The following is a 57671-nucleotide window of genomic DNA, read 5'->3' on the forward strand; positions in this document are numbered from 1 at the left end:
GTTTGCACTAATATTAGTAATACCGTCGTTTGAATAAGAGTTCGATAGCCAAACATTCGGGTTACCACCAGAGAATAAGCCAACGCCTGCGCGTACTTCTAGCTCGTCTGTTGCGTACCACTGGAAGCCAACTCGTGGTTGAAGTAAATCAATACCATCGAACGTGCTTTGGTTACTAAAGCCGTAGCGGTCAGTAAAGTTTTGGTTGAAGTTAGGTACGTCATCACTTGTGTATTTATCGTAACGTAAACCAAACGTGATGTTTGCATCTAGGTCTGTAAATGCGTATTCATCTTGAACATAAAACGTATGCTGAGCGTATGAGAAACTTGCAGCAGCATCGTTTGGATCGTTAGTTGTTGCAGCATTATTATAGAAAATGGCGCTTGCTATACCGTTTTCAAAATCATCGACTGAATTAAAACGATATTCACCTTCAGTATGCTGCACGAATAAGTTAAATACATCTAGCTCTTCAAACTCATAACCAGCTGTAATGGTATGTTGGTCAAGATAATAAGTACCCGCTACTTTAAATGTAGTGGTATCGTAATCTAGATCATTTGACTGTCGAGAATCATCTGGCCCGATAAATACAGTACCACCATCTTCTGTACGAATTTGCATTTCGCCAAAGCTGCTAGCAGCATCAAGTGACTGTACAGTTGCATCTAGTTCTGATTTACCAATACGAACTTCAGTTGAAAAGTCATCTGACCAATCTGAGTAAACAGATGCGATGATTGAAGTAAATTCTGCACTTTGGTCGTAAAAGTGGTTAGATAATGAAACACGGCTAGAACCAGTATCAGACTGTGAAACCGTATTACCATCGTTGTAGTTATAGATTAAGTTTGCACGGTGATCTTCGTTGATGTTCCAATCTAATTTAACTAAGATTTTTTCATCTTCAACAGGCATACTTGAAGGCATACCGCCTACGTCATAACCATATACAGATTGAGCTACACTTGTAATACGAGCAATATCATCTGCAGTTACACTGCCGCTGCTTAAACCGTCGTAGTTAAACTGTTGAACACCTTCAAGTTTTTCATATGAAGTGAATAAAAATAGTTTATCTTCGATTAACGGTAAGCCAACGTTAAAGCCGTAACGTTTTTCGGTGTAGTTACCGTTATCAACGTCTTCGCCTTCAATTTTATCGCCTTTTAATGAATCACTTGTGAAATCGTAGAAGATGCCACCGTGAACTTCATTTCCACCAGATTTAGTTACCGCATTAATGTTACATGAGGTAAAACCACCGTACTGTACGTCAAATGGTGCTAGCTCAGCTGAAACTTGCTCAATTGAGTCAAACGAGAAAGGGGCACGAATAGTAGGGTAACCGTTAGAGCTTAGACCGAAGTTATCGTTCATACGAACGCCATCTAGCGTTAAGCTGTTGTAACGAGGGTTACCACCACCACAGTTGATTGAACCGCGGCTATCATCAATTGTGATACGCGGGTCAATACGAATGATATCTTTTAAATCACGGTTAATTGCAGGCGTGTTTTCAAGATCAGTTAAGGTAAATGTAGAAGCAGGACCTGTACCACCAGACATAGAGCTGATAGGTGCACCTGTTACTACAATTTGCTCCATGCTTGATTGTGGCTCAAGTGCAGCATTTACTGGGTAATCGTTACCAATGTTCAGGATGATATTATTAAATTCTTGGTCAGCGTAAACATCAGAATCAACGATTACCTTGTAAGGACCACCAACACGAAGACCTTTAGCAGTAAAGTAACCTGCATCGTTTGCTTCTGTTGTTTTAACTGAGCCAGATGGTACGTGTAAAATTGTTATTTTAGTTCCTGGAGCAGGGTTACCGTTTGGACCAGTAATTTGACCCTTAATCGCAGAGGTTGTTTCGTTGGCGAATGCAGCGCCACTTACACTTACACACGCAGCGATAGCAAGTGAGAGTGCTGTTTTTTGAAGTTTAGTCTTCATTTTCATTTCCCGTGAAAGTTATAATTAAATTGTTATTTTAAGTAGTATAAATTAAATAGTACTGCTGAATTTATACTCTTGTAATATGCAAAATTAATTTGCACAATTTATACTTGTATACTTAACTAAATTTGGATTAATTACTTATTATTATGTTACCGCCGTTATGTGACAGTATTATGAAATGCAAATTTTATAATTCCTTTTACAACTGATTATTTACATTTTGTAATTAATACAATTTTAGCTTTATTATTTTAGCTATACTCCAGACCATGTATAAACATAAATTAATTCCCGTGTGTAGGTTTTTTATTTATAGGTTGATTATTATTTTGTCGTTATTTTTAATTTTTTATTGTCATCTGACGAATCAAATAAATAGTTCAATACACCGGCAAGTCTAATGCCTGCTTTTTGCAAACGTTGCTTAACAAGCGGATTGTATTTAAAAACATAACTATAGCTCACTTCATCACTGGTTGAGGTATAAATATCTTCGGCCAATTCATGAGATTCCATCAGCCAAGTAGTAGGGCTGCTGTTTAAGTATGTTTTAATTAATGCTGCATCGTCGGTATCTATAAACTTAGCATATTCAGTGTAAGCTAAATTTTCATTTTCTATTAATCCAGTGTCCCAAAGGCTATGCAAATTGGTTTCGTTGTCAAAAAAATCAACTTTAATTAAATTGCCGCCTCTATCTTCACTTCGCCCAGCATGAAATGGTTGGTGGCTGTCGCCTACCAAATGAACTAAAAACTTTAGGGCAAACTGTTTTTCATTAAATGAAGAAGTAGGTGACTGGAGTGTACTAATAGAGAAGTAAATACCTTCTAGAATGTTTGTAACATCGTCTTTGCTGTGTGTGTGTGCGTGATTTATGGAAAGCGTTTTATTTTTGGGAAGATTTATGTAGTGCCAGCGTGAAGATTTTTTACGCCAAAATAGCTCAGGGCTAGATCGCATTTCATCAGCCCAAGTAGCAACTTGAGCCAGAGATTGCCCGTCTAATAGCGGCAACAAGTTATGCATCGTTTCGTCACTCAAATGCTGCTCAGCAATATGCCCAACAATTCGATGACCATTTTGACCCCATGCATACACTTTAGAAGTTGTAAAAATAGCACCAATTATTAACGTTGTGGCTACGAGAGTAGCAATTTTAATGCGCATCACTGTTTCTTGCATTTATTTTTATTCACCTATTAGCTGGTGTAAACATTGTGATTGTTTTTGCTAAATATAGGAAGGAGTCAAGAGTATTCATTATTTCTTATTCATAACCGTTTAAAATCAGCGGTTTATCTGTGATGGGTAAAATTACCTGTTGTAATAAGTAAATAATATTGTTCAAATATGACCTTAGCGTTGTTAGGTACATCTTATTGATGGGGTTTAGAAAGGTCATGTTACATAAACTGTTGTTTGTTACACTTTTGTTTCTGGTTATGGTTGCCGCATGGTCTGTTGGAAAGGTGAGCGTTAAAAGTAATGAAATAAATTTTCCAGAACTAATAAAAACGTCAACACAATGTTATACAACAGCCAGTGAAAACAAAAATCAGCTTATTGTATTTACGCCATCGCAAAGCGTGGCAGAGAAGCTTACAGAGTCTCTATGCCTTGATGCCGTGGTAACTAAACAATACGGTTCTGTTAAAGGCTACTGGGGTGACAGTACAACGGAGAGCTTCGATTTTGTTGGAAAAGGAATTGCAGACCTAGTACTTGCAAAAAACAATATAATGGATGCCTTTAATGCAGAGCTAACCTATAACTATCAATCTGTGGTGGGCTTCTCGGATTACACCGCATTTTTTATCTCCTCAAAAGAAAAGCCACGCTTAACAAAGCAATACTTTTTAGATAAGCGTATAGGCTTATTGGATTACCCCACAAGCCGCTCTGGGCATATACTGCCTAAGAAAATGTTTAAAGATTTAAATATCAACTTAGCCAATCTAGATATTATCTACGCCAGCTCTCACAGCGAGCTGCGTGACTTATTAGCTAATGGGCAGGTCGATATTATTGCGTCTTTTTGGAAAGAAAGTGACGCAGCACGTTTTTCAAAAAATTACATAACTCCCTTAAGTAATAAAATTTCAGGTTCGCGCTGGTATCTAAAAATGCAGCAAAACAATACAGACCTTTTATGCGCTGTACAGCGTCATATTCTTGATATGACAAAGGAGCAGACGCTGAGTTATTACAAAGAGGCGCAATCTTACTGGGATTGCAGTTCAGAGCAAGTAACAGCTAAAGGTGAGAGCGTTAAAAATGGATAAGTATAAATATGTTTTTTTTGGCTGCGCTGTTTTTATTATTAACTGTTTAGTGTTTTATGTGTCTGTAATTAATGAGCAGAGTGACGCTATTAAACGCCAAGTTATAGAAACTGAAAAACAAGTTGCATTGGACTTACCATTAATTGCGCTTTCAAATGAGTTGTTAAAGCACTCAGGTAACCAGCATGCAGTGCAAGACTATTTATTAAAGCTCAATGGCTATTTAGACAACAGTCTGCGCTTAGTCAAAATTGAACCAAAATCTGCTAAGCCTATAACTTTAAAACCAAATCAGTTTGTAAGAACGCTTAAGTCAAGCACCACACATGTCTCTTTAGTGTTCGAAGAAAACGCACAGTTTTGGTCAGAAAACAGGTTTTTAATTTGCTTGTTGTTTCTCATCTCGAGTATTTTGTTTAGCAAATGGTTGAAATCTATTATAGATATGCCTATTGAGGCGAAAACGCCACCATTGAGTACAGATACTGACTTAGCTAAACCAAAAGAGCTGGCTTTAATTATTGATTTAAATACCAAAACACTCAGTAATAACTATGTGCCTGATGTTACTGTGTGCTTAGCAAATAAACCGTTATGCTTTTACTTAGCATTAATAGAGTTTTGTCGTGATAATAACGATGTTGTGCTAAATCAAAATAAATACGTGCCAGATGAGCTGATAGATTTGGCAAATAAGTATTTTTACAGGCTAATAGAGCTTGGGCATACCATACGCAAGCGTCCAAATTTTAATAGTAGCTTAGAAAAAACACTCAGTGAGATCCGCGCAGCCCTAGATGAAGTTTTAAATGAGTATCCTGATATGAAGGATATTTATTATCCGCCTAAGGCGTATGGGGAAGGGTCTAGATCTAGGTTACACAGTTACGCTTTAATCAATGTTGCAAAAGGAAATATAGAGATAATAGGAAAGTAGCATGCTACCTTCCTATTCTTGAGTGAAGGAGGCAGGCGCAGTTATTTAGGTGCAAACTGCGCAGCTTTAAGTGGACTATTTTGCGAGACAAAGGTTTTAAGTGCCTGGGCATCGGTTTCATCTGTGCTCACAAAGCCTTTAAGTTTATTAATCGCAGGGTAACCGTCGCCACCCGATGCGTTATAGCTATTTAAACTCATACGGTAAGTTTTATTCTCTTCAAGTGGTTTACCGTCAATGAGTACACTGACTAATTTGCCATTTTTACGGGTAAACGCTAATTTGTGATATTGTAAATATGCACCTGCATCCACTGGGAAGCTAGTCACTGTTTCTAAGTAGTTCCACAAATCACGCCCTTGCCAGTCCATGTAAGTAATGCGATTTTTAAACGGGTGTACTTTTAAAATATCTTTATAGCTAATATCGCCCGCTTCAATAGAGCTTCTTATTCCGCCCCCACTAATAAGGCCAAAGTCGGCGCCAACTACATTCATTTGTGCCTGTATAATTACACGGGCTAAATTAGTTTGCTGGTACCGTACTTTGTTTCTATCGCCCTCAAGGCGCGCATCAACACTGCCAATTTTACCTGCAATTTGTTTTGCACCCTTGGCTTGGTAAGTGGCTAAAAATGATTTTAAAGTAGGATCGGGCTCAATGTATTCATTGGCTAATACTTGTTTACTTGACCCATCGTCTTGAATTTCATCAACATATAAATTAACAGGCATTAATTTGTAATCTAATAAGGTCAGTGTGCCGTTTTCTAGCTTAAACTCTGCTTTACCTACATACTTGCCCCATTCGTGTGCTTGCATAATCCATGTGCCATTTTGCTGATCAGGTTTACAAGCAAGACCTGGTTTGAAGTTATCGTCGTTTTTATTTTTAGCAGCCATACAAACCGGCTCTTGCGAGTGGCCACCAATAATCATATCTAAGGTATTTGCGGGTAAAGAGCGAGCTAGAGTAACATCGCCTGGCGCATTAATTCCAAAGTTTGCATCTACATAATGGCCCATATGCGTCAGTGCAATGGTGATATCGGGGTTGTATTGCTGTTTAATTTCTTTAACAAGTTTAGCTGTTACATCAACAGGGTCTTTAAATTCTAAATGGCCAATATATTGAGGGTTAGCTATTTTAGCAGTGTCTGTAGTGGTAAGCCCGATAACCGCAATTTTTAAGCCATTTTTTTCAAAAACTTGATAGCCTTGAAATGCACTTTCTCCGGTGGCTTTATCAAAAATATTTGCAGACAGTAAGGGGAAGTTAGCCCATTGCTGCTGCTTAGCTAAAACGCTAAGCGGGTTATCAAATTCATGGTTACCAATTGCCATAGCATCGTAACCGAGTAACGACATCCCCTTAAAATCAGGCTCTGCGTGTTGTAGGTCTGACTCTGGTATACCGGTATTAATATCACCGCCAGAAAGCAGCAGTACTGCATGGCCTTGCTGTCGTGCCTCATTTCGCAAAGCGTCAATTAACGTTTTACGTGCAGCCATACCATATTCACCTTTTTCGTTATGCCAAAAGCGCCCATGATTATCATTAGTATGTAATACAGTAATATACTGTGGAGCATTGGAGGTGTTAAAAGGTGAGCTTGTACAACCTATAACAGATAAAATAACTGAAAATAAAATAATTATACGCATGAAATACCCATTTATTATGGTGTGCTTAATTTATTAGGCGCTTAGTTTAAACTAATTTTGCAATAAATAACGTACTTATTTTAACCTTTTTTATACTGGAATTTTAAATGCTGTATTAAATTAATAAATGCGTTTTCTCTAAGCGAGTTCAGTGAACAGTATTTAAGAGTAAATGTAATAAAGTGTAACTGAAGAGGTGTGAATTGTAGCTGAGCCTTATTTGTGCTTTTCCTTGGCATGTCGTGTAGATTAGTATTAACACTTAATTTAAATAACAATAACAAAAAGGACTCATGATGAAAAAGTGCCTGATTGGCTCACTACTTGCGTTTTCGTGCTTTACTAGCCAAGCCACCATTGTTGAAATGCAAACCTCGCACGGTGTAATAGAAATTAACTTGTTTGATCAACAAACACCCAACACGGTAGCTAACTTTTTAAGTTATATTGAAGATGACGCATACAACCAAACTGTTATACACCGCTCAGTGAGCGACTTTGTAATACAAGGCGGTGGCTTTACATTTACCGACGAATTAGTGCCAATAACCACTCAGCCAGCTGTTGTTAATGAGCCTGTTTTATCTAATGTCAAGGGCACAATCGCGATGGCTAAACTAGCCAACGATGAAAACAGCGCAACGAGCCAATGGTTTTTTAATATGGTTGATAATAGCGCAGCGCTTGATACTCAAAACGGCGGTTTTACAGTATTTGGACAAATTACAGCGCAAAGCCAAGCTACGCTCGATAATATTGCCGGATTGGTACATTGCGGCGATATTCCATTGGTTGATATAACCAGTGAACAATGCTCAAGCAGTGACGTAGCTCTGAGCAGCGCTAACTTTGTAAATATTAATAGTGTGGTGGTATTAGATGACGACCCGCTTTCATCTGCCAGCTTAAACCCAACAACCAATACATTAATAAGCCAAGAGGATTCATCCTCTGAGGCCGGTTCGTCAAGCAGCTCGGGTGGGAGTATGGGGGCTGGTTTTTGCTTAATTGCACTGCTTGGCATAGGAAAACGGTTAAAACGCGCTAAATACTAACTATGTGCTAAACAGTAAATAAAAAAGCGGCTAATAAGCCGCTTATACTAAAATGCTAAAATTCGCCAAACAATCGCAAGCCATAAAGCAAACACGCTGGCGCAGCCGAGTAAAAAAACATTAAAGCGCATTCTTACATTATTACTGCCAATATGAATAACCGTATGCACAACACGCGAAATAACAAATAAGCACGCAAGCGCAGTTATTAAATAGCTGGCGCTGTTAAGTTGCAGTGCAACAATACAACCGATATAAAAAAGCACAGGTATTTCAAACTGATTAGTAAAGTTTCTATCGGCAACGCGTACGGTATCTCCTGCGTTATCAAGGTGCATGGTTTTAAAATCGCTTAACTGTAATTGTTTGTTTTTTGCAGCAGCAAAGCGTCGTTTGCCCATAATTAACATTACAATGAGTGATAACGTTACTTGTGCAAACATGGCGAGTATTATTATTTTTTCCATCCTATTTCCTTCGTTATTATTTTACTGACTTTAAGTATGCAGGTGTTTTTCACAATGTGTTACATAAATTAGTATTATTTTGTGGTAAACCCTTAATTGTTAGTGTTAATTTAGTCCTGTTACGTTGTTTTTAGCGCATCCTAAGCGCAATTTTAATGGAAAAACAAAATGAAAAAAATTCTTGGTTTTAGCGCCATCGCTTTAGCAGTTTTAAGTGGCTGTACAAATACATCATCGGTTTCTAGTTCTTCACAAAGCACCTTACTTTCCGACACATTAGTTGTAAGCCCAAATGACACACGTGAATATAAAACCCTAAAGCTTGAAAACGAAATAGAAGTAATTTTAGTCTCTGATCCAAGTGCTGAAAAATCAGCAGCATCGCTAAGTGTAGGTGTAGGTTTACTACACGACCCTATGATGCAGCAAGGTATGGCACATTACTTAGAGCATATGCTTTTTTTAGGCACAGAGCGCTACCCCGACACAAAAGGCTACTCTGATTTTATGACCAAAAATGGCGGGGTAAATAACGCGTATACCTGGCTCGATATTACCAACTACATGTTTAAAATTAATAACGATGCCTTTGATGAAGCGCTAGACCGTTTTGCTGATTTTTTTAAAGCTCCTAAACTGTATCCTGAATATGCGGATAAAGAAAAAAACGCTGTCAATGCCGAGTGGTCAATGCGCCGCGAAATGGACTTTTTTGGTCAGTTTAAACTTGCCCGTAAAATGATGGGTGATCACCCTGCAAATCGTTTTTTAATTGGTAACCTAGAAACGTTAGGTGACAAAGAAGGTAGCCAATTACATAAAGAAACGGTCGACTTTTACAATAAATATTATTCATCTAACATCATGAAAGTGGCGCTTATTTCAAACTTGCCAATTGATCAAATGGAGCAAAAAGCAAAAACTTATTTTGCCGATATCGAAAATAAACACATTGAAAAGCCAACCGTTACTGCTGAACTTGATTTTGATAACGCCGGTGGGAAAAAAGTATATTACTCACCGAATGAAGACGTAAAACAACTGCAACTTGAGTTTACTATTAATAACAATAGCCGCGACTTTGCAGTAAAACCTAATCGCTATGTAAGTTATTTATTAAGTAATGAAATGCCAGGTAGCCCTGCACAAATACTACGCGACAAAGGCTGGGTATCACAATTAACTGCGTCACCTTCTCCTAGCCAGTATGGTAATTACGGCGCACTGACTATTTCGTTAGAATTAACCGATGAAGGCATGAAAAACCGCGAAACAATTGTCGCAACTATTATGCAATACATTGAACTGATTAAAAAAGAAGGTGTAGATGCTAAGTACTTTAACGAGATTCGTACATCACTTAGCAACCAATTTAAGTTTTTAGAAAAAGGTGATGAGTTTAGCTATGTCAGCGCGCTTACTGGCAGCATGCAAGATTACCCATTAAATCATGCTATTGATGCACCTTACTATTATGCTAAATTTGACGCAGAGGCGATAAACGCGGTACTTAAACAATTAAATGCCGATACGCTGCGCGTTTGGTATATTTCGCAACAAGAAGAAACCGACTCGCAACTGCATTTTTATGATGGTAAGTACCGCATAGAAGATATTAGCGATGCCGAGATTGCCAGCTGGAAAACACCAAGCGAGTTTAAGCTTGCTTTACCAAGTGTAAATAACTTATTACCTGAAAGCTTTGCCATTAAAACAGCTAAGTTTAAAGAGCAGAAACACCCTAAACTGGCTTACGATAAAAACGGCGTAAAAGTATGGCGCCAAGCAAGTCAAAAGTTTGCAGACCAGCCAAAGGGGTTGGTTGAGGTATATATTAATACCCAACCTGGCTTAAACGACTTAAATGCTGAAGTACTTTATTCAGTTTGGGCCGATTTATATAACATTCAACAAAGCCAACTAAGTACTGAAGCCGCCATAGCCGGCATGAGCGTAAACCTTGCGCCAAGTAATGGTTTAGTTTTATCGATGAGCGGCTTTACTGATAAGCAAGATGTACTGTTAAAACAGGCTCTAAGCGGGTTAAAAGCCGACGTAACTGCACAAGCATTTAACCAAGCAATTGATCGCTACAAACGTGGCTTATTAAATCAGCAAAAGCAATTTCCGTATGCACAAGCATTTGCTGCCTATTCTAAACTTACCCGCACAGGCAGTTTTGATACACAAGCACTAATTAAAGCGGCAGAATCGCTAAGTGTTGCCGATTTAAATAAGCTAAAAGTGGCTACATTTGCCACCAACGATTTACGTGTATTTAGCTACGGTAATTACAACCAACAAGATATAGAATCGATAGCCAATGAGTTAAGTGCCACTTTACCGAGCAATCATACATCGAGTGAGTTTGCTCGCAGTAAAGCATGGTTGCCACAGCCAGGCGAAACATTGGTACTTCAAAAAGATATTGATGTAGCCGATGTAGCTGTTGTAGATATGACCGTACACCCAATAGCCGGATATAAGCAAAAAGCACAAGCAGCAGTGCTACAAAGTCACTTTAGAACCGTTGCATTTGATAAAATGCGTACCGAAGAGCAGCTCGCATACGCTGTAGGTGCCTTGGCTCGCCCAATAGAAGAATACTCAGCTATTGGCTTGTTTATTCAAACACCGGTTAAAGGCCCTAAAGAGATACAAGCACGCTTTGAACAATTTAAAAAAGAGTATGCGGTAGAGCTTGATAACATGAGCACAGATACATTTGAGCAGCTTAAAAATGCGACGCTTGTATCATTAAAAGAGCAGCCTAAAAACTTAAGCGATGAAATGGGGCCTCTTATTACTGATTGGTATCGTGAAAACTTTAACTTTGACTCTAAGCAAAAGCTAGTTGATGAAGTTGAAAAAGTAACGCTTGAAGATATTAAACAGTACTACAAACAAACAATGTTAAACCCACAAGCCGCCCGTTTAAATGTGCAGCTGCGTGGTACTAAGTTTATTGAAAGTGACTTTGCTGATTTACCTAATCAAACAAAAATCACTACGCTTGATGCTTATTACAATGGCATTAAGTTGCAAAAATAAACGTTATACATAAAGTAAAAATAAACCCCAATGTATTGCTACATTGGGGTTTTTTATTTATGCCATAACAATAAAGCCAATAACCGCCAATAAAGCCGCTATTAATGTATACGGCAACTGTGTTACTGCATGGCTCATTAAGTTACAACCAGAGCCTTGGGCTGCAAGTACGGTAGAGTCTGAATAAAAGCATGCTTGGCTACCAAATGATGATGCTGATAATAACGCGCCAATAACCAGTGGAACATTAGCATCAACGGCATTTGCTAGTGGCATAACAATAGGAATAGACACCGCAAAAATCCCCCAACTAGATCCAGTTGCAAAGGCCAAAATCGCCATCGCAATAAATACTACCGCAGGTAAAAACTGCGCGGTCATGTAGGGGCTTAAACTGCCTATAACAAACTGCGGTAAACCAATTAAATCGCACACATCCTTAAATATGAATGCTGCTATAACAGTGCCAATAGCTGGTATCATGCTTTTAAAGCCATCAAGCATGCGCTCAATCATTTCGCTAACGCTCATTAATTTTTGTAGTGCATAAAAAGGCAGCGTTACCGCCATCGTTGCCAGTAAGCCTTTATATACATCTATTTCGAAATAAACTGTAAAGGCTACCAATAAAATTATTGGCAGTAAAAAGTTATGTAACTTTCCTTTAGGATCTGCGTCTTCAAAGCTTTCTTCAACCGCTTTTACTGCGTATTCGTCGGCTGTTTGAACATCACTAAATTGCGCAGGATCAACACTGGCTTGCTCAACTTGCGCTAATTTTTCTGCTTTTTTCATAGAACCAATAGCAGGAATAACACCGAGTACAACAAGCAATACAACTAGTACTGCAAACCAAGCGTAAAACATATAAGGAATGGCTTGAATATACACCGCAATGCCTTTGCCTTCTTCAGCTATACCGTTATCGACTAACAAGCCGCCAAAAAATACCGCCCAAGTCGATAAAGGGACAAGTACGCATATAGGTGCTGCTGTTGAGTCTACAACGTAGGCAAGCATTTCTCGGCTAACTTTAAACTTATCAGTAATGCGCTTCATGGTTTCGCCAACGGTAAGCGCATTTAAGTAGTCATCAATAAAAATCACGACCCCTAAACAAAAGGTCATAAATAAAGAGGAGCGTTTTCCTTTAGTGTATTTTAGCGCTAATTTGCCAAACGCCGACGCACCGCCAGTGCGCACTAATAATGCGATTAAAGCGCCAAAGCCGCCGCACACAAGTATTAACCAACCTATGGTTTCGTCGGTCATTACTTTAAGCGATGTGCTGGCAAAATTTGTAAGCACCTGAGCAGGGTCGGCTATTGCTAAGCCAACCAAAGCACCAATAAGTAAAGATAAAATAGGGCGGCGTAAAACAACAGCCAAAACAACAACCACCGCTGGTGGCAGTAAACTTAACGCAGAGGGTTCAAGCATTTAAGTGTTCACAAAATTAAAAGCATATTTAAGAATTTAAATTGCTTATACAAAAACAAAGAAAATGATATTTTGTTGTTAAATCATTTTCCAAGTCACTGCTTTTGTACGCGAGAGGAGTATTTAAACTGTTATGTTAAATTAAGGGTTTAAATAAAACGCGTTGGCTTTGGCGCCAGACGGAGCAAGAAATGCATACCGCTATTGTTGTGCCTGTAAAAACATCGGCGCAAAAATAATCTGGTTTTGCATTCCAGTCAATAAAAATTTATTTACATGAATAACTTTTTTACGAAGGCTTTAAATGAACGCCGTAATTAAAACAAAACGTTTATTGCTTCGCTATGCAAATGAGCACGATGCAGCCATGTTACTTAATTTGGTTAATCAGCCTAATTTTATCAAGTATATTGGCGATAAAGGCATTTATACGCTTAGTGATGCCAAAAACTATATTGAGCAATCTTTTATAGCTTCCTATAAACACCAAGGGTTTGGTCCTTATATTATTACTTTACACAGTGGTGAAGCAGTAGGAATAGTGGGTTTTTATAAACGTAAAGCGTTGCAACTGCCAGATTTAGGTTTTGCCTTGTTAACTCATTATGAGAAAAACGGTTATATTTTTGAAGCGGCCAAAGCGCTTTTACAAAGTAGGCACACTCTAGGGATAAAACAGGTCAGTGCTATTTGCGCAGCTAATAACACCGCTTCTCAGTGTGTATTATTAAAGTTAGGTTTTAACATGATAGGCAAGGCGGTTATTAATGATGATAAAACCGCCGTAAATATATATGGTTATTAAAGTCGGGCTTGCTCTATAGTTTTTGCCACATCTAAGTTTATGTTTAACCACGCTTGTTCTAGGGTGGTCACTAAGCCATCATAGCCGTCGTCTTCTATGGGGACAATGTTTGAGAAATTATGTACGCTGAGCAGTCGGCGGCCAGTTTCTGGATGGGTGTAATATAAGCGCCATAACCCTGAAATATCAGCGTTGCCTTGCATATCACCGTTAAAGTGGTGCACTTCATACTCTAGCTCGTAAAACGTTTGCTGATCAAGCTCTGTAATAACTGGTAAACCTTTAATGACCATCCAATTGGGCATTGCATTAAAAAGGGTTTGTTGCGCTGTAGCGGTGAGCATAACATCGGGTGATTCACCCCATAGGTTGTAGTTTGCGGCATGAATTTGATTATTATCAATTTTCATCGCTATACCTAAGTTATTCAGTGCGCCTCTAAGGGCCACAGTTTGTACTCTAAGTTGCGCATCAGTTTCTTTTACATGGCGTGATGATGAAGTAATGGGTTGTTCAAATTGATAATACTGCGTTGCGGTTTGAATTGACGCACTGCACCCACTAAGGGTAATTAACACGCTTATGGCTAAAAATAAGTGTTTCATTATTGCTTCCTTGGTTGTGGATCAGCAGGGAGTGCTTTATCAAAAATAAACATATTTGGCTGCTCGTTTAAACCCCGCGTAAGCGGTTGAATTTCTTCACTTAAGCGTTTAAATTCAAGTAAGGTTTGCTGTAATTGATGATGAAACTCAGAGCCTGCCTGATAACTTGCCATGGTTTTATCAAATTGACGCATGGTCACTTCAAACTGTTCCATACTTTTGGTCATTTTATCAAAGTTACGGTTGAAGTCGCCGGGTAAGTTTTGTGTATCTTTTTGACTTAATAACGCACGCATTTCGTTAGCAAGGGCTTGGTAGTCGCTAAACGTAGCCTGCATTTGCTCCAGACTGTCTTCAATTTTTAAATCATTTACCTTGTTAAGCACATCCGAGACCTGATCGGCAAGTACCGTAATGCCGCTTGAAATACTTGGAAAAACATCATACTGCGCAAGTTTTGCTAAATGCGCTTTTGGTGCGTCGGGGTATATATCAAAATCTACATACACTGCGCCTGTTAAAAGGTTGCCTGGTTTTAAAGAGGCGCGCATACCATTTTTTATCCAACCGGTTAGGCTGCTTTGCCAAAACTCTTTGGCCGCTGCGCTATCGTGATATAAACGGCCATATTCTATTTTAATCAGTACAGGCACCGCTGTGTTATGGTTTTTAAAATGCGCGGGTTTACCATTGATAATAACGTTAGCGGGCGCCTCTACCACGGTACCAATTCGAGTGCCACGATATTCCACCGGGGCACCAGGTCTTAGGCCACGTATTGATTGTTCAAAATCAATAATGTAGTAATCAAAATCGTAAAAACGCTCTTCCAGGGCTTCTTTATAGCTTTGACTCAATGAGAAATTATGACCATCTTGTGCTAAATCTCCTGGTGCTTGCTGCTCTGGTAAGCCAACAGAAATACCGCCTTTGAGTAGTTTACTTAATGAGCCTGTACTTATATTAATTCCATCGGCCGATAGGTCTATTTCAATGCCGGCGTTAACCCAAAAAATAGAGTTTAATGTTATGAGGTTTTGATAAGGTTCGTTAATAAAAATACCATACTTCATTGCTTGATTTTTCCAGTCAAAAGTAGCGGTTTCTATTTGGCCTATTTTGTAGTTTTTAAAAAATATTCCAGTGCTTACCTCGAGTACTTCAGCGTTGTAGCTGAGTAACTGAAAACGCCCACCTTTTACATCTTTACCAATAAGGGCTGGCTCGTCTTGTAATACAAAACGTTCTTTTAGCTTTTTACTCTCCCCAGGGGCAAACTCTAAATAAACACCTGACAAAAGCGTACTCATACCACTAATGCCCGTTTCGTCTATACGGGGTTTAACCACCCAAATTTTGGCATCTTCGGTGAGCAGTTCATTGTAGTTTTTGTCTATTTGCGCACGTGCAATAACACTATCTTGCGAGTCAGAAAGGCGTATAGCATCAATTTGGCCAATTTTAACACTGCGCACTTTTATTTCTGTTTTACCTGCAATAATACCCTCCGCATGGGGCATTTTTATATATATAGTAGGGCCTACATTTGCCTGGTATTGATACAACATCCATATACCAACTAATAAGGCTATTAGCGGGATAATCCAAATAGCAGAAATTTTTGGTTTTGTTGTTACATTAGCCGTTTCGGTCATGCTTTGTTCTCTGAATGTTTGTTTTTTGGTTTGTCCCACAACAAGCGCGGATCAAACGCATGTGCAGCCATCATTTGGCATATTACCATAACAGTAAAAAATACGATGCCAAGCCCTGGGGTAATTGACATTAAGTTGCCTAGTTGCACTAAGGCAACGAGTATAGCAACAACAAATACATCAATCATTGACCATTTGCCAATAAATTCAGTAAGTTGATAAATTTTAGTATAGCCTTTTGTGTGCTTGTTAGCAGGTTTTGCCACCATAATGCATAAAAAGCTAAGCACAAATGCTTTAGCCAATGGCACCACCACGCTGGCCAAAAATATGATGGCGGCAATTGGGTAAGAACCACTTTTCCAAAGTGTTAGTACGCCGCCAATTAAGGTTGATGGTGTTACATCACCCAGGCTTGTAGTGTGCATTATTGGTAATAGGTTTGCAGGTATATAGCATAGCACTGAGGTGACTAACCAAGCTGTCGCTTTTTGGACGCTATTAGGGTTTCTAATATGTGTTTTGCTGTGACAGCGAGGGCAGTAGTCCTCTTTACAAAGTTGGTGGCATACATGGCAGGCTTTTATATTTTGATCAATTGCCCGTTTAGCGTTTGCTGCATCTTCGATAGGTGTTGCTGGTTTAATATGTGCCCATAAACGCGGCTTATTTACATGAGCAAGTGCTGCAATATACATAATAACAAAGCCAATATAGGCCCAAAAACTGGCGCCAAAACTAATGTCGGCAAGCGACATAATTTTAACCATGCTTACTAAAACGCCAATTAAAAATATTTCCGACATGATCCAAGGCTCAAGAGCCAAGGTAAACTTGAGCAATCGCCTTGCTATACCCTCTGGCAATGTTTGCAAAAGACCAAGATGTAAAGGGATCAGAATGATCAGTAAGCTCATTGGCAGCGCAATAATGCTTAAATCAATAAATAAGCCAAGTAACTCACTGTCGTAATTAAATAAAATTCGGGCCGCATCGGGCAAGGTAATTGTTTGCGTTATACCGCTGCTACTAAATGAAATAAACGGGTAAAACATGCTGCTTAAGAGCATCAGCAATGAGCCAATACTCAGCGCGACTACTTTACTATCGTTGTTTACATCGCCTTCGCACAGCTTATGGTGACAATGCGGGCACACGGCCATTTGCTTATCGGCTATTGCGGGTATATCTATTATTAAATCGCAACACGGGCAAATTGTTTGCAAGTTATAACCATCAAAGAAGAATGTTTACGCAATTTTGCTATATTTAAACTATTAATACAACGCGATTAATCATTAAGCGCAATAACAATTCGTAAGGATTAATGTGAGGCTGTTATTATTTTACTTTATTAGCTATTTTTTTATAAGCCCGCCAGTGCCTGCCGCTCAGCAAAAACAGCCAGTTGTGATTGCTGCTAGTGCGACTATTCCTCCCTATGTAATAGAAAAAACAGACTCAGGTATACAACTTGATATTATTAAAGCTGCACTATTTGAACAGGGCGTTAACGATATTGTTGTTATTTATATGTCTAACAAGCGCGCCGAGCAGCAGCTGCATAGCGGTAAGGTGGATATCTTGCTTAATTACGCAGGAAAGCGCGATGCAGATACTTACCCAAGTCAGCCAGTATTGAGTTATAAAAATGTGGCGGTATCACTTAAAAAACGTGACTTTGCTATTGAGAGTGTAAATGATTTAAATAACAAAAGTGTATTAGGGTTTCAACATGCAACGGCTTATTTACCGCCTTCATTTGCAAAAGGAGTTGCTCAGTTTGCAAGTTATGAAGAAGTAGTCAATCAACGTGCACAAATTGATAGGCTAATGAAAGAGTGGGTGGATGTAATTGTTCTCGATGAGCGTATTTTTCATTATTATAACATTAACTATTCGCACTCATTACCCGTTAATATTCATGCTATTTTTCCAAAAGCGCCAAGGCCCGCTTATTTTAATAACCCGTTACTGCAACAAAAATTTGATAAAGGCCTAGTTGCCATAAAGCAAAGTGGTAAATATCAGCAGCTATTAAATGTAAACGGCCATGCTAAATAGCATGGCCGTAGGTGTAATTATACCAATCCGCATAATTAAGCGATCTATTTTGAGGATGGATAAACGTGTTGATAGCAAAGCAAAAATTCGCTATTTAGTTGTTATCGGCAATTGCCCCTGCATTGCTCTACCTTCTGCATCCATGCAGTCGTAAATGAGAATTTTTTAACGCAGATAGCGACACGTTTAGCCTCTGAAAATGATTAAGTATTATTGCTTATTGCTTATTGCTTATTGCTTATTGCTTATTGCTTATTGGTATTAGTCAAATAAGGCAACTGTTTGGCGGGTAAGGGCGATAAGTTCGCCTGATTGCGACCAAATACAGCCATCTTCTAATCCGTAGCCACCTTTAGCATGGTGAGTAATCGCTTCAAAGCCTAACCATTCACCGGGTGTAAGCGCTGGCTCTTGCACAAACTCTAAATACCACGACATGCTACTTGCTGGCGCAGGTTGCTTAAACATTTGCAGTAATGTGGGCGGCCAAGCATCTGTTAGTGCAATGATATGCGCTTCTGTAATGGTTTCGGGAGTGTGTTTAAAACGCATCCAACCACCTAAATGCGAAGTCTCAGCAGCACTAAATGGCATAGCGCCTTGTTGAGGGCATAAATCAACATGCTGGAAAAACTCAGGCATTTGCCCTTGAATAAATGGCAATGTATGTCGTGCATCTACAGGCTTTAATCCCATTTCTTTACTTACTGGTACGTTAACACCTGATTGCCTATCAATAGCGAAGCACGCTTGGACAATTACACACACCTGCTCACTTTGAATAACTTTAGCTAATACCTGAGTACTGCTTTTACCTTGGCGTAAAATTTCAACTGACAATGAAAAAGGCGTGTCGGCAAGCAGTGGCCCAACAAAATTAGTGCTCAGAGAAAGTAATCGTCTACTTGGGTCAATATGTTTTCTGATTGCTTGATAAAGTAGTGCAGCAGAAAGGCCACCAAATGCGGTTCTCCCTTGGCACCAATTAGCAGGAAACTCCATTGTATTGCTGTTATTGGCAAGCGAAGCCGAAGAAGAGCTTGAAATAGCAGAAGCTTGTTTTAATAAGTCATCAAAATGCATCGTTAATATCCTTGAAATTATCATTATCAGACATATATAGCACATAACAACTGGTCAGACTAGATGTGTTAAATAGGTGTTTTTGGCGTAAAAAACATCAAACCCTACTTTTATTAAGGTTTTTTGTTAAATAAATTACAAAAAATGAATTTTTTTTCATTTTTACAGTTGAATTAACTTTGTGGCATCCCTATTTACTAGTCATCGAACGTATTAACGAATTTGAAGTTGGAGAAGATTCATGGGTAAAATTATTGGAATCGATTTAGGTACTACAAACTCTTGTGTTGCAGTACTTGATGGTGATAAAGCACGTGTTATTGAAAATGCGGAAGGCGATCGCACAACCCCGTCTATTATTGCTTACACGCAAGACGGCGAGACTCTAGTAGGTCAACCTGCTAAGCGTCAAGCGGTTACTAACCCAACTAACACGTTATTTGCAATTAAGCGTTTAATTGGTCGTCGTTTTGAAGACGAAGAAGTACAACGTGATATCGGTATTATGCCGTTCAAAATCATCAAAGCTGATAACGGCGATGCATGGGTTGAAGCGGGTGGTGAAAAACGCGCTGCACCACAAATTTCTGCAGAAGTACTTAAAAAAATGAAGAAAACGGCAGAAGACTTTTTAGGTGAAAAAGTAACTGAAGCTGTAATCACAGTACCTGCATACTTTAACGATTCACAACGTCAAGCAACAAAAGATGCTGGTCGTATTGCGGGTCTTGAAGTTAAACGTATCATCAATGAGCCAACAGCTGCTGCCCTTGCTTACGGCATGGACAAAAACAAAGGTGAAAACGTTGTTGCAGTATACGACTTAGGTGGTGGTACTTTCGATTTATCAATCATTGAAATTGATGAAGTTGAAGGCGAGCACACGTTTGAAGTACTTGCTACAAATGGTGACACGCACTTAGGTGGTGAAGATTTCGATAACCGTGTAATCAACTACTTAGTAGCTGAGTTCAAGAAAGATCAAGGTATCGATTTACAAAATGATCCACTTGCAATGCAACGTGTTAAAGAAGCGGCTGAAAAAGCAAAAATTGAACTATCATCTGCACAATCGACAGAAGTAAATCTTCCGTATGTAACTGCCGATGCTACAGGTCCTAAGCACATGAACGTTAAACTAACGCGTGCTAAGCTTGAGTCATTAGTAGAAGATTTAGTAACTAAGTCAATTGAGCCACTTAAACGCGCACTAGCGGATGCTGATTTATCTGTAAATGATATTAACGATATCATTTTAGTAGGTGGTCAAACACGTATGCCACTAGTACAAAAAACAGTTGCTGAGTTCTTTGGTAAAGAGCCACGTAAAGATGTTAACCCTGATGAAGCTGTAGCAGTAGGCGCGGCAATTCAAGGTGGTGTATTAGCAGGCGACGTTAAAGACGTACTATTACTAGACGTGTCTCCATTATCGCTAGGTATTGAGACAATGGGCTCTGTAATGACAGCGCTAATTGAGAAAAACACAACGATTCCTACTAAGAAATCGCAAACGTTCTCTACAGCAGAAGACAACCAATCTGCCGTTACGATTCATGTACTACAAGGTGAGCGTAAACGTGCAAGCGACAACAAATCTCTAGGTCAATTTAACCTAGAAGGTATTCGCCCGGCACAACGTGGTACACCACAAATCGAAGTAACATTCGATGTAGATGCGGATGGTATCTTACATGTATCAGCCAAAGATAAAGATACAGGTAAAGAGCAAAAAATCACGATTCAAGCGTCTTCAGGCTTAAGCGATGAAGAAGTAGAAAAAATGGTTCGTGATGCAGAAGCTAACGCTGAAGAAGATAAAAAGTTTGAAGAGCTAGTAGCAACTCGTAACCAAGCTGATGCAATGGTACACGGCACACGTAAGCAAATTGAAGAAGCGGGTGACGCACTACCAAGCGAAGACAAAGAGGCTATTGAAGCCGCTGTTGTTGACCTTGAAGCAGCTATTAAGAGCGATGACAAAGCAGAAATTGAAGCTAAAACGCAAGCACTTGCAGAAAAGTCTCAAAAGCTAATGGAAATTGCTCAAGCTAAAGCGCAACAAGGTGGCGCAGATGCAGGCGAGCAACCACAACAGTCTGCTAAGCAAGACGACGATGTAGTTGATGCTGAGTTTGAAGAAGTAAAAGACGACAAGTAATTGTCAGCTAAGCTTCTAACTAGCCTAAACAACATGAATTGCTCACGTTTTTAGGGTAGGATGAACTTTTGAGGCGCGCAGGCTACAGCTTGTCGCGCCTTTTGTATGTATTTAAGGTTTAAAATTTTCATGATAAATCGATGTGATTTATCGGTTTATCCCGCAGTTTAGCTGCAAATAGAAAAGAGTAGTGTGATAGATATGTCAAAACGCGATTATTACGAAGTTCTCGGCGTAAGCAAAGATGCAAGCGAGAGAGACATAAAAAAAGCGTATAAACGCTTAGCGATGAAATATCACCCAGATCGTACCGCCGGTGATAAAGATCTCGAAACTAAATTTAAAGAAGTAAAAGAAGCTTACGAGATTTTAACCGACGATCAAAAACGTCAAATGTATGACCAATACGGCCATGCTGCCTTTGAACAAGGCGGTGGCGGCGGTCACGGCGGCTTTGGCGGTGGTGGTCAAGGCGATTTTGGTGATATTTTTGGTGATGTGTTCGGTGACATTTTTGGTGGCGGTGGTGGCCGTCGTCAATCGCGTCAGCAACGTGGATCAGATTTACGTTACAACATGGACCTAAGCTTAGAAGAAGCGGTTCGTGGTAAAGAAGTAGAAATAAAAGTACCTACATGGGTGAGCTGTAAGCCGTGTGATGGCAGTGGTGCAAAAGCGGGCTCTAAGCCTAAAACATGTACTACGTGTCATGGTGCTGGGCAAGTACAAATGCGCCAAGGTTTCTTTGCTGTTCAACAAACATGTCCAACCTGTCAGGGACAAGGTCAGATTATTTCAGACCCATGTGATAAGTGTCACGGACAAGGGCGTGTTGAGAAAACGAAAACGTTGTCAGTTAAAATTCCAGCAGGCGTAGACACAGGCGATCGTATTCGTTTGAGCGGTGAAGGTGAAGCCGGTATGCACGGAGCACCAGCTGGCGACTTATACGTGCAAGTATCGGTACGCGAACACCCAATTTTTGTGCGCGATGCGAACAACTTGTACTGCGAAGTGCCAATTAGCTTTACTACCGCAGGTTTAGGTGGCGAAATTGAAGTGCCTACGCTTGATGGTCGTGCCAAACTTAAAATACCGTCTGAAACTCAAACGGGCAAAATGTTCCGTATGCGTGGCAAAGGTGTTAAATCGGTACGTAGTGGTGCTCAAGGTGACTTAATTTGTAAAGTAGTGATTGAAACGCCAGTTAACTTAAACGAGCGTCAACGTGAGCTACTTAAAGAGTTAGACGAGAGCATGGGCAAAGATAGCTCAAAAAACCGTCCTAAAGAGCAAGGCTTTTTTGACGGCGTTAAAAAGTTTTTTGATGATTTAACTAAGTAATTAGTTATCGTAAAAACTAAAAAAACGGTGCTTGATGCACCGTTTTTTTTTGCTCAAATTCATGTGATTTATTCATATTGTTGGGCACTACCTAACAGTATTGTAGAGTGTATACACTCAATCGATTAATTCACTAAGCTATTGTGTTGCCTTATGTAATTGACCCTGCACGGCTTTATCCTTTACACCTATATCCTCGTCAATAAGAGTTTTTTAGTGTATCTGCTATTAAGTAACCCTTCAAAATGATTAATCCTTATTGTAGATTAATAATGCACTTAAAATAACGGGGCTAAATAGTATGACACCTGCAATCGAATTACTGAAAAAACAAAAAGTGCCTCACGATGTACTTAGTTATCAACATGATGCGAGTACAACACGTTATGGCCAAGAAGCCGTTGAAAAGTTAAACCTTAACAGTGAACAGGTTTTTAAAACGCTCGTGCTTGAAACCAATGAAGGGCAGTTAATTGTTGCCATCACACCGGTATCCCAGCAAGTAAATTTAAAGCAATTGGCCAAACTGTGTAGCTCCAAAAAAGTCGCAATGGCAAGCGCGCCAACGGTACAAGCCGCCACGGGGTATATTTTGGGAGGGGTTAGTCCGCTTGGTCAAAAAAAACGCCTAACCACTTTTATTCATTCAAGCGCGATGGTATTTAATACAGTGTATGTAAGTGCAGGTAAGCGAGGGCTTGAGGTAGCGCTTTCGCCAACCGATTTAAAGTCACAAACACGTGCCACCTATGGCGATTTTTAAAAACCTCCACAAAAACCAATTCGCCCTAAACCGCAAATTTTAAAGGGGATAATTTGCTGCTTAGGGTATTTTTAACTACAGTCAAAATACCCTTGTACACTATGCATTATGGCAGTATGTATGAATTTTACTGATGTTAATTTTTTTGCCGTGCTTGTGGCGGCGCTTTCCTCTTTTATGCTTGGCGGTATTTGGTATTCAAACGCTTTTTTTAAAAATGCCTGGTTAGAATGTACAGGCCTTACGGAGCTTGATTTACAAACAGCGCAACCGGCGCTAATTTTTGGCGGCAGTATCGTACTTGCACTTTTGTCGGCGGTGGTGCTTTCATTGTTTTTAGGTAAAGAGGCCGGAATGGGAGAGGGCGCCTTTACAGGTTTTGCCATCGGTTTGTTTTGGGTAGGTAGCTCGCTGGGTCTCAGTTACATTTATGAGCAGCGGCCAATCAAGTTGTTTATAATTAATGCAGGGTATTACACAATACAATTTACATTAATGGGTTTTATTATAGGTGTATGGCCTTAAGCACGCTCAATTAGGCGTCGCCTTTAAGTGCTTAAATACAATAAAGATAATATGAAAATGTTAGTCGTTGATGATATGCCACTTATGCGCCACGTATGAATTAATATGTTAAGGCAGCTTGATTACAAAAATGTTGTGTGGGCAACTGACGCACAACAGACGTTAAAAATACTGCGTCAGCAAAAATTTGACTCAGTAATAGCCAAACGACACATGCCTAAAGTAGACGGTGTAAACTTGTTCGATAACATACGTCACGACCAAGCCTTAGCCGATTTACCCGTTATTATGGTTACGTGTAAAGATAGCGCTGCTACAGTAAAACAAGTTATTAAAGCAAAAGTGTCGGGGTTTATTATTAAACCGTTTAATATGAATGTGCTATCAGCGCAATTAAGCCGCCTGTTTTTTAGAGATTAGCAAAAAATTTTATGGTGTTTTATACCGCATCTATTATTTAATCCCCAGCGTTTTCTCCACTGCTCATTAGGCAGTTTGCCTCGCTTTTATAACGTTTTTATTTATTAACTGCTAAAATGCCTGCTTTGCATCTACGTATGTTAAGGAGTGTATGGCTAAGCCAAATAAAAAGGGGCCGACTAAAACAGTCGATATTTTTTGCTCTGCTTGCAAAGCGGCGCTGTTTAAATACAGAAAAGGCGGCAAAGGCGCTCTAGTAAAGTGTTTTATAGAGCGAATAACCCAAGACTACACAACTACACCGTTTATTTGCCCCCAATGCGAGCGCCCATTTGCGCGCCCAGCAATTATACGTGGCACGCCAGCTTATAAAATAATTGGCGGTAAAGTTACCTTTAAATAACCTAATACGTTTTAAAAATACAACAACTACAAAGGGTAGGTTTGCTACTGATAAGGCGGACAATTGGCCTTGTACCAATAAACAAGCCTGATATACTCGCCCGGTTTTGCTGTTTCAATGATTGAAAAACACCCTCCCCAAGGATAGGGCCAGTTAGTTGGGTTTTTTAAGCAAAGGATAAACGTGTGATAGCACTGTTATTTGATATTGTAGGTATGGCGGGTACTTTCTTAGTTGTTGGTGCATTCTTTTTGTTACAACTTAATAAAGCATCTCCAACGGGGTTATTGTACAACATAATGAATTTAACAGGGGCAATTTTGCTGTTAATTAGTTTGTGTTACAACTTTAACCTTGCAAGCTTTGTAATTGAGATTTTCTGGATTGCAGCTTCACTGATCGGCTTATACAAGTACGCTAAAAATAAGCCTCAATTAGCCACTAACTCGTAATTTTAGTACCGCTAATGATGTTTACTGTTGCGAGTCAGTACAGACTTGCAGCAGTTTATAAATAAATTAAGATTTATTGTATTTGTTAACATAAAGTTTCTGTTGTTAGCGCCCATAACCCGTTAAACTAGCGCCCTTAAATTTTATAGCTATTTTGTTGTGAGCTAGGGCATGTTCTCCTTTTCTAAAAAACTTCTTTTATCTTTTGTTGTACTGATAGTGCTATTGTCCGTGGTGTTTTGCTATGGCCGAACTCATTATTATAATCAGGCCGAGCAAAAGGCAGCCCAACAGGCAACTCAATTAAAGCACTATATTGATACTGAGCTTGCTCGTTTTTCAAAAATTCCTCAGCTTCTTACTTATAACAACGAAGTTATCGATTTTTTAGGTGCGGCGCAAAATAACGAAAAAAAGATTAATAACTACTTAGCTGATATACAACAAGCCAGTGGTGCTTCAGATATTTATATTCTTGATGAACAAGGTGCCGTGGTTGCCAGCAGTAACTGGCAGGCCGATCATAACTTTTTAGGTAGCGATTTGTCGTTTAGACCGTATTTTAAGCGCGCATTTGCAGGTGAAAAAGTCGCGTACTTTGCTGTAGGCATGCGTACAAAAGAGCGAGGTATTTATTTTTCACAAGCCATTTATAACAATAATTTAGCGATAGGGGTTGTTGTTCTAAAAGTAAATGTAAACAAGTTTGAAAGCGACCGAGAACTGCTAAATACCGCCAAAGGCAGTCACTTTTATGTTCAGCTAGAAGATAGTGTTATTGCTATTTCAGATATGGAAAATTGGCGCCTTAATACGTTTTCTGCACTCGATATTACACATCGCAGAGACATCGCCCAGCGTCGTGCATATTTAGACTATCAACCAAAGCTGATTGCCCATTCAAATTACACATCACAAAGGTTACTGTTTAACACAATTGATGAGCATAACTATTTATCCGTAGAGCAAAAATTACGTTTTTTGAGCGCATCTGTTACCGTACTAGTTAATGTATCTAATGTAAATATTGCTCAATTACCTGTGTTATTTGGCTTTGTGGTAATTTATGCGCTTATTATTGCCCTAGGGTATGTTGTTTTAAGGCGCGTTTATGGCGTTAAAAAACTGGTTTATTCACACCATAGTGTCACCCAAGAAATGAGCGCGCGCACTGATGCATTTAAAGCACAGCAAGATGCATTACTACAATCAACTAAACTTGCAACAATTGGCCAGCTTAGCGTGGGCTTTAACCACGAAATAAATCATCCGCTTAATACTATTAATACCTATCTAGCTAGCGCTAAACGTTTGCTTGCTAAAGGTAAGTTTGAATCCCTAAACGAAAATTTACAGTTTATTGAAGCCTTAGTAGCAAGAGTGCATAAAATAGTTGCACAGCTAAATTATTTTTCTGATTCTGCAAAAACGATTATTAGCGAAGTGCCATTAAATGAATCAGTAGCCAAGGCACTAGATATTAATAAAAATCAGCTAAAGCAGGACAACATAAGTGTTTTACCGCCTAAAATTGACAGCCAACTAAAGGTTTTAGCAGATAAAGCGGCCCTTGAAGAAGTGTTAGTTAACTTAATATCGAATGCCAGCCAAGCAATGCAAGGATGTATTACGCGCGAGCTGAGTATAAGTGCCAATTATCTAAATAATAGTGTGCAACTGTGTATTGAAGATACCGGACCAGGTATTGAAGTGCACGATTTAGACACTATTTTTGAGCCTTTTTACAGTACGAAATCGGTTGATGGGCTAGGGCTTGGCTTGTGTATTTCTAAGCAAATTATTAGCGCGCTTAATGGCACGCTAAGCGCACAGAACCGCGAACAAGGCGGCGCTAAATTTATTATTACGCTACCTTGTGAGCCGCTAACGAGCTAAATAAAAGCAATTTAAGGGCGAAATTATTGAGCCAGCAGCGGTTAATTGTGGCTATTTGTTCCTATAAAAACGGTGATTTTTAGATAGTTAGTGTTATTGCTCGAAAATCAGAACGGCGTTATAGTCGTAGCAAAATGATACTCGAGTAGCACCTTTGAATACTGATAGCACACGCACCCCCTCACTCAGCGATACGTTTAATGAGCTGCAAAATAGCTTTTTAGCCCAGTCGTACCTCCCAATAGATAAGCGTATTGTTTTATTAAAAACGCTGCACAAACGCATTGTTAGTCACGAACAAGCACTTATTGATGCAGCATCAAAAGATTTTGGCTACAGGACCGCGTTTGACACTTTACTTGGTGATATTCTGCCAACGGTTCAGGGCTTAGCGCACATAATTAAAAAATTACCAAAATGGGCAAAGCCCAGTAAGCGCTCAGCAAGCTTAAGTTTGTGGCCATCAAAAGTGAGTGTGACATACCAGCCACTTGGTGTAGTTGGCGTGATTGCTCCATGGAATTACCCCATACAATTGGCATTAGTGCCTGTTATTACCGCCATTGCAGCGGGCAATAGAGTTATGCTTAAGCTCAGCGAGTTTACCCCGCATACGAATGCAGTCATCGAAAAAATATTTGCAGATGAACTACAAGCGCATTGTAAAGTGGTGTTAGGGGAAAGCGATGTAGCGAGTGAATTTTCTGCACTGCCATTTGCACATTTACTGTTTACTGGCTCAACGTCAGTGGGCAAGCTGGTTATGAAAGCGGCCAGTGAAAATTTAACCCCTGTTACCTTAGAGCTTGGTGGTAAGTCGCCGGTGATCATTACTGAGCAAGCTAATATTAAAAAAGCAGCGCAAACCTTACTGTTTGGTAAGATGGCTAATGCAGGGCAAATATGTGTAGCCCCCGATTATGTATTTGTGCCTAAGGCGCTAGAGCATCAGCTGGTACAGCAATTGTGTGAGCTTTATAAAAAGCATTTTAAAGACGGGGTTGAAGGTAAAAATTTAACGTCAATTATTAGCGATGCGCATTACACTCGCTTAGAAGGATATTTAACACAAGCACAGCAGTTAGGTGCGCACGTTATTAAGCCGCTAGAACAAAACCAACAAGACAAACAAAAGCATAGAATGGGTTTGCATATTGTTACCGCGCCTAGCGATGATATGGCGCTAATGCAAGATGAATTATTTGGCCCCATTTTGCCGGTTAAAACATACGAAAAGCTCGATGAGGCAATTAGCTACATAAAATCGCATAATCACCCTTTAGCGTTATATATTTTAGGCCAAGATAAGCATGCTCAAGATTACATAATGGAGCAAACATTAAGCGGTACAGTTGCTGTAAACGATGCCTTAGTGCAGGTAACAGCAGATGATGTGCCATTTGGTGGTGTAGGGCATTCTGGTATGGGGCATTATCATGCTAAAGAGGGGTTTTTAACCTTTAGTCATGCAAAAAATACCTTGGTGTCTGGCTCATTTAACCCACGTACCACGCTTTTACTCAAACAAAGTAAGCTCATTATTAAGCTACTTAAACTTTTATATATTAAGTAATAGGTATAAAAAAGGGCTAATGCGAGACGCATTTGCCCTTGTGTAATGCTTTGTTTAGCAGAGCGAAAATTAAAATAAGCGACCTTCACCGGCATACGTGCCTGCGAGTATTTTTTCGTAGATTTTGTCGGCTTTTTCTTTTGCTTCTTCTATTTCTTTAGGTAGCATTTTACGCTCATCTAGCTTACGGCTATGGCTTGCCTGCATATTGCCGTTGTATTCTGCAATGGTGTTCCACACATACGACTTTTCTAAGTCTTTTGGCATGCCCAGGCCTTCAAAATACATGAGCGCCAGATTAAATTGCGCCAGTGAGTAGTTATTAGCAGCGGCTTTTTCGTACCACGTTCTCGCTTGTTTGTAATCGCGCGTAACGCCCTCGCCATTAGCATACATAACACCTAAATTAAATTGTGCGGCGGGGAGGTTTTTATTCGCCGCTTTTTCAAATAACGTAACCGCCATTTGCTTATCAAGCTTAACGCCTTTACCTTCATCGTATAAAACTGCTAGCGCAAACATTGAGTCAGCGTGATTTTTTTTAACGCCTTCTTTATAAAGCTCTGCCGCTTTAAAGTAGTCGCGTGTAACACCATAGCCGCCCTCGTAAAGTTTACCTAATTCGTAAATACCAGGGGCAAAGCCTTTATCAGCTAAATATTCAAATTCTTTTAGTGCAGTTGCAAATTCGCCTTCGTTGGCAGCTCTTATACCGTCTTCAAGAGTTGCATGTGCAAATGGGCTTGAAAGCAAAACGCCAGTGAGTATTAATGCTTTTAAATTAAACTGTGACATAGCCATGTCTCCAATAGGTAATAGTTGCAATGTGTATGTATAAAAACCTGTTTTATTGCAACACTTTGTACTTACTATTTAATTGCTACGTATAAAGTGATGCAAATGCATGGGGAAGTGAATTACTAACGCTTTGGTGATTATATGGCGTTTAACACTTAGCCAAGCTGTAGTGGTAATTATAGCTTAAATAAGCAATTATATTGCTAATAATGCTGAGCTTATAGGCGTAAGATACAGATATTACAGAAAATTTAAAGCAGTAAAAAAGCGCAAGCCAATAGCCTGCGCTTTTAATGTCATATTAACCGTCACTAATATGAGCAATGTAGCAAGTAGAGATGAACTTTTATGCTATTACTTGGGTCGAGTAAATAATAGCCATTAAGCAGTCACGGGCTTAAAACAAAATGCCAGCATCCATGCTGTATATCGTCCTTGGGCACTGAGGTCGTTACACTTTGTTTATGCGATTAATTATTATTTAGATTTGGTGGTGTGTCAACAGTAAATAATAATTATTATCAATTAAAATAAATTAACACCCTTGCGTATTTATGTAAGAGTTTGAGAGAAAGCGTTAGTTGAGGGTTCCATGTTTAAAATAAAAAATATAAAAGTTTCGCGCATCGCTATCGCGCTTAGTCTGCTGTTTTTGTGTAGTTGTTCGGCTTCGTTTACTTATAATAACCTAACGTGGTTGTCGTCGTTTTGGGTAGATGACTACATTGATCTAAATAAGCAGCAAAACAAGCAACTTAAAAGTATTATTAAAACAACCCAGCAGTGGCACCGCACCACGCAATTACCCGCCTACAAGCAGGATATCCTAAATTTAAAAGTGTTATTTAATCAGCAGTTAGATTATCAGCAATTAAAATCGCAAGTGGTATTAGCCAGAGCTCACTTTCAAAACATTCTTGAGCATGCACATATACCGCTCGCGCAGTTAGGGCTTACGCTTTCTGATGCGCAGCGCACAGAGCTAATTGCTAATATTCAAACGCAAATTAACGAAGAATACGAAGAGTTTAATGAATTAACAGCGCAGGAGCGCAAAAGCGAGCGCCTTGAAAGGCAGCTCGATTACTACAAACAATGGCTAGGAAAGTTAACGCCTATGCAAACGCAGCTTATTACTCAAGCTAACAATGATCATTACGACTCTTCATTGCTTTGGCATCAGTATAAGCAAGCGCGGTTAAATGCAGCGCAGCAAGTACTTTTAAATAAATCGCTCAGTGAGAACGACTTTATTAATCAGTTAAGCCATGTAATTACAAAGCGAGAGGCATACATGAGCGACGAATTGTTAGCCAGTAATGATGCGAATTTAGCGCTCTATGTAAACTTGCTTATTGAGCTAAATACCACCTTAAGTGAGCAGCAACGAGAGAGTGTAAATGATGAGTTTGATGAGCTGATTGATACACTCAGCGATTTAATTGAAGATTAATGCTTATTTTAGCCAAGGTTCACTTTTTATAAATTTTACGCTTATTAAGGAAGTTAGCGCATGTTGTACTGCGGTGGATGAATTTACAGCAGGGAGTTTGGTTTTTAGTCAGGGCATAGCCTTTGAAGGCGATTTAATTACACCTAGAGTGAAAAACTTTAATTCACACAGGTCACCTAGGCCTCGATAAATGCTAAGATAATATTCAATATTTAATAACGTCCTATCTGATCGATTTTAAAATATATCACGTACGCTTCTCACTTATTTGTTGCTTGATTATCCTAGTTATATCTATAAATAAAGCAAAGCGACATTTTGGTGATAATTAAAACGCGCACACATTAAGGATTGTAATGGCTGCAGTTTATGGTTACTGATTTAAAAGGAATGCTCAATACGTGGTATCCGCTTCGTGATGAGCAACAATGGGTGCTCGCAACCTTGTACCAAATTGAAGGGTCGAGCTATCGAAAATTGGGCGCGATGATGCTTATTTCGAGCCTTGGACAGCGCTTAGGCATGCTTTCGGGGGGCTGTTTAGAGGCTGATATTCAACGCCACGCTAAACAAGTTATGACCTCACTACATTCTAAAACTATTACCTACGATGCAACCGATGAAGACGATTTAACATTCCAGCTAGGTATTGGCTGTGGCGGTGTGGTGCATATTATTTTGCAAAGCGTTAATCGTGAAAACGAATACTTACAATTAGAAAGCATGTTTAATGCACTAAAAAATAAGCAATCGGGGCACTACACGCAGCAAATTAAACCGTTAGTGACAAAAGGGTCAGGTGTTTTTAAAACAGTGGCTAAGCAACATAACTTATCTTTAAACCGTAAAGCAACGCTTTTAGAGCAAAACAATATTCAAAGTTTACAGGTGGCCATTTACCCCAGCCCACATTTATTAATTGTCGGTGGTGGTGCTGATGCAATACCGGTATATGCGCTTGCAAAGCAATTAGGCTGGATGGTGAGTGTGTGGGATAGCCGTGCTGCAAACGCTAAAAGAGACTATTTTAAGCATGCCGATCATATTTTGCGCAGCCCAGCTGCGCAGCTTAAACAATTTTGCGAACAGCACAAAGTTGATGCAGCTGTTTTAATGGCCCACAGTGTAGAGCTAGACTCACAGGCGTTAGCCGCACTTGAGCAAAGCCAGCTAAAGTACTTAGGGCTACTAGGACCTGCACATCGACGAGCGCAAGTGTTTGAGCATGCAAATACAACGGTAAATAAGGTAGCTGCCCCTGTGTTTGGCCCTGTAGGGCTAAATTTGGGCGGCGACTCGCCAGAGAGTATAGCGTTGTCGCTTATTAGCGAGATTCATGCGGTATTCGCTAATAAAGATGCCGCATCGTTAAGCAATTGGGGCAATTAAGGTGCGCCTAGCAAAGGTTATTTTAGCCGCTGGGCAATCGTCGCGGTTTAACGGGTGTAAGCTTATAGCCGATGTAGGTAATAAACCAATGATTTGCCACGCCGTAGATACCGTACAAGGGGATGACACATTACCCATATACGTTATTAGCGGTGCTTGGCATGCGCAAATTGAAGATGCGTTACATAGCTACAAAAATGTTGAAATACTGCATAACCCACACTGGCAAGTAGGTTTAGGAAAATCCATTGCGCGGGCAACGCAAGTTATAAGTGCTGCGCACGCATTGGATGGTATTTTATTCATGCTGGCAGATCAGGTTGAGCTTCGTACTACAGATATAAATACATTAATTGATCATTTTAAAAATAAACCCTCGCGCTGGTGCGCTGATTATGGCGAGCGCCTTGGCGTACCTGCTGTATTTCCTACCTGTGATTTTAAAACACTAGCAGCGCTAAATTGTGATAAAGGCGCTCAACATTTACTGCGCGATACAAAAGTCGAGGTTAATACCATTTTAATTAAACAGGCCAGCACAGATATTGACACTCAACAGCAATTAAAGCAGTTTATTAATAATAACAACAGGTTAGCCTCATTAGAATAAACTAAAAAATATAGCCTAAACTTTAGGTTAAAACGTTTTAAACGAAATTAAATTTTAAGAGTCATTGCCGCGTATTTTAAACCGGCGCTGCAATGCAAAGCGTTATAGTTTCAGCGTACGGTGGTATAAAAAAGTAACGTGTATGGGTCAGGTGTTACTTTAATTTTATTTAGGCTTAATCAAGGGGCAAGCTATGGTGACGTTTACAGTTAATGGCAAAGAGGTTAAATCGCAAGCAAGTTCAGATACACCTTTGCTGTGGGTTATTCGCGACGAAATTGGGTTAAAGGGCACAAAATTTGGTTGTGGTATTGCTATGTGCGGCGCATGTACAGTGCACCTAGATGGACAAGCAACGCGCTCGTGTGTATTACCCGTGGGCGCAGTGGCAGGAAAAAACATTACCACCATAGAAGGGCTTAACAACGCGCATCCGCTGCAAAAAGCATGGGTAGATGAGCAAGTACCTCAATGTGGTTACTGCCAATCTGGGCAAATTATGCAAGCGGCTACATTATTAGCTAGCAATCCAAATCCAACCGATCAAGAAATAGTAAATCATATGAACGGCAACTACTGTCGCTGCATGGCGTACAAGCGCATTAAATCGGCGATACACCGTGCCGCTGATGAATCGCAAAGTGCAGTACAAATGTTTAACCCTAAAGAGCTAGACGTGTAACTGGAGCCGACAATGAAAAAACTATTTCAAAAAAATACCGAAACCGTAGACTTAAACCGTCGCTCTTTTATGATTAGTACAGCAACGGCTGGCCTAGTTATGGCATTTGCACCGGCTATATTTTCAGGTGAATTAAGCGCGAAAGAGTCAATTGCACAGCAATCGTTTTCACCCACAATTTGGTGGACTATGAACCCACAAGGTGAAGTAGTTGTTAGTATTGCTAAAGCTGAAATGGGGCAACACGTAGGCACCGCCTTAGCGCGTATTGTGGCAGATGAGCTTGAGTGCGACTGGGATAAGGTATCAATTACGTATGTAGATACTCACGAAAAGTGGGGCTACATGGTTACTGGTGGTTCATGGTCTGTGTTTCAAAGCTTTAAGCCGCTTTCACAAGCTGGCGCAGCAGGGCGTTTGGCACTTATTGATGCAGGGGCTAATATGCTTGGAGTTAAACCTGAGCAGTGCCACGCTAGTAAAGGGCGTATAATTGCAGGCGATAAGTCGCTCAGTTATGCCGATATTGTAAAAAATGGTGAGTTTAACCGTACCTTTAGCAGCGAAGAAATCGCAAAACTGCCGTTAAAGCCTGCCAACAAACGCCACTTAACGGGTTTAAACCAAGACTTTAAAGCGCTTGATATACCTGCAAAAACAAACGGTACTGCCGTGTATGGTATAGATGTAGAGCTTGAAGGTATGGTGTATGCGCGCCCTGTAATTCCACCTACTCGATATGGCAGTGAAGTCACGCAGGTGGATGATAGCGCAGCAAAAGCAATAAAAGGCTACAAAGGGTTCGAGATTTTAAATGACCCGAGCAATACAGTACAAGGCTGGGTGGTGGTTTTAGCTGACAATTACCCCAGTGCTATTAAAGCGGGAGATGCGCTAAAAGTAACCTATAAAAAAGGGCAAACAGCCAATGTTACAGAGGCAGATATTCAATCCCTCGGCGAAAAATTATGTAACGATAACAACGCTGGCACCTTATTTGTTAATGAAGGCGACACCGCTAAAATGCAGGCTGAGGCAAAGCAGTCGCTAGCGTCATTGTATACCACGGCAACAGCAAGCCATTATCAATTAGAGCCGCTTAACGCGTTGGCAGAGTTTAAACAAGGCAAGTGGATTATCCATACCGGTAATCAGTGGCAATCTTTAACGTTACCTGCATTGGCCAGCGCATTAGAGGTTGAACAAAATAACGTAATTATTCGCCCTTATTATTTAGGCGGTGGATTTGGGCGTCGCTTATTTGGCGATTGGACCGTGCCTGCAGCGTTAACAGCGAAAGCGATTGGTAAACCAGTAAAACTCGTATTTACGCGCGCAGACGATAGCTTGTTTGATCAGTCACGTTCAGCCTCCACAGCTAAATTAACGGCTTCGTTTAATGAAAATGGCGAACTCAGTGCTATGGAACATGCGTTTGCAGCTGGTTGGCCAACAAAGGCAATGGCGCCTGGCTTTTTATCACCAGGGGTTGATGGCAAAGGTAAGTTTGACTCGTTTTCGGCCTCTGGAGCGGATCATTGGTACAGCATGGATAATCACCGTGCTCGCGCAATTAATAACGAATTGGCGCAAAGCACATTTACCCCAGGCTGGCTTCGCTCGGTAGGTCCGGGTTGGATTGTATGGAGTTTGGAATCTTTTATTGACGAAATTGCCCACAAACAAGGGCTTGATCCGGTGGAATTTCGTTTATCAATGCTCGATGGCAAAGGCAAACAAGCAGGTAAAGCCCCTGAAAGCGTAGGCGGCGCACTGCGATTAAATGCGGTACTTAAAAAAGTGTCAGCGAAGGTCGCAAATGTTAAGCTGGGTGAAAACGAAGGCATTGGCTTTTCAGTTAGTTCTGGTCAAGAGCGTCATATGCCAGCGTGGATTGCCACAGCGGCGCATGTGCACGTAAATAAAAACGATGGCAAAATTACGCTTAAAAAACTGTATGCCGTGGTAGATGCGGGTTTAATTGTTCATCCCGATGGTGCATTAGCTCAGCTTGAAGGTTCGTTATTGTGGGGCACAAGCCTTGCGTTACATGAATCAAATAATTATCAAAACGGGCAAGTGGCGGCCACTAACTTTAACACTTACTTGCCGCTTAGAATGCAAGATGTGCCCGATATGGATATAGAGTTTGTGCAAAGTGATGAGTTTCCTATGGGCTTAGGTGAGCCGGGCGTTATTGGTGTTGCGCCAGCTATTGGCAACGCGGTATTTAATGCAGTCGGCGTGCGTTTACGTCATTTACCCATGAAACCGAGTGAGCTTAAAGCCGGTCTTTCGACCTAGTTATACCAATCCTCAAAATAGATCACTTAATTAAGCGGATTGGTATTAAGTGCTAACAAAGCGCGTAAAGTAGATTTTTTTACGCGCTTTGAACTTAGCGATAAATTTTAAAAATGTTAAAGGCTTATTTATGCTAGTCGACCCAGCCGGGCGAAAATTTAGTTATTTACGTTTATCGATCACTGATGTGTGCAATTTTAAGTGTGTGTATTGTTTACCTGATGGCTATCAATGTGATCACGACCGAGACTTCCTTTCTCTTAACGAAATTAGTAATACTATAAACGCCTTTGCTCATCATGGTATATCAAAGTTACGTATTACTGGCGGAGAGCCAACCCTCAGAAAAGATTTTATAGATGTAATTCGAGCAGCAAAAGACACGCCAGGCATTACAAAAATAGCCGCTACTACTAATGGCTACTCTATGCATAAGCAGATAAATAACTGGGTAGAAGCAGGTTTAAACGCTATCAATGTTAGTATTGATACTTTAGATCCACGTATGTTTAATACGATTACCGGTCACGATAAGTTCTCGACTGTAATGCAGGGTATAGAAAGCGCGCTTGAAAGCGGTATAGAGTCGGTAAAAATAAACAGCGTACTCATGAAACAGTACAATGGCCGTGAGCTTGATACCTTTTTAGTCTATTTAAAGCACAGACCCGTGACGATGCGATTTATTGAGCTAATGCAAACTAATGATAATAAATCGTTTTTTGATGCTAACCATATATCGGGGCAAGCAATAAAAGAGCAGTTGCTCCGCGCAGGTTGGCAGCCCATTATACGCGATGTAACGGCAGGACCTGCACAAGAGTTTTTCCACCCTGATTATTTGGGTAAAATAGGGTTAATAATGCCTTACAGTAATGACTTTTGTAACACCTGCAATAGGTTAAGAATTTCGTCACTAGGGAAATTGCATTTATGTTTGTTTTCTGAGCAGGGCATATCACTTAGAGAATACATGAGTGATAACACCAATCAGGCATTAATTGATCAGTTAGCGCGTTATATAAAAACTAAAAAACCAACACACTTATTGCATCAAGGTAACACAGGGGTCACAACAAACTTATCTATGTTGGGTGGTTAAACCTTATAGTAAGCTGTTTGGCTGAGTGCTCTTGCTATGGTATTGGGTAAAGTTAATGTTTTCTTATATCTACTTGTTATATTTAATTTTAGCGTTACACTGAATTTTTTATTATTTTAAGTTTTTTGAATGGATATAGCAGCGCTTAGTAGTACTAAATCATTAAGAAGGAACGTCCTGAAATGGATGTGCTTGTGCTTTGGTTTTGTCTCACTGTTTTTTGCTGCATTTAATATTATTGTAAATAACTTTGCTTTATTAGGGTATTTAGAAATAGCGCTCAGTGTATTTTGTGCTTACACCTACTATCGCTTAAACACGCATGCGCTAGAAGTATGGCAATCTGTAGTTATGTGCATATTTGTCACCTTTGTAATTGTATTAGGTAACTATTTAGCTAAACCAATAAATGGCGTGTATGTGTGGTCTTTTGCTTTACCTATATTGTACTACCTGTTGCTAGGTAAACGCTATGGCATTGTATTATCGGCTTTGCTCTTTGTACTACAAGCTGCCATATTGTTAAACAAATCATCGCAACTTCCTCTAACAACGCTTAACTTCAGTTTAAACCTTATATTCGTGTATATCAGTATTTGGGCTATTTCTCATGTTTTTGAAGGTAGCCGTGCTTTATCATCTAAGCGATTAAAAAATCTTGCTTTGTTAGACCCGCTTACTGGGGCTGCAAACCGTTTATCAATGAATCACTATTTTGAAGTAGAGCTTAAAGATAAATCGCAACTGTATTTGTTTTTACTCGATCTAGACTTTTTTAAACAAGTTAACGATACCCATGGCCACGCAGTGGGTGATAAAGTGCTCATTGAAGTCGCCACTTTACTTCGCGTTATATCAGCAAAAGGGTATGTATTTAGAGTGGGCGGGGAGGAGTTTGCTTTACTGCACTCTTTTGCTTCACACAATGAGGCGTTGGCAATGGCTGAAACCATCAGAGCAACACTAAACGAATCTGCGTTTGAGATTGATGGGCTAAAAATAAATGTCACCGCGAGCATTGGGGTTGTAAAGTATCGCCAAGGTGACACACTTGAAAAGTGTGTCACTAAAGCAGATGAACAACTTTATAAAGCAAAAGAATATGGCCGAAATAAAGTATACTTTCAGTCAAGCGCCCGGTTAAATGAAAAGCCTCAGGTAGCTTAATACGCCCTAGTACATTTGTTCAAAGTTAGGGATGTTGTTTTCCCAAATTGGTTTGTCTTTCCCTAAATACTCCTTTACTGCATCAAAAAATAAGCGTGTTCTTACTGGTAAGTCTCTGTGCGGGTACAAGGCATACATATGGCTAAACTCTTTTAATTTAACGTCAGTTAAAATAGGCACTAATTGGCCTTGCGTTATTTCCTTATCGATAATAAATGCCGGAGCCACGAAGTAGGTAGTCCCTGAAATAGCTTTCATTAGCAGCACTTCGGCATCGTTAGCTCTATACACACTGTTAATTTTTAGCTCACACAACTCCCCCTTACTATCGTAATAATCAAGGCTCTCTACCCGTATTGAGTTGCTTGCATAACTTGCTGCAGGTAACTGCGCCAGTTCTTCTATGGTTTTTGGCATGCCATAGGTTTGTATAAATTCAGGGGCCGCTACTATAAGTACCCTATTTCGGGCAATTCTACGCGCAATTAATGAAGAGTCTTTAGGTTCCCCAATTCTAAAAGCTAAATCAAACCCTTCAGATACAATATCAACAAGCCTGTCATCAAGGCGCAGCTCAACTTCTACTTGAGGAAAACGTTTTTGAAAGTCGTTAAGCACAGGCTGCAAATAACGTCTGCCAATAAGCGTTGACGATGTAATTTTTAGCACCCCACGTGGCTCTAAATGATAGTTTTCTGCCATGCGTACGGTTTCACCAAGTAGTTCTCTTAGTTCACTTGCTTTTTTTATCATTTCGGCGCCGGCGGCCGTTAACGAAAACGAACGGGTGGTACGGTTTAATAGCCTAACGCCTAGCTCGTCCTCTAACCGACTAATTTGCTTTGATATTACAGAGCGGTCTATGTTTCTTATTTCTGCAGCTTTGGCAAAAGAGCCTTGCTCTACCACCTCTAGTAGCATTAAAAGTCGGCTTGTTGTATCCATCATGATCACTCATTAATTTTTATTGATGCCATTTTGGCATTAATGAATTTATAAATCTATGGTTTTTGTCCGCAGGTATAGTCCGTAATATGCACGCTAATCAATAAAGGAGCGTCTACATGAACAAACATTTAATTGCTGCTGCACTCGCTGCGGCATCATTATCACTTGCGGGCTGTGCTGATGAGAGCGCGCCTCAAGCTCAGCAACAACAATTGCAGCCTATCGATGTTGCACCTGTACTGGTAAAGCCGGTACAAAGCTGGCACACCTACACTACGCGCTTAGAGTCGCCTGAAGAAGTTGCGTTAATGCCACGTGTGTCAGGTATTATCGATAGCATTGAGTTTAAAGAAGGCGATGTGGTTAAGCAGGGCGATGTGCTTTTTCAGCTTGATAAACGTCCTTTTGCTGCCGTAGTAGCAAGTTTAGAAGCGCAAATTCACAGCGCTGAAGCAGCCCTTGAACAAGCTGTTAGTGAAGATAAACGTGCAGTGCGATTATTAGAGCGTAAAGCTATTTCTACAGAGCAAGCACAAGCACGTACCTCAACGTTGCGTCAACGCGAAGCGCAACTTGCAGCACTGCAAGCACAACTTACCTCTGCAAAGCTCGATTTAGAATTTACCTCGGTGATATCGCCAATTGATGGCATTATTTCTCGTGCAAACATTACTAAAGGTAATAACGTGTTAGCGGGACAAAGCGTATTAACATCAATTGTATCTAACAAAGCAATGTATGCGTATTTTGACGTTGATGAACGTACCTGGAATAGTGCATTTAATGATGTAACAGCACAAAGCCGCCAAACAGTTGTAATGCAAAAAGTAGGTCAAACAGAGTTTGCTTATCAAGGTTACATTAACTTTATTGATAACCAAATTAACTCAGCTACAGGTACTTTACGTGTACGTGCTGTATTTAACGAAGATAATAATCAACTTCGTGCAGGCTCTTTTGCCCGTATTAAATTGGCAGCAAACAAAGTAAGCGAAAAAGTAATTATACCTGAGCGTGCTATTGGTACCGATTTAAAAAATCGTTTTGTATTAACGGTTGGCGAAAACAACGTACTTGAATACAAACTCATTACTGTCGGTGAACGATACGGTGCATTACGTGCGGTGACCTCTGGACTTAGCGAAGGTGACATCATTGCGGTAAACGGCCCAGCACGTGTAGGCCCAGGTATGCCAATCTCTCCACAAACAGTAACAATTGATACAAGCGGTGTTGCATTTACATTGTCAAACGACAACGCACAACTTGTGGCTAAGCAATAAGGTTTATTGATGAAATTCTCGCATTTCTTTATACAGCGCCCAATATTTGCGGCCATGCTGTCGTTGGTTATTTTAATTGCTGGTGGTATTTCACTATTTCAACTACCAGTGAGTGAATACCCAGAAGTAGTACCACCTACAGTGGTTGTAACTGCAAGCTACCCGGGTGCAAACCCAACCGTTATCGCGCAAACAGTGGCAACACCGCTGGAGCAAGAAATTAACGGTACTGAGAACATGCTTTATATGTTTTCACAAGGTACTAGTGATGGACGCATGACTTTAACGGTAACTTTTGCTTTAGGTACCGATTTAGATCGTGCGCAGGTTCAAGTACAAAACCGTGTAAACAGTGCATTGCCACGTTTGCCAGAAGAAGTACAGCGTTTAGGCGTAGTAGCCGAAAAATCATCACCCGATTTAACCATGGTGGTGCACTTATATTCGCCTGAAAAAACTCACGATACAGCGTATTTATCTAACTATGCCGATTTGAACATTAAAGATGAAATTGCACGCTTACCAGGCGTAGGTGATATTCGTTTATTTGGTGGTGGCAAATACTCAATGCGCGTATGGCTAAACCCTGATGCGCTTGCTGCACGTGAACTCACAGCAACAGATGTAGTTGCAGCGCTTCGCTCGCAAAACCAACAAGTTGCAGCGGGTAGCTTAGGTGCGCAGCCAATTTCAAACGATAGCCAATTTCAAATACTCTTAAACGTTAAAGGGCGTTTAAGTAGTGTTGAAGAATTTGAAAACGTTATCATAAAAGTAGGTGAACAGGGGCAATTAACACGTTTGTCTGATGTAGCACGTGTAGACTTAGGCCTTGATACGTACGCACTTCGTGCTGAGATGGATAACCAGCCTGCACTTGCAATGCCTATTTTTCAACGCCCTGGTTCAAATGCAATTGAGCTTTCTGATCAAGTACGCGAAACCATGGCGCGCTTATCAAAAGATTTCCCTGCGGGTGTAGAGTACGACATTGTATATGACCCTACGGTATTTGTACGTGGTTCAATTGATGCGGTAATTGCTACTTTACTTGAAGCCATCGCATTAGTTGTTATTGTTGTAATTGTATTTTTACAAACATGGCGCGCATCTATTATTCCTTTAATTGCGGTGCCTGTATCTCTAATTGGTACTTTTGCGGTTATGCAATGGCTAGGCGTATCTATTAATACGCTGTCGTTGTTTGGCTTGGTGCTAGCAATTGGTATTGTTGTAGATGATGCTATCGTTGTTGTTGAAAACGTAGAGCGTAATATTGAGCAAGGGCTATCGCCATTAGAAGCAACACGTGTTGCTATGACTGAAGTTACAGGCCCGATTATTGCGATTGCTTTAGTGTTGTGTGCGGTATTTATTCCAACTGCATTTATTACCGGTTTATCGGGTCAGTTTTACAAGCAATTTGCACTAACTATTACTATTTCTACTGTTATCTCTGCATTTAATTCACTAACACTGTCACCAGCGTTATCGGCATTATTACTTAAATCGCACGATGCAAAACCTGATGCGTTTACGCGTTTACTGAATAAATTATTTGGCCGTTGGTTGTTTGAACCATTTAACCGCGTATTTAATCGTGGTGCTAAAGGGTACGAAAAACTAGTACAAAAACTTATTCGTATGACTGTTATTGTGATGGTTGCCTATGTTGCACTGGTTGGCGGCACAATTAAATTATTTGATACCGTACCAGGTGGCTTTATTCCACAGCAAGATAAGCAATATTTAGTGGCTATTGCACAATTACCCGATGCAGCAAGTTTAGACCGCACTGCAGATGTAATTTCGCAAATGCAAAAAATTGCGTTAGAAGTACCTGGCGTTGCTCACACTGTTGCGTTTCCTGGTTTATCGGTTAATGGGTTTACTAATAGCCCGAACAGCGGCATTGTATTTACACCACTTGAAAGCTTTGATAAACGCACAGACCCTAGCCAATCGGCAATGGCCATCGCTGCGCAGCTAAATCAACGTTTTGCAGCCATTGATGAAGCATTTGTTGCAGTATTTCCGCCACCGCCAATTCAAGGCTTAGGTACAACCGGTGGCTTTAAACTGCAACTTGAAGACAGAGCAAATAAAGGGTTTGAAGCATTATTCAATAGCCTACAAACGGTTATTGGTAAGGCGCAACAAGACCCTGCATTAATGGGCCTTTACTCAAGCTTTAGAATTCAAGTTCCACAAATGGACATAGACATTGACCGTGAACAAGCACTTATTCAAGGTATTCCACTTGATGAAGTATTTGACGCACTGCAAGTTTACTTAGGCTCAGTATATGTAAACGACTTTAATATGTTTGGTCGTACTTACCAAGTAAATGCGCAAGCTGATGCTGATTACCGCCTTGATCCTGAGCAAATTCTTAACCTAAAAGTACGTAATAGCGTAGGGAACATGGTGCCACTTGGTTCTGTACTAACTGTGACACCGACCATAGGTCCAGATCGCGTAATGCACTATAACGGTTACCCTAGTGCAGAATTGAACGGCAGCCCAGCACCAGGTTACAGCTCTGATCAAGCACAAACAGCAATCGAAGCAATACTGGCAGATAATCTACCGACGGGTATTGAATACGAGTGGACAGAAGTAACCTACCAGCAAGTACTTGCCGGTAATACTATGGTTTATGTATTCCCGTTAGTTGTATTGCTTGTATTTATGGTACTTGCAGCGCAGTACGAAAGCTTACGTTTACCACTGGCAATAATACTAATTGTACCTATGACTATTTTCTCTGCGCTATTAGGTGTATGGCTTGTAGGCTCAGACAACAACATATTCACCCAAATAGCGTTAATAGTACTGGTGGCCTTAGCTTCTAAAAACGCGATATTAATGGTTGAGTTTGCAAAAGACAGACACGACTCAGGATTAACGCACCTAGAGGCAATACTTGAAGCATGTCGTATGCGTTTGCGCCCTATATTAATGACATCAATTGCCTTTACAGCAGGGGTTGTACCACTAGTACTTGCAACGGGTGCCGGCGCCGAAATGCGCCACGCTATGGGTAACGCGGTGTTTGCAGGCATGATAGGGGTAACCGTATTTGGTTTACTATTTACCCCAGTGTTTTACATGTTAGTTGTTAAAAAGCAGCAAAAAGAGCAGGAGTTATCACATGGCTAAGTTAATGACTAAACGTGTAAAAACGCGCTTAACGCTAAGTGCTGTGTTAGTGGCTGCTGTTTTATCTGGTTGCGCAAGCAAAATAGATACACACAGTGAGCAAAATGCCATTAACGATTTTGTAGCACAGGCAAATATTGCAAGCAATGTGGCTACAGCTGATGAAACTAACTGGTGGCAAAAGCTAGAGTCAGAGCAGCTAAATGCTCTTGTAAATAGCGCGCTTGCAAATAACTACGACTTACAAACGAGTCAATTAACGCTGAAAAGTGCACTAGCAAGATTAGGCGAGCAAAAAGCGCAATACTTACCACAAGGTGGTGTTGAAGTAGGTGCAGCTCGAAGCGATGCCCCCAGTGTGTTTGATCGCCAATCAAGTGCAAATGTCGCGCTTGATTGGCAACTTGACTTGTTTGGTCGAATTACAGCCTTGGTTGATGCAGCAAATGCATCGGCCATGAGCCAAGCCGAGCAGGTGCGTTTACTGCAAATTGAAGTTGTATCGTCAGTGGTGAAAGGCTTTGTAAGTTACCAAGGCAATGTTGAAAAACAGCAGATTATTGCAATGCAAATTGAAGCACTTGAACAAAGTATTGAAGTATTGCAAGCACGTGTAGACGAAGGAGTTGCTAACGAACTTGATTTAAACCGCACTATGGCACAGCTTAGGCAGCAAGAAGCTCTAATGCCAGCTATAGAGTATGCTAAATACAGTGATTTATCGGCACTGGCCGTGCTTAGTGGTAAATTAACCAAAGACATAGCTATAAACGATGAGCAAAACATACTTGAACACGACTTTAGCGTAGCGCTTAAAAATGCCAATGAAGCCATTGCACTGCGCCCTGATATTAGCCGTGCACTTTATGATTTTAGTCAAGCTAATAGCTTGAGCGTAGCTGCAAGCAAAGCGCTACTGCCAGATATTAGCCTGTCCGCATTTGCCGGTGTGGTGAGCATAGACAGCACAGGATTAAAAAATACTGACCAACAATGGCAAGTTGCGCCACAGTTGCAGTGGTCAATATTAAGTTATCCAGCACTGCTTGCTCAGCGCGACGCACAGCAGTTTTTAAGTGAAGCTGCTTACAGCGACTATCAGCAAATAGTATTAAGTGCGGTGACTGAAAGTGAACTTTCACTGCAAATGTTGGTCAACCAACAGCAACAAAAAACGTTTGCAGATGAGCGTTTTGGTTTTGCTAATAAAGCGTTTTTACAAGCACAAGCAATGTACGAAGAAGGACAAATACCGTACTTAGAGTTGTTAGATGCGCGTCAGGATGTTTTAATAGCCCAAGAAAATGCTGTTGACACAACGATTGCCTCATTGCTTGCAAAAGTTAACGCTTATCAAGCGTTTAATGGCCAATGGAGCTATGCACTTAACAGCGCAAAATAAGTAGAGTTAATTGAATGAGCAATACTGAACTGTCAGATAGATACGATATTCCGCAAACAATGCGGGCAATTGTACTTCCACAACCCGATGAGCAAATTTGCCTACACGATGTTGAAGTGGATGTGCCCGAGTGCGCCAACAACGAACTGTTGGTAAAAGTGGAGTACGTGGGCCTCAACCCTGCGGATGCGCATTTTGCTAAAACAGGCTTTTGTAAATGGCAATACCCACACATACTAGGCCTTGATGCTGTAGGTGTGGTGGTTAAAGCTAATAAAGGTGTGTTCCCTAATGTGGGTGAGCGAGTAATGTGGCACGCCAATATTGGCGAGCAAGGGGTATTGAGTGAGTACACTAAAGTACCTAATTTTGCTGTATCGGTTGTGCCCGATGAGCTCAGTCCTGCGCAAGCGGCAACATTACCTTGCGCGGGTATGGCAGCACTTATCAGCTTAGATAAAATTGCAATTGCCGAAGGTGATACAGTTTTAATTGAAGGTGGCTCTGGTGCGGTAGGTCAGTTTGCCATTCAATATGCTAAGCAGCGTGGCGCTGATGTATTTGCTACTGCATCAAAACGTAACCACAAATTGGTCAAGAAGCTAGGTGCCGATACTGTTTTTGACTACAACGATAAAAAGTTGTGTGACAAAATTCGCCGTGAGCTTGGCCCACAAGGTTTTGATGCTGTAATTGATACAATGGGCGGTACATCAACTCTGCGAAATATAGAATTAATGCGCTTTTGCGGCCGTATCGCGTGTTTAAACCCGTTGCCTCATTTTGATCAAAATTTAATGTACCGCCGAGCACCTAATATTAGTGTGGTTTCAATTGGTGGTGCGTGGCTTGCAAACAGTTTATGTGCGCAACAACGTTTAAGTTTTATGGGCAATTTGTTACTTGAGGGCGCGCTTTCGGGCGATATTAAAACACCGGTCATTACTGCCGTTGATTTTACTGCAGAGTCCGTAAGTGCTGCTTTAAACAATCAAATAGCGGGTGGATTTACAGGAAAACACATTGTGCAAATAAGCAGTTAACTCTCCCCACTTTAATTTAAAAACGCAGCCCAAGTGGCTGCGTTTTTTTATGGCTAAATAAAATTTGATGTTTTAGGCATAATTGCGGCTAAAAAGTGTTTTTCAGCGCACAAGTGTAAGCCTTTTAGATTCAACAGTTTACGTCACCGTAAAGAAAATAAATTGAAAAAACTGTTAATTAATTGAATAGAGTAATTGATCTAAACTCATTTTTATGACGTAATGTAGGTATTATTTATCTGGTCGGATGAGTTCAATCATGAGTTTACGTACAAAATTAAAAAAAGTATTACCAAGCATTTCAATCACTGAACAAGAAGCGCTAGACGCGGGCGATGTGTGGCTAGAAGGGTCTATCTATCAAGGTAAGCCAGATTTTAGCGCGCTGCGCGATGTTCCTGCCGCCACATTAAGCGCAGATGAGCAAGCATTCTTAGATGGCCCAGTACAAGAGTTACTTGGCATGATTGACGATTCAGTTATTCAAAATGGTATTCACTTACCAGATGACATATTAGAATTTTTGAAAAAAGAGCGTTTTTTCTCGCTTATCATTCCTAAATCGTTTGGTGGTTTAGAGTTTAGCCCTTATGCAAACTCAACTATTGTGGCAACCATTGCAACTAAAAGCTCTGCAGTAGCAGTAACCGTTATGGTTCCTAACTCTCTAGGCCCAGGTGAACTACTACTTCACTTTGGTACGCAAGAGCAACAAGCACATTACTTACCGCGCCTGGCAAACGGCAGAGACATTCCCTGTTTTGCACTAACAAGCCCAGAGGCGGGTTCTGATGCAGGCGGTATTCCAGATATTGGTACTGTAACCAAAGGCATGTACAACGGCGAAGAAGTACTTGGCCTTGAAATCACATGGGACAAGCGCTACATCACATTGGCACCCATTGCAACGGTACTTGGTTTAGCGTTTAAAGTAGTGGACCCTGAGGGTTTACTAGGCGGCAAAGAAAATTTAGGTATTACCTGTGCGCTTATTCCTAAAGATCACCCAGGTGTAGAGCTCGGTAACCGTCACGATCCTATGGGTATTCGTTTTTATAATGGTACTACACGCGGAAACAAAGTATTTGTACCAATGGACTTTATTATTGGCGGCCAGAAAAACATCGGTCGCGGCTGGCAAATGCTGGTTAGCTGTTTAGGTGCTGGCCGTGGTATTTCACTACCTGCACTGGGTGTAAGTACATCACAAGTGGCGTTTAAATCAGCATCTGAATACGCAGCAGTACGCGAGCAGTTTGGTTTAGCAATTGGCCAGTTTGAAGGCATTCAAGAAAAGCTAGCCGACATTGCAGGTAAAACGTACCTTCAAGAAGCAATGCGCGTACTTACAACTGAAGGCTTAGGCATGGGCTTAAAACCATCAGTTGTTACAGCAATCGCTAAATACCACATGACAGAGCTTGGCCGCGACGTGCTAGATTCAGCAATGGATATTCAAGCAGGTAAAGCAATTCAAAATGGTCCGCAAAATACCCTTGCAAGCGGTTATGTTGCACAACCAATTGCAATAACGGTAGAAGGCGCGAACATTCTTACTCGTAACCTGATGATTTTTGGTCAAGGTGTTATGCGTTGTCACCCATATTTACAATCTATGGTTGAATCTATTCATAGTGAAGATAAAGGCGCTGATGCAGAATTTAACGGCATTTTACGTAAAACAATTGGTTACAGCACCGCAAACAGCTTACGTGCGTTCCGTTTAGGCGTTTTACCATTTACTGCAAGCGCAAACTCAGCGCTACCAGAAGTACGTGAATACGAAAAAGCCGTGCATAAATTATCAGCTAAATTAGCGGTGTACGCAGACTTCTCGTTACTTGTACTTGGTGGTAAATTAAAACAAGCCGAAATGCTTTCAGCACGTTTAGGCGATGTAATGAGCTTTTTATATGCGGCAATGGCATCAATCAAGTATTACGAGCAAAAAGTAGCGAGCAGCGAGCGTGAGCAAGCAGCACCTTACTTCCATTACGCAACTCGTTTTGCACTGCAAAGCGCTGAAGAAGCATTGCATAAGTTTTTAGATAACTTCCCTGCAAGTGGTACTCGTAAGTTTATACGTTTTGTAACTATGAACTACTCAACTAAAATGCCAAAAATTAGCGATGATTTAATTCGCGAATTAGCTAAGCAAGCGCAGCTTGATACTGCATTTAAAGCGCAAATTACGCATTTAGTTAAACCAGTAGAGGGTGATGGTCATTACATTAATGAACAAGCCTACAAAGCTAAAATGGCATCACTTGGTGAGCTAGCTAAAGTTAAAAAAGCACTGCGCGCTAAAACAATTAAGCCAGGTACACGATTTGCTATTACACTTGATAACGCACTAGCGGCAAACGTAATTACCGCGGCTGAGCACGCGCAATTAGTTGATTACAACAAAAAGCGTGAAAAAGCGATTCGTGTAGATGAGTTCGATTTTGATATGAACTTACTAGATGACAACGCACAGCCAGTTAACCCACTTAAAAGTGTAGTTAATCAATAAAATTCAATGATGCTAAGCGCCCGCAGTATCGGCGCTTTTATTCATGATTAAAAAATTAGTGTGGAGCCTCGTTTGTTTAAAACCAAGCGGGGCTTTTTTATATTAACAATCGAATTTAGTATTCAGAGGTGTCGCTCCATTAGTTCGATTATATGAAATTGTTACGGAAATGTAATTATGTAAATATTAAATAAAATAATAATAACAACCAACAAGGATTGTTTTGTGAAATATATGTTGTGCTTTTTTCTATTCGTTTTTCCTTTAATGTCTTCGGCTGTTACTGATAAATTTAATTTAACTGAAGATGGAAGTAAAACAGTTAGAATTTGGGAGGTTTGGCGTGTTATAGGTGCACGGGAAGCCTTTTTTGGAGCCGCCATTATAAAACCAAAAAACGGACTTTAAGTTTTAATACAGATTCATTTGTTTATAAACCAAAGGCTAATTTTTGTGGTGTAGATACAACAACGATAAATGTCTCATTGATAGATTCTGGCAATAACCCAATTAGGTCTATATCTCTAGAATCCGATGAGCTTGTTGAGTACTCAACAAGTCCTATTTTAAATATTATCCAAAGCTTTTTTGCCTTTGCAACAAAAGATAATGTAGATAAGCCTCGAATACAATACGCATCCTATAGAACCTATTCAGCTAATTATCAAACTGTAAGCCAAAATGTGACTCGTTATCCTGTTAAGCTTACTTTTAATGTTGCATGTGTGAACGATTCACCAACGATCACAAACATAACGAATCAGTCAACAAACGAAGACACCACAAAAGCGATAAGCTTTACAGTGGGTGATGTTGAAACAAGCACTTCAAGCCTTGGTCTTTCTGTTGTAAGCAGCTCAAACACTTCACTATTGCCGACGAATCGCATTGTTTTTGGAGGGAGTGGCGCTTCGCGGACAATGAGTATGTCTCCGGTGGCGAATAGGTATGGGTATTCAGACATTCGTATCCGTGTTAAAGACAGTAACGGTGCGACGAGAGACGATACATTTAGGCTCACTGTAAATAGTGTGAACGATGCACCAACGATCACAAATATAGCGAATCAGTCAACAAACGAAGACACCACAAAAGCGATAAGCTTTACAGTGGGTGATGTTGAAACAAGCACTTCAAGCCTTGGTCTTTCTGTTGTAAGCAGCTCAAACACTTCACTATTGCCGACGAATAGCATTGTTTTTGGAGGGAGTGGCGCTTTACGGACAATGAGCATGTCTCCGGTGGCGAATAGGTATGGGTATTCAGACATTCGTATTCGTGTTAAAGACAGTAACGGTGCGACGAGAGACGATACATTTAGGCTCACTGTAAATAGTGTGAACGATGCACCAACGATCACAAATATAGCTAATCAGTCAACAAACGAAGACACCACAAAAGCGATAAGCTTTACAGTGGGTGATGTTGAAACAAGCACTTCAAGCCTTGGGCTTTCTGTTGTAAGCAGCTCAAACACTTCACTATTGCCGACGAATCGCATTGTTTTTGGAGGGAGTGGCGCTTCGCGGACAATGAGCATGTCTCCGGTGGCGAATAGGTATGGGTATTCAGACATTCGTATTCGTGTTAAAGACAGTAACGGTGCGACGAGAGACGATACATTTAGGCTCACTGTAAATAGTGTGAATGATGCACCAACGATCACAAATATAGCGAATCAGTCAACAAACGAAGACACCACAAAAGCGATAAGCTTTACAGTGGGTGATGTTGAAACAAGCACTTCAAGCCTTGCCCTTTCTATTGTAAGCAGCTCAAACACTTCACTATTGCCGACGAATCGCATTGTTTTTGGAGGGAGTGGCGCTTCGCGGACAATGAGCATGTCTCCGGTGGCGAATAGGTATGGGTATTCAGACATTCGTATCCGTGTTAAAGACAGTCACGGTGCGACGAGAGACGATACATTTAGGCTCACTGTAAATAGTGTGAACGACGCACCAACGATCACAAACATAGCGAACCAGTCAACAAACGAAGACACCACAAAAGCGATAAGCTTTACAGTGGGTGATGTTGAAACAAGCACTTCAAGCCTTGTTCTTTCTGTTGTAAGCAGCTCAAACACTTTACTATTGCCGACGAATCGCATTGTTTTTGGAGGGAGTGGCGCTTCGCGGACAATGAGCATGTCTCCGGTGGCGAATAGGTATGGGTATTCAGACATTCGTATCCGTGTTAAAGACAGTCACGGTGCGACGAGAGACGATACATTTAGGCTCACTGTAAATAGTGTGAATGATCGGCCACGTATTACTGGAACTAATTCGATTAAGCTGTTGACTAATGAAAGTATCGGTATTGATTTTAGTGTTAGTGATGAAGAAACACCTTTGGGTTCTTTAAGATTGGATGTTGATGCTATGAATCCATCATTATTTAAAGAGCTAAAAGTTACTTTTATAAATGGAAAAGCCCACCTTGTAGTTGAAGCCTCAAGCCAAAGTGGAAGTACTAATATAGTTCTAAGGGTAACAGATGAGAATGAACTCGTTACCACTGAGTCTATAAGTGTATTAATTCAATCACCAATAGAATTAGCAACAGAGACCTCGGTTATTATTCCTTTAGATAAAGAGTCTACTGATATTGTAGCACCAGACTTTTCAGCAATTGGTGCAATTAAGGGGCAGGCTAGTGTAAGTGGTGGTGCGGCTACATATCAACTTCCGATTCAGCTTACCCCTGGGCGTTCTGGAATGCAGCCAGAAATATCATTAAATTATTCATCTCGTAGTGGTAATGGTATTGCGGGTGTTGGGTGGGCTCTTTCAGTTGGTTCTAGTATTACACGCTGCGCTGCAACTTATGCACAAGATGGGTTTACACAAAGTCCACAATATAATAGTAACGATCGGCTTTGTTTAGACGGCCAGCGTTTAATTGCTACATCGGGTAGTTATGGTAATTCAGGCACACAATACCGCACTGAAATTGATAGTTTTGTGCGTGTAACGCAAAGTGGCTCACTAAATGGCACATCTACGTGGTTTAAAGCTGAGTATAAAAACGGTCGAGTGTCATATTTTGGTAAAACAATTGACTCAAAAGTAATACATGAAGGTAGGACCGCTACTTATTCGTGGTTGGTTGAATATCAACATGATGCAACCGAGAATAATTATATTCATTATGACTATGCCTTATATGGAACTGCAGAGTTGTTGCTAGATCAGATTTCTTATACCGGTAGCTCGGTTAATAATAAAGGAGAGCAAAAAGTACAATTTATTTATGAGCCGAGAAATAAAATACACGAACGCTTTTCGTTTGGAGGTCGCTCAGTTGTTACACAACGACTCCACAAGGTTGATATTTTTAACGTTAATCAAAATGTTTGGAGTTATGAGCTAAATTACCAAAAGAGTACTGCATCGGGTAAAGAACTATTAGATGAGGTTTCTCAATGTTTTAGCAATAATTATTGCTTACCTTCAACTTTATTTACTTGGAATAATACTCAAGAAGTATTAATACTGGAGCCTTTAGGCGGGGAAAGTAACATACTTTATCCTAACGAAAAATCAATAAGCAAGGTTTTACCAAGAGGCGATGTAAATGGTGATGGCGTAAGAGATTGGTCAGGTTATTTTGTTAATGCTGAGGGGGACTTTAGCCACAACAATATAGCGTTAGATTCATGCCAGTTTAACCGATTTACACTTAGACATGAATGCAGCCAAGGGGATATTGACTTAGATGGAATAACTGATGAATGGTCAATTAAAAATCAAGAGTTAATGTTCGATTTGTCTAGTGAAGGATTAATTTCGACAAATATCGAAATGCCTCCTTCTTTAAAACCTGAATTAAGAGAAAGCCATATACGGCAAATTGCAGATTTTAATAATGATGGTTGGCCAGACATATTACTTTATATTGCAAGTGATATACCTAAAATTGAACTTTACTTGCATCAAAAAAATGTAAGCAGACCTTACGTTCGTCCTGAATTTAGCTTTAGTCTTACAAAAGGTACAGCTAGCGATTTGTATACCACTGTTCTTTTAGATGACTATACAGTATTAGGTGATATTAGCGGCGATGGCACAATAGATATAATGCATGTTAGTACGGGGGCTAAAGATATTATTCCGCCATTACAGGCCCGCCCAAAAACACTACTTTTAGGTGATGATAATTATCAAAACGATCATGCCTTGCCATTTAGTGTTACCTTAGGAACGCTAAAGCCCCAGTTGAGTATGTTTATTGACTTAAATGGTGATGGATTAACTGATTGGCTTGGGTGGGAATATAACGAAAATATTATTTCTCTTACTTATAGGTTAAATAAAGGGGAATTAGTATTTACGCCAAAACATACCCTTAGTAACAATCTTATCGAAACGGTAGAGCAGAAGGTACTTTATAACGCTGGGGAGTGGGTAACGCGCAGAGTACCTAAATATGGAAGAGGCTTTCTTATTGAAGATATTAACTATGACGGAATATCTGAACTATTGATGCCAGGTAAGCGGTTACTGACCCGCTGCACTTCTTTAGGTAGAAATCGTTTTTGTGGTGATCAGTTATATGGTGAATGGGAAACACGACCAGGAGATCGAAGCTCTTTAACCCCAATTGATAGTAGTTCACTCGATAAAAGTATTTATCAATTTGATGCATTACATTTTAGTCAAAATAGTGCCGGGGAGTTGAGTGTAACAAAAAGCGAAACAAATCTGGTGGGGAACCCATATGATTCAGCATTTGTTGATGCATACGGAACAGGCTTAAGAAGCTTAGTATTTAATCATACATCAGAGCCTGGCTTTTCTAATCAAGGAAATGCTGAGGGGACTTTTTCTGCATATACTGAACAATACGGTGTGTTTATAAATCGTAATTACGGTACTGGTTCAGGAGTGAGCGGTCGTGATTATGCCCCTGTAGATCTTATGTTAGCAGCTAAAGATGGCCTAGGTAAAGAAGCCAAATGGCAGCAACGACCATTATCGAGTAGCAAAGTTGAATATGATTCACTGAGAAACAGCATTATATCAGAGCCAGGGTATATTAATTTTGCATCTAGCATGTACGTTGTGAATTCATTCCTGCAAAGTAATGGTTTGAACGACACGACAGAAACAGCGTATAGCTATGCAGGCGCTGTGTATAACCAGTTCGGCCGTGGTTTTATGGGCTTTAAAAGCATTATAGAAAAAGATGTAAGTCGAGGGCTCGTGACACAATCAGACTTTAAACAAGTCTTTCCGTATCAGGGTAAGTTAGAACGCCAAGCTACTTTTGCGGTAAATGACTATAACGTGCGAAGTTATAATTTATTACAATCAGCAAGCCTGGAAGCTAATGCATTAAGTTATTCAAGTACTGACTGGCAGGATAACCTGAACCATACTATATCAGGTGTTTATAATGTATATCCTCGTTCTACAACGCAGCTAACGCGAGATCTTGATTCTAAAAGTGTTGTTACATCTACCAATAAAACCATAATTGGAATTGATGAATATGCAAATGTAACAGCCAACTCGGTAGAGATTAATGACGACTGGGGAGTATATACAACATCCCAAACTAGTACTTATCAGAACGATAAAAGCAGTTGGTGGTTAAATAAACTCACTAATAAAACAGTGATAAAAAACGCAATTAAAGAGCGTAATAGTAATGACCCAATAACGAATGTAACACTCGATCAAAAAACATCTAATACAACTGTTTATTCTCAATATCATAGCAGTCGTCAGGCTGGTGTAGTCGAAATTAGTGGTAAAATAGGCTCAGCTATTTCGGGTAATGGCAGTACAGTTACGACTGCTTTTAATGATTACGGCTTACCGCACCTTGTAAGTCAAACAACCAAAGTACGCAACAGTAGCGGCAGTTGGGTTGACCAAACGCGGACGACATCAACTACGTACAGTAAAAATGGCATCAGCGAGGCAAGCGACGGCTATTTCCCCCACAAGCAAATCAATGCTAAAGGGCATATAAGTTATACCAATGTGAACCCCGCTACGGGGCAAGTAACACAAACGCGCCAACAACTCAGTGGCAGTAATTATCAAGTAACCAACTATGGCTATGATGATTACAACCGTCCGTACAGCGTTCAAACTGCGGGTATGCCCATTCAGTACAGTGCAGTACAAACACCGGATACACAAGCTCCCGAACACGCAGCTTTACAAGTCTTAAAGGTGGCAGCCGGGCAACCAGCCCAAAAAATCTATATAGATAAGTTAGGTCGTACACTACGCACTGCCGTACAAGGTTTTGATAGCGATTGGATATTCAGTGATGTTGTTTATAACAGTGTAGGTTATAAAACATTTGAATCTGTACCACATAAAGAGCATGCCTCAGTATTTGGTACATTTTATACCGCACACGATACACTCGGTCGCGTAACTGAAAAAGTAACCAATCAACATTGCGGTGATATGACTACAAACTACGAATACAGCGAACTTGCCACAGGCATAACAGTTTATGATAGTTGTTATGGCATCACGCTAGATATGTCGCGTACTTACAATAGCCTTAAGCAGCTAATGCAAACAACTGATGCAAACAATGGAATTACACGTTATAGCTATAATGGGCAAGGGTTACCAATCGTTATTCAAGATGCTAACGGCAATAACATTGTGGCAATGTACAATGCACTTGGTCAAAAAGTGCAGGTAAACGATCCAAATCAAGGTATCACTAATTTTCAATATAATGGTTTTGGTGAATTACAACATGAATCCCGAGCGGATAATAAAACCATCAGTTATGTAACCGATGTACTTGGGCGCGTTACACGACGCACCGCGACAGGTGAAAATACGTTAGCGTATAGCTATGATGGCGCTACCTATGGCCTAGGGCAGTTAAATCAAGCGGCAGGTAATGGCGTAACAAAAAATTACGCATACGATAGTCGAGGCCGTCCTAGTAGCCAAACTATTATTGGTAGTGGTAAAAGCTACACAACAACCACATTTTACGACAGTAACTATGGCCGTGTAAAAGGGCTACGTTACCCGAATAACCTTACCTTAGAGTACATTTATAACGATGCAGGCTATCAAACGCAGGTAAAAAATGCCGCCAGTGGCTATGTGTTTAAAACTATCACTGAACATGATGTGTTTGGTAATATATCACAGGGGACATTAGGTAATGGGTTAAGTGAAAATACCGCTTACAGCCTTAAGAATGGTCAGATGACCCTTAAAACCATTGCAAAAAATAACAGCAATATCATGAGTATTAATTACTCAGCGTATGATGGGTTTGGTAATTTAAAAGCTGTTGATATCACCTCGGGGAGTATTGGCAACCAGCACAATTTTAGTGAAAGTTACAGCTACGATGCACTGCACCGTTTAGAAAGTAACGCTGTTAATGGCATTACCACGATTGACTACAGCTATGATGCGGTGGGCAATCTGTTATCTAAATCGGATTACGCCTCACAATACGATTACACTAACGGTGCAACAGGTGGCCCGAATGCAGTAAAGCGTGTGCTACGCAGCGGCAGTTGGAAAGTATTTAGTTATGATGCACGTGGAAATATGACGCGAGGTGATGGGCTTACAAGTGCAACGTACAATGCGATGGATAAACCCACACAAATTATAAAAAACGGTAAAACCCTCACCTTTACCTATGGCCCACAACACATGCGCTTTAAGCAAGTGAATGGCAGCGTAACCACTTTTTATAGCGATAAGTTGTATGAAGAAGAAATCGACGGCACTAAAACCACATGGCGAGCTTACATAGACGACATAGCCGTTATAAGCCAAACGACAGGGGCCAGTGCAAGTATTCGTTATACCCATCGAGACCGCTTAGGCAGTGCACGGGTATTTACCGACCATAACGGACAAGTAGAAGCAGAGCGAAATTTTGACCCATTTGGTAAACCACGGCTAGCCAGTGGCGGCTTAAAAGCATTTGGAGATTCAAAACTCGGTGATATGGCGGATGCCAAAACACGAAGAGGCTTTACTGACCACGAACATTTAGATAATGTAGAGCTCATTCATATGAACGGTCGGGTGTACGATTATAACCTTGGTCGGTTTATGTCTGTAGACCCTGTGATCCAAAGCCCCGGTGATAGCCAGAGTATCAATCCATACTCCTACATCATGAACAATCCACTTGCTGGAACTGATCCAACAGGTTACTGCGCAGCAGCAACAGGCACTAGGATCAAGTCCTGTGGTGATATGAAGGTTGAAGTTAAGGTAGATGGTAAGACTGTAGGTAGTACCGTTGTGAAAGATGTTAATTTCAGAAATGGTGCAGAAGTTAGTGGTGCTATGGCTAAAGGTGCCGGACAAATCGGGCAAGCTATATCTGATTTGGGAGGGCAGCAGAATATAGCCAAACAGCAAGAGCCATCGAATTCAAATTATTCTCAGACTGGTGTAGATGAAGAGGTCGAACCGAGGTCTTCAGGGACTGGTGTCACAGATTACTCCACTGAAGGAACAGCGGAAGAGCGTCAAAGGCGTTTTCAAGCACTCAAAGACTCTCCTTTAGGGAAGGAATATAAAAACTTGAGCTTTGAGGATGTATATATTGGGACTGAAGTCAAAGGTGGGAAAAGCCAAAGGTATGAATTTACAGATGCCGAAGTTTATCAAAAATGGCTGAGAGCTGATGTCGGGTCTGATATAAGGAGAACATCATTGAATGCGGAACGCACGAATTACTTCTTGTTCGATACAATCACGTTATATCGAAGTAGCTTGCTTGGCTTTAAAGGCACATTTTATGTGCCAAAAGATTACAACGGTGGCAAAATCTCTGGAACCTTTTCCCCAATTGAGAGGGGCCTTATTAACTTAGGTCATGAGATTTCTCATTCTCGAGGTATAGAGAATGGTAATAACTCGGTGGCCCATAGGCGATCAAATATGCTTGGGTTGCAGAACTGTCAATCGGCGGGCTATTGTCAAAGCTTTTAATAGGGGGCGGTAAATATGATTAGATGTTGTACTTGGGCATTTCTTTTAACAGTCTCACTTTTTTCTTTAGCTTGCCCACCAAGCAATGAAGGAAATGGTATGGATAGTCTAGATATAGAAAAACTAACTTTACCTGGCTGGATAAAGAAGCCTATCAGTTCAGATGTTAACCTGGTGATATTCTCTCCAGATGAAAATGATGCTGACTCTGAAATACTAATTCAAAGGCTA

41 protein-coding genes (2 of these 41 only partly in view) are annotated in these 57671 nt (G+C 40.4%); 30 read left to right on the forward strand and 11 right to left on the reverse strand.

Annotated elements, in window-relative coordinates:
- Both QUE46_RS18215 and QUE46_RS18220 read right to left on the reverse strand, forming a co-directional pair.
- Nucleotides 1-1965, reverse strand: partial view of a TonB-dependent receptor gene (locus QUE46_RS18215; RefSeq protein ID WP_286249194.1) — the 5' portion only. 1158 nt of this gene lie to the left of the window's left edge; the window shows 1965 of its 3123 coding nt (coding positions 1-1965); the start codon lies at nucleotides 1963-1965; its stop codon lies beyond the left edge, outside the window.
- A 330-nt stretch (nucleotides 1966-2295) separates the two neighbouring features.
- Entirely contained in the window at nucleotides 2296-3141 is an 846-nt protein-coding gene (locus QUE46_RS18220; protein ID WP_286249259.1) for a S1/P1 nuclease, read from the reverse strand.
- Between the two features lie 233 nt (nucleotides 3142-3374).
- Here QUE46_RS18220 and QUE46_RS18225 point away from each other — a divergent pair, with 233 nt between their 5' ends.
- The gene (locus tag QUE46_RS18225; RefSeq protein ID WP_286249196.1) at nucleotides 3375-4256 is read left to right on the forward strand and encodes a hypothetical protein; all 882 of its coding nucleotides are present in this window, start codon (nucleotides 3375-3377) and stop codon (nucleotides 4254-4256) included.
- Nucleotides 4249-5193: a hypothetical protein gene (locus tag QUE46_RS18230; RefSeq protein ID WP_286249198.1), complete on the forward strand. Its 945-nt coding sequence runs from the start codon at nucleotides 4249-4251 to the stop codon at nucleotides 5191-5193. The genes QUE46_RS18225 and QUE46_RS18230 overlap by 8 nt, the downstream gene beginning before the upstream one ends.
- Nucleotides 5194-5234: 41 nt before the next feature.
- Here QUE46_RS18230 and ushA read toward each other — a convergent pair whose 3' ends face one another.
- Nucleotides 5235-6857 carry a bifunctional UDP-sugar hydrolase/5'-nucleotidase UshA gene (gene ushA / locus QUE46_RS18235; protein ID WP_286249199.1) on the reverse strand — a complete coding sequence of 541 codons (1623 nt, stop codon included), beginning with the start codon at nucleotides 6855-6857 and terminating at the stop codon, nucleotides 5235-5237.
- A 296-nt stretch (nucleotides 6858-7153) separates the two neighbouring features.
- Here ushA and QUE46_RS18240 point away from each other — a divergent pair, with 296 nt between their 5' ends.
- Complete coding sequence (locus QUE46_RS18240; protein WP_286249260.1) at nucleotides 7154-7912, forward strand: peptidylprolyl isomerase; 759 nt, start codon at nucleotides 7154-7156, stop codon at nucleotides 7910-7912.
- A gap of 47 nt (nucleotides 7913-7959) precedes the next feature.
- Here the strand turns inward: QUE46_RS18240 and QUE46_RS18245 are convergent, their stop codons facing one another.
- Complete coding sequence (locus QUE46_RS18245) at nucleotides 7960-8379, reverse strand: MAPEG family protein (RefSeq protein ID WP_286249201.1); 420 nt, start codon at nucleotides 8377-8379, stop codon at nucleotides 7960-7962.
- A 168-nt stretch (nucleotides 8380-8547) separates the two neighbouring features.
- Between QUE46_RS18245 and QUE46_RS18250 the strand changes: the two genes are divergently transcribed.
- Nucleotides 8548-11430, forward strand: a complete 2883-nt coding sequence (locus tag QUE46_RS18250; protein ID WP_286249203.1) for an insulinase family protein — start codon at nucleotides 8548-8550, stop codon at nucleotides 11428-11430.
- A 57-nt stretch (nucleotides 11431-11487) separates the two neighbouring features.
- Here the strand turns inward: QUE46_RS18250 and QUE46_RS18255 are convergent, their stop codons facing one another.
- Nucleotides 11488-12870, reverse strand: coding sequence for a Na+/H+ antiporter NhaC family protein (locus QUE46_RS18255; RefSeq protein ID WP_286249205.1), 1383 nt, complete (start codon nucleotides 12868-12870; stop codon nucleotides 11488-11490).
- 304 nt (nucleotides 12871-13174) lie between these two features.
- Here QUE46_RS18255 and QUE46_RS18260 point away from each other — a divergent pair, with 304 nt between their 5' ends.
- Complete coding sequence (locus tag QUE46_RS18260; RefSeq protein WP_286249207.1) at nucleotides 13175-13675, forward strand: GNAT family N-acetyltransferase; 501 nt, start codon at nucleotides 13175-13177, stop codon at nucleotides 13673-13675.
- Here QUE46_RS18260 and QUE46_RS18265 read toward each other — a convergent pair.
- The 3 genes from QUE46_RS18265 to QUE46_RS18275 are packed head-to-tail and all read right to left on the reverse strand — an operon-like array spanning nucleotide 13672 to nucleotide 17098.
- Nucleotides 13672-14280, reverse strand: a complete 609-nt coding sequence (locus tag QUE46_RS18265; RefSeq protein ID WP_286249209.1) for a PqiC family protein — start codon at nucleotides 14278-14280, stop codon at nucleotides 13672-13674. The two genes, QUE46_RS18260 and QUE46_RS18265, sit on opposite strands and share 4 nt — an antisense overlap.
- Complete coding sequence (gene pqiB, locus QUE46_RS18270; RefSeq protein ID WP_286249211.1) at nucleotides 14280-15935, reverse strand: intermembrane transport protein PqiB; 1656 nt, start codon at nucleotides 15933-15935, stop codon at nucleotides 14280-14282. Before pqiB ends, QUE46_RS18265 begins: the two co-directional genes overlap by 1 nt.
- Nucleotides 15932-17098, reverse strand: a complete 1167-nt coding sequence (locus QUE46_RS18275; RefSeq protein ID WP_374761414.1) for a PqiA/YebS family transporter subunit — start codon at nucleotides 17096-17098, stop codon at nucleotides 15932-15934. The genes pqiB and QUE46_RS18275 overlap by 4 nt, the downstream gene beginning before the upstream one ends.
- 166 nt (nucleotides 17099-17264) lie before the next feature.
- Between QUE46_RS18275 and QUE46_RS18280 the strand changes: the two genes are divergently transcribed.
- Entirely contained in the window at nucleotides 17265-17999 is a 735-nt protein-coding gene (locus tag QUE46_RS18280; RefSeq protein WP_286249214.1) for an ABC transporter substrate-binding protein, read from the forward strand.
- A gap of 261 nt (nucleotides 18000-18260) precedes the next feature.
- On the opposite strand, the gene QUE46_RS18285 is transcribed toward QUE46_RS18280, so the two are convergent.
- Nucleotides 18261-19082 (reverse strand): thioesterase family protein, encoded by an 822-nt coding sequence (locus QUE46_RS18285; RefSeq protein ID WP_286249216.1) that lies wholly within the window; start codon nucleotides 19080-19082, stop codon nucleotides 18261-18263.
- Between the two features lie 241 nt (nucleotides 19083-19323).
- Between QUE46_RS18285 and dnaK the strand changes: the two genes are divergently transcribed.
- The 9 genes from dnaK (at nucleotide 19324) to QUE46_RS18330 (ending at nucleotide 28619) form a co-directional block, all read left to right on the forward strand.
- Nucleotides 19324-21243, forward strand: a complete 1920-nt coding sequence (dnaK, locus tag QUE46_RS18290) for a molecular chaperone DnaK (RefSeq protein WP_286249217.1) — start codon at nucleotides 19324-19326, stop codon at nucleotides 21241-21243.
- Nucleotides 21244-21444: 201 nt separating this feature from the next.
- The gene (gene dnaJ / locus QUE46_RS18295; RefSeq protein WP_286249261.1) at nucleotides 21445-22587 is read left to right on the forward strand and encodes a molecular chaperone DnaJ; all 1143 of its coding nucleotides are present in this window, start codon (nucleotides 21445-21447) and stop codon (nucleotides 22585-22587) included.
- 301 nt (nucleotides 22588-22888) lie between these two features.
- Nucleotides 22889-23350 carry a Cys-tRNA(Pro) deacylase gene (gene ybaK / locus QUE46_RS18300; RefSeq protein WP_286249219.1) on the forward strand — a complete coding sequence of 154 codons (462 nt, stop codon included), beginning with the start codon at nucleotides 22889-22891 and terminating at the stop codon, nucleotides 23348-23350.
- 120 nt (nucleotides 23351-23470) lie between these two features.
- Entirely contained in the window at nucleotides 23471-23875 is a 405-nt protein-coding gene (locus QUE46_RS18305; protein WP_286249220.1) for a DUF1761 domain-containing protein, read from the forward strand.
- Between the two features lie 105 nt (nucleotides 23876-23980).
- The gene (locus tag QUE46_RS18310; RefSeq protein WP_286249221.1) at nucleotides 23981-24295 is read left to right on the forward strand and encodes a response regulator; all 315 of its coding nucleotides are present in this window, start codon (nucleotides 23981-23983) and stop codon (nucleotides 24293-24295) included.
- Between the two features lie 151 nt (nucleotides 24296-24446).
- Nucleotides 24447-24698 carry a hypothetical protein gene (locus QUE46_RS18315; protein ID WP_286249222.1) on the forward strand — a complete coding sequence of 84 codons (252 nt, stop codon included), beginning with the start codon at nucleotides 24447-24449 and terminating at the stop codon, nucleotides 24696-24698.
- Between the two features lie 185 nt (nucleotides 24699-24883).
- Complete coding sequence (locus QUE46_RS18320; protein WP_004588716.1) at nucleotides 24884-25150, forward strand: hypothetical protein; 267 nt, start codon at nucleotides 24884-24886, stop codon at nucleotides 25148-25150.
- Nucleotides 25151-25321: 171 nt separating this feature from the next.
- Nucleotides 25322-27046 carry an ATP-binding protein gene (locus QUE46_RS18325; protein WP_286249224.1) on the forward strand — a complete coding sequence of 575 codons (1725 nt, stop codon included), beginning with the start codon at nucleotides 25322-25324 and terminating at the stop codon, nucleotides 27044-27046.
- A gap of 154 nt (nucleotides 27047-27200) precedes the next feature.
- Entirely contained in the window at nucleotides 27201-28619 is a 1419-nt protein-coding gene (locus QUE46_RS18330) for a coniferyl aldehyde dehydrogenase (protein ID WP_286249226.1), read from the forward strand.
- A 69-nt stretch (nucleotides 28620-28688) separates the two neighbouring features.
- Here QUE46_RS18330 and QUE46_RS18335 read toward each other — a convergent pair whose 3' ends face one another.
- Nucleotides 28689-29414: a tetratricopeptide repeat protein gene (locus QUE46_RS18335; RefSeq protein WP_286249228.1), complete on the reverse strand. Its 726-nt coding sequence runs from the start codon at nucleotides 29412-29414 to the stop codon at nucleotides 28689-28691.
- Between the two features lie 595 nt (nucleotides 29415-30009).
- On the opposite strand from QUE46_RS18335, the gene QUE46_RS18340 reads away from it, so the two are divergent.
- The 7 genes from QUE46_RS18340 to QUE46_RS18370 all read left to right on the forward strand — a co-directional run bounded on the left by QUE46_RS18340 (nucleotide 30010) and on the right by QUE46_RS18370 (nucleotide 38124).
- Nucleotides 30010-30870, forward strand: a complete 861-nt coding sequence (locus tag QUE46_RS18340; RefSeq protein WP_286249233.1) for a DUF6279 family lipoprotein — start codon at nucleotides 30010-30012, stop codon at nucleotides 30868-30870.
- Nucleotides 30871-31239: 369 nt separating this feature from the next.
- Nucleotides 31240-32259, forward strand: coding sequence for an XdhC family protein (locus tag QUE46_RS18345; RefSeq protein WP_286249235.1), 1020 nt, complete (start codon nucleotides 31240-31242; stop codon nucleotides 32257-32259).
- A gap of 1 nt (nucleotide 32260) precedes the next feature.
- Nucleotides 32261-32869 (forward strand): nucleotidyltransferase family protein, encoded by a 609-nt coding sequence (locus QUE46_RS18350; RefSeq protein WP_286249237.1) that lies wholly within the window; start codon nucleotides 32261-32263, stop codon nucleotides 32867-32869.
- Between the two features lie 193 nt (nucleotides 32870-33062).
- Nucleotides 33063-33551, forward strand: a complete 489-nt coding sequence (locus QUE46_RS18355) for a (2Fe-2S)-binding protein (protein ID WP_286249239.1) — start codon at nucleotides 33063-33065, stop codon at nucleotides 33549-33551.
- A gap of 12 nt (nucleotides 33552-33563) precedes the next feature.
- Complete coding sequence (locus QUE46_RS18360) at nucleotides 33564-35855, forward strand: xanthine dehydrogenase family protein molybdopterin-binding subunit (RefSeq protein ID WP_286249241.1); 2292 nt, start codon at nucleotides 33564-33566, stop codon at nucleotides 35853-35855.
- 130 nt (nucleotides 35856-35985) lie between these two features.
- On the forward strand, nucleotides 35986-36957 hold the full coding sequence (gene moaA, locus QUE46_RS18365) for a GTP 3',8-cyclase MoaA (protein ID WP_286249242.1): 972 nt from the start codon (nucleotides 35986-35988) through the stop codon (nucleotides 36955-36957).
- 129 nt (nucleotides 36958-37086) lie between these two features.
- Nucleotides 37087-38124 (forward strand): GGDEF domain-containing protein, encoded by a 1038-nt coding sequence (locus tag QUE46_RS18370; RefSeq protein ID WP_286249244.1) that lies wholly within the window; start codon nucleotides 37087-37089, stop codon nucleotides 38122-38124.
- 6 nt (nucleotides 38125-38130) lie between these two features.
- On the opposite strand, the gene QUE46_RS18375 is transcribed toward QUE46_RS18370, so the two are convergent.
- A complete protein-coding gene (locus QUE46_RS18375) occupies nucleotides 38131-39069 on the reverse strand; it encodes a LysR family transcriptional regulator (protein WP_286249262.1) in 939 nt (312 codons plus the stop codon).
- 119 nt (nucleotides 39070-39188) lie between these two features.
- On the opposite strand from QUE46_RS18375, the gene QUE46_RS18380 reads away from it, so the two are divergent.
- The 8 genes from QUE46_RS18380 to QUE46_RS18415 form a co-directional block, all read left to right on the forward strand.
- Complete coding sequence (locus tag QUE46_RS18380) at nucleotides 39189-40355, forward strand: efflux RND transporter periplasmic adaptor subunit (RefSeq protein WP_286249246.1); 1167 nt, start codon at nucleotides 39189-39191, stop codon at nucleotides 40353-40355.
- Between the two features lie 9 nt (nucleotides 40356-40364).
- Entirely contained in the window at nucleotides 40365-43517 is a 3153-nt protein-coding gene (locus tag QUE46_RS18385; protein ID WP_286249248.1) for an efflux RND transporter permease subunit, read from the forward strand.
- A complete protein-coding gene (locus tag QUE46_RS18390; protein WP_286249249.1) occupies nucleotides 43510-44919 on the forward strand; it encodes a TolC family protein in 1410 nt (469 codons plus the stop codon). Before QUE46_RS18385 ends, QUE46_RS18390 begins: the two co-directional genes overlap by 8 nt.
- Before the next feature lie 14 nt (nucleotides 44920-44933).
- Entirely contained in the window at nucleotides 44934-45962 is a 1029-nt protein-coding gene (locus QUE46_RS18395; RefSeq protein WP_286249250.1) for a zinc-binding dehydrogenase, read from the forward strand.
- 259 nt (nucleotides 45963-46221) lie between these two features.
- Nucleotides 46222-48477 carry an acyl-CoA dehydrogenase gene (locus QUE46_RS18400; RefSeq protein ID WP_286249251.1) on the forward strand — a complete coding sequence of 752 codons (2256 nt, stop codon included), beginning with the start codon at nucleotides 46222-46224 and terminating at the stop codon, nucleotides 48475-48477.
- Between the two features lie 225 nt (nucleotides 48478-48702).
- On the forward strand, nucleotides 48703-48885 hold the full coding sequence (locus QUE46_RS18405; RefSeq protein ID WP_286249252.1) for a hypothetical protein: 183 nt from the start codon (nucleotides 48703-48705) through the stop codon (nucleotides 48883-48885).
- Between the two features lie 77 nt (nucleotides 48886-48962).
- On the forward strand, nucleotides 48963-57440 hold the full coding sequence (locus QUE46_RS18410; RefSeq protein ID WP_286249254.1) for a SpvB/TcaC N-terminal domain-containing protein: 8478 nt from the start codon (nucleotides 48963-48965) through the stop codon (nucleotides 57438-57440).
- Nucleotides 57441-57539: 99 nt separating this feature from the next.
- Nucleotides 57540-57671: the beginning of a hypothetical protein gene (locus tag QUE46_RS18415; RefSeq protein WP_286247851.1), read on the forward strand. It continues 303 nt past the right edge of the window; the window shows 132 of its 435 coding nt (coding positions 1-132); the start codon lies at nucleotides 57540-57542; its stop codon lies off the right edge, out of view.

Origin of the sequence: Pseudoalteromonas sp. MM1, from assembly GCF_030296835.1 — a bacterium.
In the GTDB taxonomy this organism is placed as follows: Bacteria; Pseudomonadota; Gammaproteobacteria; order Enterobacterales; family Alteromonadaceae; genus Pseudoalteromonas.

Coding starts and splice junctions, on each gene's coding strand:
- ybaK (WP_286249219.1), top strand. CDS start 22,889: ATGACACCTGCAATCGAATTACTGAAAAAACAAAAAGTGCCTCACGAT.
- QUE46_RS18395 (WP_286249250.1), top strand. CDS start 44,934: ATGAGCAATACTGAACTGTCAGATAGATACGATATTCCGCAAACAATG.
- QUE46_RS18335 (WP_286249228.1), bottom strand. CDS start 29,414: ATGTCACAGTTTAATTTAAAAGCATTAATACTCACTGGCGTTTTGCTT.
- ushA (WP_286249199.1), bottom strand. CDS start 6,857: ATGCGTATAATTATTTTATTTTCAGTTATTTTATCTGTTATAGGTTGT.
- QUE46_RS18360 (WP_286249241.1), top strand. CDS start 33,564: ATGAAAAAACTATTTCAAAAAAATACCGAAACCGTAGACTTAAACCGT.
- QUE46_RS18370 (WP_286249244.1), top strand. CDS start 37,087: ATGGATATAGCAGCGCTTAGTAGTACTAAATCATTAAGAAGGAACGTC.
- dnaK (WP_286249217.1), top strand. CDS start 19,324: ATGGGTAAAATTATTGGAATCGATTTAGGTACTACAAACTCTTGTGTT.
- QUE46_RS18250 (WP_286249203.1), top strand. CDS start 8,548: ATGAAAAAAATTCTTGGTTTTAGCGCCATCGCTTTAGCAGTTTTAAGT.
- QUE46_RS18310 (WP_286249221.1), top strand. CDS start 23,981: ATGTTAAGGCAGCTTGATTACAAAAATGTTGTGTGGGCAACTGACGCA.
- QUE46_RS18325 (WP_286249224.1), top strand. CDS start 25,322: ATGTTCTCCTTTTCTAAAAAACTTCTTTTATCTTTTGTTGTACTGATA.
- QUE46_RS18220 (WP_286249259.1), bottom strand. CDS start 3,141: ATGCGCATTAAAATTGCTACTCTCGTAGCCACAACGTTAATAATTGGT.
- QUE46_RS18355 (WP_286249239.1), top strand. CDS start 33,063: ATGGTGACGTTTACAGTTAATGGCAAAGAGGTTAAATCGCAAGCAAGT.
- QUE46_RS18385 (WP_286249248.1), top strand. CDS start 40,365: ATGAAATTCTCGCATTTCTTTATACAGCGCCCAATATTTGCGGCCATG.
- QUE46_RS18230 (WP_286249198.1), top strand. CDS start 4,249: ATGGATAAGTATAAATATGTTTTTTTTGGCTGCGCTGTTTTTATTATT.
- QUE46_RS18305 (WP_286249220.1), top strand. CDS start 23,471: ATGAATTTTACTGATGTTAATTTTTTTGCCGTGCTTGTGGCGGCGCTT.
- QUE46_RS18240 (WP_286249260.1), top strand. CDS start 7,154: ATGAAAAAGTGCCTGATTGGCTCACTACTTGCGTTTTCGTGCTTTACT.
- QUE46_RS18285 (WP_286249216.1), bottom strand. CDS start 19,082: ATGCATTTTGATGACTTATTAAAACAAGCTTCTGCTATTTCAAGCTCT.
- QUE46_RS18380 (WP_286249246.1), top strand. CDS start 39,189: ATGAACAAACATTTAATTGCTGCTGCACTCGCTGCGGCATCATTATCA.
- dnaJ (WP_286249261.1), top strand. CDS start 21,445: ATGTCAAAACGCGATTATTACGAAGTTCTCGGCGTAAGCAAAGATGCA.
- QUE46_RS18245 (WP_286249201.1), bottom strand. CDS start 8,379: ATGGAAAAAATAATAATACTCGCCATGTTTGCACAAGTAACGTTATCA.
- QUE46_RS18340 (WP_286249233.1), top strand. CDS start 30,010: ATGTTTAAAATAAAAAATATAAAAGTTTCGCGCATCGCTATCGCGCTT.
- QUE46_RS18315 (WP_286249222.1), top strand. CDS start 24,447: ATGGCTAAGCCAAATAAAAAGGGGCCGACTAAAACAGTCGATATTTTT.
- pqiB (WP_286249211.1), bottom strand. CDS start 15,935: ATGACCGAAACGGCTAATGTAACAACAAAACCAAAAATTTCTGCTATT.
- QUE46_RS18255 (WP_286249205.1), bottom strand. CDS start 12,870: ATGCTTGAACCCTCTGCGTTAAGTTTACTGCCACCAGCGGTGGTTGTT.
- QUE46_RS18275 (WP_374761414.1), bottom strand. CDS start 17,098: ATGGCCGTGTGCCCGCATTGTCACCATAAGCTGTGCGAAGGCGATGTA.
- moaA (WP_286249242.1), top strand. CDS start 35,986: ATGCTAGTCGACCCAGCCGGGCGAAAATTTAGTTATTTACGTTTATCG.
- QUE46_RS18260 (WP_286249207.1), top strand. CDS start 13,175: ATGAACGCCGTAATTAAAACAAAACGTTTATTGCTTCGCTATGCAAAT.
- QUE46_RS18390 (WP_286249249.1), top strand. CDS start 43,510: ATGGCTAAGTTAATGACTAAACGTGTAAAAACGCGCTTAACGCTAAGT.
- QUE46_RS18225 (WP_286249196.1), top strand. CDS start 3,375: ATGTTACATAAACTGTTGTTTGTTACACTTTTGTTTCTGGTTATGGTT.
- QUE46_RS18375 (WP_286249262.1), bottom strand. CDS start 39,069: ATGGATACAACAAGCCGACTTTTAATGCTACTAGAGGTGGTAGAGCAA.
- QUE46_RS18265 (WP_286249209.1), bottom strand. CDS start 14,280: ATGAAACACTTATTTTTAGCCATAAGCGTGTTAATTACCCTTAGTGGG.
- QUE46_RS18345 (WP_286249235.1), top strand. CDS start 31,240: ATGGTTACTGATTTAAAAGGAATGCTCAATACGTGGTATCCGCTTCGT.
- QUE46_RS18400 (WP_286249251.1), top strand. CDS start 46,222: ATGAGTTTACGTACAAAATTAAAAAAAGTATTACCAAGCATTTCAATC.